55 protein-coding genes, 1 tRNA gene, 1 other RNA gene and 1 pseudogene (1 of these 58 only partly in view) are annotated in these 55,047 nt (G+C 69.3%); 30 read left to right on the forward strand and 28 right to left on the reverse strand.

All coding sequences use genetic code 11. The annotated features are described in order from the left end of the window. From A7B20_RS10510 to A7B20_RS10520, 3 genes are all read left to right on the forward strand, one after another. A partial coding sequence (locus A7B20_RS10510) for an MFS transporter (protein ID WP_172960995.1) occupies positions 1-632 on the forward strand: 632 nt, incomplete at its 5' end. Then, entirely contained in the window at positions 632-1,195 is a 564-nt protein-coding gene (locus A7B20_RS10515) for a DUF3833 family protein (RefSeq protein WP_102108539.1), read from the forward strand. The genes A7B20_RS10510 and A7B20_RS10515, both read left to right, overlap by 1 nt. Beyond that, positions 1,192-1,923, forward strand: coding sequence for an SDR family NAD(P)-dependent oxidoreductase (locus tag A7B20_RS10520; protein WP_102108540.1), 732 nt, complete (start codon positions 1,192-1,194; stop codon positions 1,921-1,923). Before A7B20_RS10515 ends, A7B20_RS10520 begins: the two co-directional genes overlap by 4 nt. Before the next feature lie 4 nt (positions 1,924-1,927). Here the strand turns inward: A7B20_RS10520 and A7B20_RS10525 are convergent, their stop codons facing one another. Then, positions 1,928-2,572, reverse strand: coding sequence for a histidine phosphatase family protein (locus A7B20_RS10525; protein WP_102108541.1), 645 nt, complete (start codon positions 2,570-2,572; stop codon positions 1,928-1,930). 190 nt (positions 2,573-2,762) lie between these two features. Between A7B20_RS10525 and fdhF the strand changes: the two genes are divergently transcribed. From fdhF to A7B20_RS10555, 6 genes are all read left to right on the forward strand, one after another. Beyond that, positions 2,763-5,543: a formate dehydrogenase subunit alpha gene (fdhF, locus tag A7B20_RS10530; RefSeq protein ID WP_102108542.1), complete on the forward strand. Its 2,781-nt coding sequence runs from the start codon at positions 2,763-2,765 to the stop codon at positions 5,541-5,543. A gap of 99 nt (positions 5,544-5,642) precedes the next feature. Beyond that, positions 5,643-6,830 carry a hydantoinase/carbamoylase family amidase gene (locus A7B20_RS10535; protein ID WP_102108543.1) on the forward strand — a complete coding sequence of 396 codons (1,188 nt, stop codon included), beginning with the start codon at positions 5,643-5,645 and terminating at the stop codon, positions 6,828-6,830. Positions 6,831-6,963: 133 nt separating this feature from the next. Next, entirely contained in the window at positions 6,964-8,949 is a 1,986-nt protein-coding gene (locus A7B20_RS10540; protein ID WP_102108544.1) for an AMP-binding protein, read from the forward strand. 133 nt (positions 8,950-9,082) lie between these two features. Then, positions 9,083-9,898, forward strand: a complete 816-nt coding sequence (locus tag A7B20_RS10545) for an ABC transporter ATP-binding protein (protein ID WP_102108545.1) — start codon at positions 9,083-9,085, stop codon at positions 9,896-9,898. A gap of 70 nt (positions 9,899-9,968) precedes the next feature. Next, on the forward strand, positions 9,969-10,577 hold the full coding sequence (locus A7B20_RS10550; RefSeq protein ID WP_157937653.1) for a hypothetical protein: 609 nt from the start codon (positions 9,969-9,971) through the stop codon (positions 10,575-10,577). A 231-nt stretch (positions 10,578-10,808) separates the two neighbouring features. Next, on the forward strand, positions 10,809-11,795 hold the full coding sequence (locus tag A7B20_RS10555) for a branched-chain amino acid ABC transporter permease (RefSeq protein WP_102108547.1): 987 nt from the start codon (positions 10,809-10,811) through the stop codon (positions 11,793-11,795). A 21-nt stretch (positions 11,796-11,816) separates the two neighbouring features. Here A7B20_RS10555 and A7B20_RS10560 read toward each other — a convergent pair whose 3' ends face one another. Further along, positions 11,817-12,122: an SHOCT domain-containing protein gene (locus A7B20_RS10560; protein ID WP_102108548.1), complete on the reverse strand. Its 306-nt coding sequence runs from the start codon at positions 12,120-12,122 to the stop codon at positions 11,817-11,819. Between the two features lie 197 nt (positions 12,123-12,319). Between A7B20_RS10560 and A7B20_RS10565 the strand changes: the two genes are divergently transcribed. The 6 genes and pseudogenes from A7B20_RS10565 to A7B20_RS21585 form a co-directional block, all read left to right on the forward strand. Next, on the forward strand, positions 12,320-13,396 hold the full coding sequence (locus A7B20_RS10565) for a branched-chain amino acid ABC transporter permease (protein WP_102108549.1): 1,077 nt from the start codon (positions 12,320-12,322) through the stop codon (positions 13,394-13,396). Between the two features lie 117 nt (positions 13,397-13,513). Continuing rightward, on the forward strand, positions 13,514-14,797 hold the full coding sequence (locus tag A7B20_RS10570; RefSeq protein ID WP_102108550.1) for an ABC transporter substrate-binding protein: 1,284 nt from the start codon (positions 13,514-13,516) through the stop codon (positions 14,795-14,797). Between the two features lie 202 nt (positions 14,798-14,999). Further along, positions 15,000-16,265 carry a patatin-like phospholipase family protein gene (locus tag A7B20_RS10575; RefSeq protein WP_157937654.1) on the forward strand — a complete coding sequence of 422 codons (1,266 nt, stop codon included), beginning with the start codon at positions 15,000-15,002 and terminating at the stop codon, positions 16,263-16,265. Next, the gene (locus A7B20_RS10580; RefSeq protein WP_102108552.1) at positions 16,265-17,083 is read left to right on the forward strand and encodes an ABC transporter ATP-binding protein; all 819 of its coding nucleotides are present in this window, start codon (positions 16,265-16,267) and stop codon (positions 17,081-17,083) included. Before A7B20_RS10575 ends, A7B20_RS10580 begins: the two co-directional genes overlap by 1 nt. A 242-nt stretch (positions 17,084-17,325) precedes the next feature. Continuing rightward, complete coding sequence (locus tag A7B20_RS10585; protein ID WP_102108612.1) at positions 17,326-18,540, forward strand: phenylacetate--CoA ligase family protein; 1,215 nt, start codon at positions 17,326-17,328, stop codon at positions 18,538-18,540. Positions 18,541-18,910: 370 nt separating this feature from the next. Continuing rightward, positions 18,911-20,188 (forward strand): annotated as a pseudogene (locus tag A7B20_RS21585) (peptidoglycan-binding domain-containing protein); the annotation flags it as partial. Positions 20,189-20,596: 408 nt separating this feature from the next. Here the strand turns inward: A7B20_RS21585 and ykgO are convergent. Further along, a complete protein-coding gene (gene ykgO / locus A7B20_RS21590) occupies positions 20,597-20,722 on the reverse strand; it encodes a type B 50S ribosomal protein L36 (protein ID WP_068338904.1) in 126 nt (41 codons plus the stop codon). A gap of 72 nt (positions 20,723-20,794) precedes the next feature. Beyond that, a tRNA-Val gene (locus A7B20_RS10595) sits at positions 20,795-20,869 on the reverse strand. 151 nt (positions 20,870-21,020) lie between these two features. On the opposite strand from A7B20_RS10595, the gene A7B20_RS10600 reads away from it, so the two are divergent. Then, the gene (locus A7B20_RS10600) at positions 21,021-21,881 is read left to right on the forward strand and encodes an N-formylglutamate amidohydrolase (RefSeq protein WP_102108554.1); all 861 of its coding nucleotides are present in this window, start codon (positions 21,021-21,023) and stop codon (positions 21,879-21,881) included. A gap of 137 nt (positions 21,882-22,018) precedes the next feature. Here A7B20_RS10600 and A7B20_RS10605 read toward each other — a convergent pair whose 3' ends face one another. Continuing rightward, entirely contained in the window at positions 22,019-23,269 is a 1,251-nt protein-coding gene (locus A7B20_RS10605) for a DNA polymerase IV (protein WP_102108555.1), read from the reverse strand. 76 nt (positions 23,270-23,345) lie between these two features. On the opposite strand from A7B20_RS10605, the gene A7B20_RS10610 reads away from it, so the two are divergent. Genes A7B20_RS10610 through pepT form a run of 4 tightly spaced genes read left to right on the forward strand, consistent with a single transcriptional unit; the run spans position 23,346 to position 26,235 of the window. Then, entirely contained in the window at positions 23,346-23,765 is a 420-nt protein-coding gene (locus A7B20_RS10610) for an NUDIX hydrolase (protein WP_216641193.1), read from the forward strand. Between the two features lie 34 nt (positions 23,766-23,799). After that, positions 23,800-24,696, forward strand: coding sequence for an SPFH domain-containing protein (locus A7B20_RS10615; RefSeq protein WP_102108557.1), 897 nt, complete (start codon positions 23,800-23,802; stop codon positions 24,694-24,696). Then, positions 24,693-24,977 carry an NfeD family protein gene (locus tag A7B20_RS10620; RefSeq protein ID WP_102108558.1) on the forward strand — a complete coding sequence of 95 codons (285 nt, stop codon included), beginning with the start codon at positions 24,693-24,695 and terminating at the stop codon, positions 24,975-24,977. The genes A7B20_RS10615 and A7B20_RS10620 overlap by 4 nt, the downstream gene beginning before the upstream one ends. Positions 24,978-24,987: 10 nt before the next feature. Beyond that, positions 24,988-26,235, forward strand: coding sequence for a peptidase T (pepT, locus tag A7B20_RS10625; RefSeq protein ID WP_102108559.1), 1,248 nt, complete (start codon positions 24,988-24,990; stop codon positions 26,233-26,235). Here the strand turns inward: pepT and pyrF are convergent. The 3 genes from pyrF to A7B20_RS10640 all read right to left on the reverse strand — a co-directional run bounded on the left by pyrF (position 26,226) and on the right by A7B20_RS10640 (position 27,833). Continuing rightward, positions 26,226-26,963, reverse strand: a complete 738-nt coding sequence (gene pyrF / locus A7B20_RS10630; RefSeq protein WP_102108560.1) for an orotidine-5'-phosphate decarboxylase — start codon at positions 26,961-26,963, stop codon at positions 26,226-26,228. The genes pepT and pyrF overlap by 10 nt on opposite strands. Positions 26,964-27,056: 93 nt before the next feature. Further along, on the reverse strand, positions 27,057-27,302 hold the full coding sequence (locus A7B20_RS10635) for a hypothetical protein (protein WP_102108561.1): 246 nt from the start codon (positions 27,300-27,302) through the stop codon (positions 27,057-27,059). 234 nt (positions 27,303-27,536) lie between these two features. After that, positions 27,537-27,833: a hypothetical protein gene (locus tag A7B20_RS10640; RefSeq protein WP_102108562.1), complete on the reverse strand. Its 297-nt coding sequence runs from the start codon at positions 27,831-27,833 to the stop codon at positions 27,537-27,539. Positions 27,834-28,027: 194 nt separating this feature from the next. Here A7B20_RS10640 and clpB point away from each other — a divergent pair, with 194 nt between their 5' ends. Next, on the forward strand, positions 28,028-30,643 hold the full coding sequence (gene clpB / locus A7B20_RS10645; protein WP_102108563.1) for an ATP-dependent chaperone ClpB: 2,616 nt from the start codon (positions 28,028-28,030) through the stop codon (positions 30,641-30,643). Between the two features lie 70 nt (positions 30,644-30,713). Here the strand turns inward: clpB and A7B20_RS10650 are convergent, their stop codons facing one another. Further along, positions 30,714-31,196 (reverse strand): fasciclin domain-containing protein, encoded by a 483-nt coding sequence (locus A7B20_RS10650; RefSeq protein ID WP_102108564.1) that lies wholly within the window; start codon positions 31,194-31,196, stop codon positions 30,714-30,716. A 288-nt stretch (positions 31,197-31,484) separates the two neighbouring features. Here A7B20_RS10650 and A7B20_RS10655 point away from each other — a divergent pair, with 288 nt between their 5' ends. Together A7B20_RS10655 and mscL are read left to right on the forward strand one after the other, a co-directional pair. Further along, on the forward strand, positions 31,485-31,931 hold the full coding sequence (locus A7B20_RS10655) for a YtoQ family protein (RefSeq protein ID WP_102108565.1): 447 nt from the start codon (positions 31,485-31,487) through the stop codon (positions 31,929-31,931). Positions 31,932-32,040: 109 nt separating this feature from the next. After that, complete coding sequence (gene mscL, locus A7B20_RS10660) at positions 32,041-32,484, forward strand: large conductance mechanosensitive channel protein MscL (protein WP_102108566.1); 444 nt, start codon at positions 32,041-32,043, stop codon at positions 32,482-32,484. A 6-nt stretch (positions 32,485-32,490) separates the two neighbouring features. Here mscL and A7B20_RS10665 read toward each other — a convergent pair whose 3' ends face one another. Next, positions 32,491-32,940 (reverse strand): transglycosylase SLT domain-containing protein, encoded by a 450-nt coding sequence (locus tag A7B20_RS10665; protein WP_102108567.1) that lies wholly within the window; start codon positions 32,938-32,940, stop codon positions 32,491-32,493. 192 nt (positions 32,941-33,132) lie between these two features. Between A7B20_RS10665 and A7B20_RS10670 the strand changes: the two genes are divergently transcribed. Both A7B20_RS10670 and A7B20_RS10675 read left to right on the forward strand, forming a co-directional pair. Continuing rightward, on the forward strand, positions 33,133-33,636 hold the full coding sequence (locus A7B20_RS10670) for a DUF992 domain-containing protein (protein ID WP_102108568.1): 504 nt from the start codon (positions 33,133-33,135) through the stop codon (positions 33,634-33,636). A gap of 69 nt (positions 33,637-33,705) precedes the next feature. After that, positions 33,706-34,119 carry a DUF4112 domain-containing protein gene (locus tag A7B20_RS10675; protein WP_102108569.1) on the forward strand — a complete coding sequence of 138 codons (414 nt, stop codon included), beginning with the start codon at positions 33,706-33,708 and terminating at the stop codon, positions 34,117-34,119. 89 nt (positions 34,120-34,208) lie between these two features. Here A7B20_RS10675 and rpsU read toward each other — a convergent pair whose 3' ends face one another. Then, positions 34,209-34,415, reverse strand: coding sequence for a 30S ribosomal protein S21 (gene rpsU, locus A7B20_RS10680; RefSeq protein WP_007118112.1), 207 nt, complete (start codon positions 34,413-34,415; stop codon positions 34,209-34,211). Positions 34,416-34,522: 107 nt separating this feature from the next. Between rpsU and A7B20_RS10685 the strand changes: the two genes are divergently transcribed. The 3 genes from A7B20_RS10685 to A7B20_RS10695 all read left to right on the forward strand — a co-directional run bounded on the left by A7B20_RS10685 (position 34,523) and on the right by A7B20_RS10695 (position 37,302). Continuing rightward, positions 34,523-35,209, forward strand: coding sequence for a COQ9 family protein (locus tag A7B20_RS10685; RefSeq protein ID WP_172960996.1), 687 nt, complete (start codon positions 34,523-34,525; stop codon positions 35,207-35,209). 82 nt (positions 35,210-35,291) lie between these two features. After that, complete coding sequence (locus A7B20_RS10690) at positions 35,292-36,266, forward strand: NAD(P)H-quinone oxidoreductase (protein WP_102108570.1); 975 nt, start codon at positions 35,292-35,294, stop codon at positions 36,264-36,266. Between the two features lie 73 nt (positions 36,267-36,339). Beyond that, positions 36,340-37,302 carry a DUF808 domain-containing protein gene (locus tag A7B20_RS10695; RefSeq protein WP_102108571.1) on the forward strand — a complete coding sequence of 321 codons (963 nt, stop codon included), beginning with the start codon at positions 36,340-36,342 and terminating at the stop codon, positions 37,300-37,302. A gap of 222 nt (positions 37,303-37,524) precedes the next feature. Here the strand turns inward: A7B20_RS10695 and A7B20_RS10700 are convergent, their stop codons facing one another. Further along, positions 37,525-38,154, reverse strand: coding sequence for a ribonuclease T2 family protein (locus tag A7B20_RS10700; protein ID WP_102108572.1), 630 nt, complete (start codon positions 38,152-38,154; stop codon positions 37,525-37,527). 172 nt (positions 38,155-38,326) lie between these two features. On the opposite strand from A7B20_RS10700, the gene A7B20_RS10705 reads away from it, so the two are divergent. Beyond that, positions 38,327-39,088 carry a DUF1013 domain-containing protein gene (locus tag A7B20_RS10705; RefSeq protein ID WP_102108573.1) on the forward strand — a complete coding sequence of 254 codons (762 nt, stop codon included), beginning with the start codon at positions 38,327-38,329 and terminating at the stop codon, positions 39,086-39,088. Between the two features lie 19 nt (positions 39,089-39,107). Continuing rightward, entirely contained in the window at positions 39,108-40,427 is a 1,320-nt protein-coding gene (locus A7B20_RS10710) for an MBL fold metallo-hydrolase (RefSeq protein WP_102108574.1), read from the forward strand. 4 nt (positions 40,428-40,431) lie between these two features. On the opposite strand, the gene recR is transcribed toward A7B20_RS10710, so the two are convergent. The 16 genes from recR to A7B20_RS10790 form a co-directional block, all read right to left on the reverse strand. Further along, on the reverse strand, positions 40,432-41,031 hold the full coding sequence (recR, locus tag A7B20_RS10715; RefSeq protein WP_102108575.1) for a recombination mediator RecR: 600 nt from the start codon (positions 41,029-41,031) through the stop codon (positions 40,432-40,434). Positions 41,032-41,119: 88 nt separating this feature from the next. Next, entirely contained in the window at positions 41,120-41,473 is a 354-nt protein-coding gene (locus A7B20_RS10720; protein WP_102108576.1) for a YbaB/EbfC family nucleoid-associated protein, read from the reverse strand. Positions 41,474-41,577: 104 nt separating this feature from the next. After that, complete coding sequence (locus tag A7B20_RS10725; RefSeq protein WP_102108577.1) at positions 41,578-43,320, reverse strand: DNA polymerase III subunit gamma/tau; 1,743 nt, start codon at positions 43,318-43,320, stop codon at positions 41,578-41,580. 72 nt (positions 43,321-43,392) lie between these two features. Continuing rightward, positions 43,393-44,031, reverse strand: a complete 639-nt coding sequence (locus A7B20_RS10730) for a TetR/AcrR family transcriptional regulator (protein WP_102108578.1) — start codon at positions 44,029-44,031, stop codon at positions 43,393-43,395. Between the two features lie 9 nt (positions 44,032-44,040). Then, positions 44,041-45,348 (reverse strand): TRAP transporter large permease, encoded by a 1,308-nt coding sequence (locus tag A7B20_RS10735; RefSeq protein WP_102108579.1) that lies wholly within the window; start codon positions 45,346-45,348, stop codon positions 44,041-44,043. 34 nt (positions 45,349-45,382) lie between these two features. After that, a complete protein-coding gene (locus A7B20_RS10740; RefSeq protein ID WP_102108580.1) occupies positions 45,383-45,877 on the reverse strand; it encodes a TRAP transporter small permease subunit in 495 nt (164 codons plus the stop codon). Between the two features lie 67 nt (positions 45,878-45,944). Further along, a complete protein-coding gene (locus tag A7B20_RS10745; RefSeq protein ID WP_102108581.1) occupies positions 45,945-47,066 on the reverse strand; it encodes a C4-dicarboxylate TRAP transporter substrate-binding protein in 1,122 nt (373 codons plus the stop codon). Positions 47,067-47,136: 70 nt separating this feature from the next. Then, positions 47,137-47,859, reverse strand: coding sequence for a haloacid dehalogenase type II (locus tag A7B20_RS10750; protein WP_102108582.1), 723 nt, complete (start codon positions 47,857-47,859; stop codon positions 47,137-47,139). Further along, positions 47,859-49,094 (reverse strand): metal-dependent hydrolase family protein, encoded by a 1,236-nt coding sequence (locus tag A7B20_RS10755; protein WP_102108583.1) that lies wholly within the window; start codon positions 49,092-49,094, stop codon positions 47,859-47,861. The genes A7B20_RS10750 and A7B20_RS10755 overlap by 1 nt, the downstream gene beginning before the upstream one ends. Before the next feature lie 25 nt (positions 49,095-49,119). Further along, positions 49,120-49,776, reverse strand: a complete 657-nt coding sequence (locus A7B20_RS10760; RefSeq protein ID WP_102108584.1) for an isochorismatase family protein — start codon at positions 49,774-49,776, stop codon at positions 49,120-49,122. A gap of 162 nt (positions 49,777-49,938) precedes the next feature. Continuing rightward, positions 49,939-50,037, reverse strand: an RNA gene (ffs, locus tag A7B20_RS10765) — signal recognition particle sRNA small type. A gap of 90 nt (positions 50,038-50,127) precedes the next feature. Next, positions 50,128-50,886, reverse strand: a complete 759-nt coding sequence (locus A7B20_RS10770; protein WP_425437154.1) for an ABC transporter permease — start codon at positions 50,884-50,886, stop codon at positions 50,128-50,130. After that, positions 50,886-51,734, reverse strand: a complete 849-nt coding sequence (locus A7B20_RS10775; protein ID WP_102108586.1) for an ABC transporter ATP-binding protein — start codon at positions 51,732-51,734, stop codon at positions 50,886-50,888. The genes A7B20_RS10770 and A7B20_RS10775 overlap by 1 nt, the downstream gene beginning before the upstream one ends. A 66-nt stretch (positions 51,735-51,800) precedes the next feature. Next, the gene (locus A7B20_RS10780) at positions 51,801-52,808 is read right to left on the reverse strand and encodes an ABC transporter substrate-binding protein (RefSeq protein WP_102108587.1); all 1,008 of its coding nucleotides are present in this window, start codon (positions 52,806-52,808) and stop codon (positions 51,801-51,803) included. A gap of 116 nt (positions 52,809-52,924) precedes the next feature. After that, the gene (locus A7B20_RS10785; protein WP_102108588.1) at positions 52,925-53,596 is read right to left on the reverse strand and encodes an HAD family hydrolase; all 672 of its coding nucleotides are present in this window, start codon (positions 53,594-53,596) and stop codon (positions 52,925-52,927) included. Between the two features lie 190 nt (positions 53,597-53,786). Further along, positions 53,787-55,047: the 3' portion of a bifunctional 2',3'-cyclic-nucleotide 2'-phosphodiesterase/3'-nucleotidase gene (locus A7B20_RS10790; RefSeq protein WP_425437152.1), read on the reverse strand. It continues 716 nt past the right edge of the window; 1,261 of the gene's 1,977 nt are visible here — the last part of the coding sequence; its start codon lies off the right edge, out of view; its stop codon occupies positions 53,787-53,789.

Below are 55,047 nucleotides of genomic sequence, written 5' to 3' on the forward strand. Positions count from 1 at the left end.
CGGGCCTGCGCGACATCCTCGCCGACGGCACCGCGCGGCGCCTGCTGCTGGTCGCGCTGCTGAACGCGACGCCGGTCGCCGTCACCTCGACCCTGTTCCTGTTCTTCGTCGAAAGCCGGCTGGAGGCGGCGGGCTGGGAAGGGCCGCTCCTGCTGCTGTTCTTCCTCGCCGCCGCCGCCTCGGCCCCGCTCTGGGGACTGGCGGCGCGGCGGCGGGGGGCGAAGCCGGTGCTCCTGGCGGGCATGGCGCTGGCCATCCTGTCCTTCGCCTTCGCCCTCGTGCTGGGCCCCGGCGACGTGCTGCCCTTCGCCGCGATCTGCGTCGCCTCGGGTGCCGCGCTCGGCGCCGACATGACCCTGCTGCCCGCGATCTTCGCCGCCCGCATGGCCCGGGTCGCGCCGGGGGCCGAGCAGGCGTTCGGGCTCTGGTCCTTCGTGTCGAAGGTCACGCTGGCGCTGGCGGCCGTGACCTTGCTGCCCGTTCTGGAGGCGGCGGGATTTCGCGCAGGAACCGACAACCCGGTGGCCGCGCTCCTTACACTCTCGGTGCTCTATGCGCTCTTACCCTGTCTCCTCAAGCTGCTGGCCCTCGCGCTGCTGGCCCGGACACCTGTCGAAGAAGGTCTGACCTGATGGACATCGCCCTGACGTTTCTTTTCGGCGTCGCCGTCGCGGCCGTGGTGGTGGCCCTCAGGGTGCGCTTCCTGTCCTTCCGCGCCCAGTCGCCGGCCGACTACGACGGCCTGTCCCCCCAGTTCGACATCCGCCGCCACCTCAGCGGCCCGATCCGCTGCGAGGGCGTGATCTACGGCCCGTTCGGCAAGGTCACGTCGCGATTCACGGCGCGGATGCAGGGCGACTGGTCGGGCGATACCGGCGTGCTGAGCGAGCGGTTCCTCTACGACAACGGCGACATCCAGGAACGGGCCTGGCACCTGCGGATTGGCAACGACGGCGCGATCCACGCCACCGCCGACGACGTGCCGGGCGCGGGGGAGGGCTGGCAGAAGGGGCCCACGGTCCTTCTGAGCTATCCCATCCGCCTGCCGCCCGAGGCCGGGGGGCACACCCTGACGGCGACCGACTGGATGTACCTGATCGGGGACGGCGTGATCATCAACCGCAGCCAGTTCCGCAAGTTCGGCATCAAGGTGGCCGAGCTGGTGGCGACCATGCGACCGGAGGACAGGGGATGAGACGTTTCGACGGCAAGCGCTACTGGATCGTGGGCGCGTCCGAGGGGTTGGGCCGCGCCGTGGCGCACCGGCTGAGCGACAGGGGTGCGTCGCTGGTGCTGTCCGCCCGCAGCGAGGACAAGCTGAAGGAGCTGGCGGCGCGCCTGCCCGGCCCGGCGGAGATCGCACCGATGGACGTGGCCGACGACGACAGCGTGGCGGCGCGCGCCGCGCAGGTGGGCGCGGTGGACGGGCTGGTGTTCCTCGCCGGCGTCTACTGGCCGCAGCGCGCCGAGGACTGGCAGACGAAGGAGGTGGCGGCGATGCTCGACGTCAACCTCACCGGCTGCGCGCGGGTGCTGGGGCAGGTTGTGCCCGGCATGGTGGCGCGGGGGCGGGGGCACATCGTGATGACCGGCTCGCTGTCCGGCTTCCGCGGCCTGCCCGGCGCCATCGGATACGGGGCGAGCAAGGCGGGGGTGATGTACCTGGCCGAGGAAATGCACGGCGAGCTGGCGCCGAAGGGCATCGACGTGCAGTTGGTGAACCCCGGCTTTATCCGCACCCGCCTGACCGACAAGAACGACTTCAGGATGCCCTTCATCATGGAGCCGGAGGAAGCCGCGAAGGAGGTCGTCGACCACATGACCCACGGCGGCTTCAAGAAGAGCTTCCCCTTCGCCTTCTCGCTGCTCTTCCGCGCCAGCCAGTTCATGCCCGACTGGCTGTATTACAAGCTGTTCTTCTGAGCCCTTACTGGTTGGTGCGCGAGTCGGCCCGGTCCGCCCGCTCCATGTGCGGCACGGCGTTGTAGCCGGCCAGCAGCATCCGGTCGCCGCGCACCCAGAAGCGGTGCACCGAGGTGTTCTCGATCGGCAGCAGGACATGGGACAGCCGCGCCGGGTCCAGCCGCAGGACATGGCGCAGGGCCATGCCGATCACCCCGGCGGAGGTGACGCAGAGCACGCGCCGCCCCTCCTGCGCCGCCGCCTTCAGCGCGCCCGTGACCCGCGATTCGAAATCGGCGAAGCTCTCGTTCCCGGCGATCTCGGCGGCGTGCCAGGCGTGCATCACCTGGAACAGGTGCTCGGGAAAATCGTCGGGGCCGGGCAGGGGGATGCCGTGCCGCTCCTTCAGGGCGTGGCCGAGGTTGAAATAGTCCATCTCGTCCAGCCCCGGCGTGATCTCGGGGGCGTCGTGGCCCATGGCCGCCGCGGTCTGGCGCTGGCGCAGCAGCGTCCCGCAGCGCACCGCGTCGAAGACCTCGCCCCGCTCGCGGAACCACTCGCCAAGCCAGCCCGCCTGCCGCTTCCCGAGGTCGGACAGGCGGTCGTAATCGGCCTCGTTGTCGGCGGCGCTGTTGGCCTGGCCGTGGCGCACCAGGACGATCTCGCCCATTGCTCTGCCTCCTGTTTGCCTCGCCTTCCCCTTAGGCGCATCGGCCGGGGGGCGCAATCGGACGGCCTGTTTCCGATCGGCGCGGCAAAATCCCGTGAGAGGTCGGAAACGGTTGGATTTACGCCGTTGGTCCCTGTCGCCTCTCCCCGGGGGCGGCGGTAGAAAGGCCCCGACGCACGGGAGACAGGCCATGGCAGAGACGATACGCTTCACACTGGACGGCACCGAGGTGGAGGCCGCAGAGGGCGAGACCATCTGGCAGGTGGCCAAGCGCCGGGGCACGAAGATCCCCCATCTCTGCTACCGCGACGAGCCGGGCTATCGCGCCGACGGCAACTGCCGCGCCTGCATGGTGGCGATCGAGGGCGAGCGGGTGCTGGCCGCTTCCTGCATCAGGAAGCCCGAGGCGGGCATGGTGGTGTCGAGCCAGGGCGCGCGCGAGACCCAAGCGCGGAAGATGGTGATGGAGCTGCTGGTGGCCGACCAGCCCGCGCCCGAGGTGGCCCACGACAGGTCCGCGCCGATGTGGGACATGGCCGGACAGCAGGGCGTCACCGAAAGCCGCTTCCCGAAGCTGGAGAAGGAGCGGATCCCGCTGCTCGACGACAGCCACGTTGCGATGTCGGTGAACCTTGACGCCTGCATCCAGTGCGGCCTCTGCGTGCGGGCCTGCCGCGAGGTGCAGGTCAACGACGTGATCGGCATGGCGGGGCGGGGGCACGACAGCTATCCGGTGTTCGACATGGCCGACCCGATGGGCGAGTCGACCTGCGTCGCCTGCGGCGAATGCGTGCAGGCCTGCCCCACCGGCGCGCTGATGCCGTCCTCGGTCGTGAACGAGGCGCAGGTCGGCGACCGCGCCGACTTCGACAGCGAGACGAAAAGCATCTGCCCCTTCTGCGGCGTCGGCTGCCAGGTGTCGGTCAAGGTCAAGGACGGCAAGGTGAGGTATGTCCAGGGCATCAACGGCCCGGCGAACGAGGGGCGGCTCTGCGTCAAGGGGCGGTTCGGCTTCGACTACATCCACCACCCGCACCGCCTGACGAAGCCCCTGATCCGCCGCGATGACGCGCCCGAGAAGGGGCTGAACGTCGATCCCGCGAACCCCTGGACCCATTTCCGCGAGGCGACATGGGAAGAGGCGCTGGACAAGGCCGCCCACGGGCTTTCCGACCTGCGCAGCTACTACGGCGGGCGCGCGGTCGCGGGCTTCGGCTCGGCCAAGTGCACGAACGAGGAGGCCTACCTGTTCCAGAAGCTGATCCGCCAGGGCTTCGGGCACAACAACGTCGACCACTGCACCCGGCTCTGCCACGCCTCCTCGGTCGCGGCGCTGATGGAGAACGTCGGCTCGGGCGCCGTGACCGCGACCTTCAACGAGATCGAGAACGCCGACGTCGCCATCGTCATCGGCGCCAACCCGACCGAGAACCACCCCGTCGCCGCCACCTTCTTCAAGCAGTTCGCCAAGCGCGGCGGCAAGCTGATGGTGATGGATCCGCGGGGCCAGGCGCTGAAGCGCCACGCGAGCCACATGCTCCAGTTCCGCCCCGGCACCGACGTGGCGCTCCTGAACGCGATCATGAACGTGATCGTCGAGGAGAAGCTCTATGACCGGCAGTACATCGAGGGCTTCACCGAGGGCTTCTTCGAGTTCCGTGACCACATCCGCGCCTTCACGCCCGAGCGCATGTCGGCGCTCTGCGGCATCACGCCGGAGATGATCCGCGACGTGGCCCGCACCTTCGCCGGGGCGAGCCGGGCGATGATCTTCTGGGGCATGGGCGTGTCGCAGCACATCCACGGCACCGACAACGCCCGCTGCCTGATCACGCTCGCGCTGCTCTGCGGCCACATCGGGCGCCCCGGCACCGGGCTGCATCCGCTGCGCGGCCAGAACAACGTGCAGGGGGCGAGCGACGCGGGGCTGATCCCGCAGGTGATGCCCGACTACCAGTCCGTCACCGACGGCGAGGTGCGCGAACTGTTCCGCCACATCTGGAAGGGCACCCAGATCGACGAGAAGCCGGGCCTCACGGTGGTCGAGATCATCGACGCCATCTACCGCCGCGAGATCAAGGGCATGTACATCCTGGGCGAGAACCCGGCGATGTCCGACCCCGACGTGGAACATGCGCGCAAGGCACTGGCGCAGCTCGACCACCTGGTGGTGCAGGATATCTTCCTGACCGAGACGGCGAACTTCGCCGACGTGATCCTGCCCGCCTCGGCCTTCCCCGAGAAGACAGGCACCGTCACCAACACCAACCGCCAGGTGCAGATGGGCCGCGCCGCCGTGTCGCCGCCGGGCGAGGCGCGGGAGGACTGGACGATCATCGTCGAACTGGCGCGCCGCGTCGGGCTCGACTGGGATTACGACGGGCCGCGGTCGGTCTTCGACGAAATGAAGATGTCGATGCGCTCGCTCCACCACATCACCTGGAACCGGCTGGAGAAGGAGGGCGTGGTCATGTACCCCTCGCTTTCGCCCACCGATCCGGGGCAGGCCGTGGTCTTCGGCGACGGCTTCCCGCGCCGGGCGGGCCGCGCCAAGATGACGCCCGCCCGCGTCACGCCGCCCGCGGAGGTGCCGAGCGACGAGTACCCGATGATCCTGACCACGGGACGGCAGCTGGAACACTGGCACACCGGCTCGATGACCCGGCGCGCCACGGTGCTGGACGCGGTGGAGCCCGAGGCCAACTGCTCGCTCCACCCCGCGACGCTGCGCCGGCTGGGGGTCGAACCCGGTGGCATGATCCGCCTGACCACCAAGCGCGGCTCGGTCGAGGTGATGGCGCGGGCCGACCGGGCGGTGGCCGAGGACATGGTGTTCCTGCCCTTCGCCTATGTCGAGGCGGCGGCGAACATCCTGACCAACTCGGCGCTCGATCCCTTCGGCAAGATCCCGGAGTTCAAGTACTCGGCCGTCCGGGTCGAGAACCCGGCGGAGCGCCTGGCGGCCGAGTAGCGCGCGGATTGCAAATCCCTGCGGGATTTGCAGCCTCCGGCGGGGATATTTAAGAAGCAAAGATGACAGGGGCTTTTCCCTGACGTCAGAGGACATGCCATGACCGAACCCGACGCCGACCGGTTTCTCGCCGATCTCCATGAGTTGCGGGGCTTCGGCGCCTCCGGCACCGGCAAGGGCGTGGTGCGCCCCGCCTACGGCGCGGCGGATGTCGCGGCGCGGGAGTGGCTGGCGGGGCGTATGGAGGAGGCGGGGCTGAGGGTGGTGGTCGACGCCATGGGCAACCTCTTCGGGCTGTCGAAGACGCCGGGGCTGCTGATCGGTTCGCATTCCGACAGCCAGCCCGAGGGCGGCTGGCTCGACGGTGCCCTCGGCGTGGTCGCGGCGCTGGAGGTGGCGCGGGCGGTGCCCGGGGTCTCGGTAGTGAGCTTCCAGGACGAGGAGGGGCGGTTCGGCGTCACCACCGGCAGCGCGGTCTGGTCCGGCGCGATGGACCTTGCGACGGCGGACGGGCTGAAGGACGCCGCGGGCGTACCGCTCGGCGAGGCGAGGAAGGCCGTGGCGCACCTGGTCTCGGGAGAGGTGGACCCCGCCCAGTTCAGCGGTTTCATCGAGATGCACATCGAGCAGGGGCCGGTGCTGGACGGCGCGGGCGAGAAGATCGGCGTGGTCGAGGCGATCGTCGGGCTTCGCTCGATGATGATCACGCTCTCGGGGCAGCAGAACCATGCCGGGACCACGCCGATGGACATGCGGCGCGATGCCTTCCAGGGGCTGTCGGCCTTCAACACGGCCCTGAACGAGGCCTTCCGGAACGTCGTGACGCCGCGCACGGTCTGGACCATCGGCCACGTGACGGTGCATCCGAACGCCACCTCCATCGTGCCGGGGAAGGTCACCTTCTCGATGCAGTGGCGCGACGGGGAGGCGGACCGGCTGGACCGGATGGAGGCGATCATCCGCGAGACCGCCGCGGCCGTGGCGGCGGAGCGGGGGCTGACGCTGGAGGTCGGGCCGCTGCTGGGGCTGGCGCCGACGGCGATGGACGGGCGGTTGCGCGGCGCGCTGGAGGCGGCGGCGCAGGAGATCGCGCCAGGGGCCTGGCGGCGGATGCCCTCGGGCGCGCTTCACGATGCGACCAACGCGGCGCGGCACATGCCGGTGGCGATGCTCTTCGTGCCCTCGATCGGCGGGATCAGCCACGACTTCGCCGAGGACACCGCCGAGGCGGACCTCGTGACCGGGCTGGAGGTGCTGGCGCGGGCGGCCGGGACGCTCGTAGGCTGAGGCGGGCGCGGGGGCGAAGTTTCTGCCCGCATCCTGCCGGAATGCTTTGACCTTTCGCCATTTCGTGCAACGATGAGGCGAGGGCCCCGCCAGAGGGCCCGCCGCGCGCGTGTCGGCACAGGGAGGAGCTTGCGTGACGCATCAGGGGGGGGCCGCGGCCCCCGACTCGTCCGATGTCCGGTCGGTTCCGGCGCTTCTGGCGCGGAACGTGGCGCGGTTCGGCGGCAAGCCTGCCTATCGCGAGAAGGAATTCGGCATCTGGCAGAGCTGGACCTGGTCCGAGGCGGCGGCCGAGATCGAGGCGCTGGCGCTCGGACTTCTGTCGATGGGTCTAGGAGTTGGGGAGCACGTCGCCATCTCCGGGCGCAACCGTCCGGCGCTCTACTGGGCGATGGTGGCGGTGCAGCGCTGCGGCGCGGTGCCCGTGCCCCTGTATCAGGACGCGGCGGCCGACGAGATCGCCTATGCGCTGGAGCACTGCGGCGCCGTCTTCGTCATCGCGGGCGACCAGGAGCAGGTGGACAAGGTGGCGGAGCTGCGCGAGGGCCTGTCCGGGCTGCGCCACACGTTCTATCTCGATCCGCGGGGGATGCGCCACTACGACCACACCGCGCTGACCGCCTATGCCGAGGTGCAGGCGGCGGGGAGGGCCGCGCGCGAGACATTGTTGCCGGAGCTCGAGGCCAGGACGGCGGCGCTGGGGCCCGACAGCACCTGCGTGATGCTCTACACCTCCGGCACCACCGGGCGGCCGAAGGGCGTGGTGCTGAGCAACCGCAACATCATCGAGACGGCGCGGAACTCGGCCGAGTTCGACGGGCTCGGGGCCAGCGACGAGGTGCTGGCCTACCTGCCGATGGCCTGGGTGGGCGATTTCATCTTCTCGATCGGGCAGGCCTACTGGACGGGGTTCTGCGTCAACTGCCCCGAATCCGCCGACACGATGATGACCGACCTGCGCGAGATCGGGCCGACCTACTACTTCGCGCCGCCCAGGGTGTTCGAGACCCAGCTGACGAGCGTGATGATCCGGATGGAGGACGCGGGGCGGCTGAAGCGGTGGCTGTTCGACCGGTTCATGGCGCTGGCCCGGCGGGTGGGGCCCGCGCTGCTGGACAGTCGGCCGGTGGGGCTTTGGGACCGGCTGCTGTACCGGCTGGGAGACCTGGTGATCTACGGGCCGCTGAAGAACACGCTGGGGTTCTCGCGGGTGCGCGTCGGCTATACGGCGGGAGAGGCGATCGGGCCGGAGATCTTCGACTTCTACCGCGCGCTCGGGATCAACCTGAAGCAGCTCTACGGCCAGACCGAGGCCAGCGTCTTCATCACCCAGCAGCCCGACGGCGAGGTGCGCTCGGACACCGTGGGCGTGCCGTCGCCCGGGGTGGAGCTGAGGATCGGCGAGAACGGCGAGGTCTACTACCGCTCGCCCGGGGTCTTCGTGGAGTACTACAAGAACGCCGAGAGCACGGCGAAGACCAAGGATGCCGAGGGCTGGGTGGCGACGGGGGATGCCGGCTTCATCGAGGCGGAGAGCGGGCACCTCCGGATCATCGACCGGGCCAAGGACGTGGGCAAGATGGCCGACGGGCACCTGTTCGCGCCGAAATACGTCGAGAACAAGCTGAAGTTCTATCCGAACATCCTGGAGGCGGTTGTGTTCGGCGCCAACCGCGACCGCTGCTGCGCCTTCGTCAACATCGACCTGACGGCGGTGGGCAACTGGGCGGAGCGGAACAACATCGCCTATGCGTCCTACCAGGAGCTGTCGCAGCATCCGCAGGTGCTGGCGACGATCGGCGCCCACGTGGCAGAGGTGAACCGCGACCTGGCGGCGGACCCGATGCTGGCGGGCTGCCAGGTGCACCGCTTCCTGGTGCTGCACAAGGAGCTGGATGCCGACGACGGCGAGATGACGCGGACGCGCAAGGTGCGCCGCGGGGTGATCGGAGAGAAATACGCCGACCTGATCGCGGCGCTCTACGGCGGGAAGGACGAGATCTATACCGAGACGGAAGTGACCTATGAGGACGGGCGCAAGGGGAAGATCCGCGCGACGCTGAAGATCCAGAATGCCGAGGTCGTCCCCGCGGGGACACGGGCGATGGCGGCGGAATGACGGGGCCGGCGCTCGCCCTGCGGGCCTCGCCCCGCCCGCCGTCCCGTAGGCGCGCCGCATCGGGGGGCTTCGCGGCCGGCGGTGGCCGGGGAGCGCGTGTTGCCGGCAGGAAAGAGCGGGGGGTGGCGCGGTGATGGCGGACGGCGCGGGGGGTGCGGTGAAGGACGGGCGGACCATCGGCGGGGTGCTGATGGACCTGAGCAACATCACTCTGCGCTTCGGCGGGGTGGAGGCGATCAAGGACATCTCCTTCGACATCCGCGAGGGCGAGATCCGCGCGATCATCGGGCCGAACGGGGCCGGCAAGTCCTCGATGCTGAACGTGATCTCGGGCTTCTACGTGCCGCAGGAGGGGGAGGTCTGGTTCCGCGGCGCCCGGCGTCCGGCGATGAAGCCCTACCAGGTGGCGCGGCAGGGGATCGCGCGGACCTTCCAGAACATCGCCCTGTTCGAGGGGATGAGCGTGCTCGACAACGTGATGACCGGGCGGCTGACGCAGATGACGGCGGGGATGGCGGCGCAGGCGCTGTGGCTCGGGAGGGCCGAGCGGGAGGAGGTCGCGAACCGGGAGCGCGTCGAGAAGGTCATCGACTTCCTCGAGATCCAGCATATCCGCAAGACCCCGGTGGGCCGGCTGCCCTACGGGCTGAAGAAGCGGGTGGAGCTGGCGCGCGCGCTGGCGGCGGAGCCGAAGCTTCTGCTGCTGGACGAGCCGATGGCGGGGATGAACGTCGAGGAGAAGGAGGACATGAGCCGCTTCATCCTCGACGTGAACGACGAGTTCGGCACCACCATCGCGCTGATCGAGCACGACATGGGCGTCGTCATGGACCTCAGCGACCGGGTGGTGGTGATGGATTACGGGCGCAAGATCGGCGACGGGACACCGGCCGAGGTGCGGTCGAACCAGGAGGTGATCGACGCCTATCTGGGGGTGGCCCATGATTGAGGCGGGATCCGGCCGTGCCCGGCCCGGGGCGCCCCTTCCGGTCCGGCGCCATGGCGGGGCGGTGCGCGCCGTGGCGGGGGTCGTGGTGGCGCTCGCGCTCGGGGGCGAGCCGGCCGCGGCGCAGGAGTCGCGGCTGGCGGCCAGCTGGACGGTGATGGTCGACGCCTGCGTCGCCTTCGCCGAGACCGGCGAGCGCGGGGTGTTCGACGGCTGGGAGACCGCCTTCCCCGGCGGCGGGGTCTGCAACGGCGATCCGGCCTGCGAGGGCGACGACATGACCTTCATCGCGCCCGGCGAATTCGGGAGCGGCGCCGTCACGGTCAGGGTGGGGCGGGCGGACTGGGTCGGGCAGCGCCATTTCGGTGGCGGCGAGGACCGGGTCGCGTCCTTTCCGGCGCATTTCTTCTGCGCGAGTGCCGAGGGGACCGCCCATGCCACCGCCGACATCCTGGCGGCGCACGAGGACTGGGTCGCGCGGGCGGTGGCCGAGGGGCGGCTCAGGCCCGCGCTCGGCTTCGTCAGTGCCGAGGCCGGGCCCTATGTCGGCTGCGGCTGGGACGGGCGGCCCTTCGTGATCGAGTTCTCGCTGATGCGTCCGGGGCCTGCCGTGTTGCGGCTGAACTACCCCGCCCGCGTGCCCGCCGCGGACGGAAGACAGTGCGCGGGGGTGGCGAGTTGAGCGGGGTCGGCGCGGTGCCCACGGAGATTTCGTGTGCGGACCCGCGGCGCGTCGGAAAAGTCCTGGAGGACTTTTCGCCAATTTCCTCGAGGAAATTGGCTTCCGGGCCGAGAGCCGTGGAGCATCGCGCGTCCCGGCGGCCGGGGCGGCGGGCGACGGTCGGGGAAGCGAAAGTCCTTGAGGACTTTCGGCAAATTTCCTTGAGGAAATTTGTGTCGGGAGGGGAGGTTCATGCCTGATCAGGTGCTGTTCGCGCTGGAGGTGACGCTGAACGGGCTGATGGCCGGGGTGCTCTATGCCCTCGTCGCGCTGGGATTCGTGCTGATCTACAAGGCGTCCGGGATCTTCAACTATGCGCAAGGGGTCATGGCGCTGTTCGCGGCGATGACGCTGGTCGGGATCATGGACGGGCAGGTTCCGTTCGAGCACCTGATCAACGTGATCTTCGGCACCGACATCCACGGCTTCGGCTGGCAGGTGCCCGCGCTCCTGGCGATCGCGCTGACCATGGCTGTGATGGTGCTGTTCGCCTGGGCGGTGAACCGGTTCGTGCTGCGCCATCTCGTGAACCAGGAGCCGATCATCCTGTTCATGGCGACCATCGGCCTTGCCTATTTCCTCGAGGGGCTCGGCGACCTGATGTGGGGGTCGGACATCAAGACGCTGGACGTCGGGCTGCCCCAGGGGCTGAACGGCTGGATCGACAGCGTGACCTTCGAGATGTTCGGCTACGGCTTCTTCATCGACAACCTCGACATCGTGGCCAGCGTCATCGCCGCGCTGCTGGTGGCGGGGCTGGTCCTGTTCTCGCAGTTCACCAAGCAGGGACGGGCGCTCCGGGCGGTGGCCGACGACCACCAGGCGGCGCTGTCGGTCGGCATCTCGCTGTCCTTCATCTGGGTTCTGGTCTGGTCGATCGCGGGGTTCGTGGCGCTGGTGGCGGGCATCATGTGGGGGGCGAAGTCGGGAGTGCAGTTCTCGCTCTCCCTCATCGCGCTGAAGGCGTTGCCGGTGCTGATGCTGGGCGGCTTCACCTCGATCCCCGGCGCCATCGTCGGCGGGCTGATCATCGGCGTGGGCGAGAAGCTGTTCGAGTTCCTGGTCGGCCCGCTGGTGGGCGGGGCGACGGAGAACTGGTTCGCCTACGTGCTGGCGCTGCTGTTCCTGGTATTCCGGCCCCAGGGCCTGTTCGGGGAGAAGATCATTGAGCGTGTCTGAGCCGGGATTTGCCCCGCCGCCTCAGGTTTCCCCGCGGCGGAACTGGGCGACGACGATGGCGGCGAGCAGCGTGACCGCGAGGGTCAGCGACAGCGAGGCGGGCAGGCCGAGGACGAAGGCGGTCCCGCCGAGCAGCAGCGGAGGCAGCAGGCAGGCGCAGAGCAGCGGCAGGACGCCGTCGGCGACGCGGTGCGGCGTCTCGGCCGAGAGGACGGCCTCGGGGACCTCTTCGAGGATCGCCGCCTTCGCGGCGGCGAATTCGCTGTCGGAAAGCTCGCCTGTCCTGTGCAGGCGGGAGAGAGTCTCGATTTCCTTCAGCAGCGACATGGTCGGGCCTTTCCGAGGGGTACACCGGGAAGATGGCCGCCAAACGGGGCGGAAACGCGGCGGGTGTCTGTCAAGTTTCCTGTTGGTTAACAGGGCCTTGCGGGGTGCGGGGCCAGACGGGCGACTGCGTGGCGCGGCGCGCCACGACACCCGCCCGCCCGGCGCCACGCCGCGGGACGCCGGGGAAGGGGGATGCGATGCTTTATCGTGAGGCCGGGGAGTTCAAGACCTCCTATGCCGAGGACAACGCGACCTTTCCGCTGAAGCTCGACCGCTGGGCCTACCGGCTGCTGCTGGTCGTGGCGGTCCTGGTGGTGCCGTTCCTGATCAACGACTACTGGGTCAACGCGGTGTTCCTGCCGTTCCTGATCTATGCCATCGCCGCGCTGGGGCTGAACATCCTCGTCGGCTACTGCGGGCAGGTGAGTCTCGGGACGGGCGGGTTCATGGCCGTGGGGGCCTATGCGGCCTACAAGCTGATGACGGCCTTTCCCGAGATCAACATCGCCTTCCACATCGTCGCGGCGGGGGCGATCACCGCCGGGGTGGGGGTGCTGTTCGGGCTGCCTTCGCTCCGGATCAAGGGGTTCTACCTGGCGGTGGCGACGCTCGCCGCGCAGTTCTTCCTGGTCTGGCTCTTCAACCGGGTGCCGTGGTTCTACAACTACTCTGCCTCGGGGCAGATCTCGGCGCCCGAGCGGACGCTGTTCGGGGTCGCGATCACCGGGCCCGAGACCCACGCCTGGGCGACCTACCTGTTCTGCCTCGCCTTCACCCTGGCCTCGGCCTGGATCGCGCGCAACCTGACGCGGGGGGCGCAGGGGCGGCGGTGGATGGCGATCCGCGACATGGACATCGCGGCCGAGATCATCGGGGTGAACCCGCTGACGGCGAAGCTGTCGGCCTTCGCGGTGTCGTCCTTCTTCATCGGGGTCGCGGGGGCGCTGTTCTTCGCCGTCTACCTCGGCGCGGTCGAGGTGGGCGAGGCCTTCGGGATCAACAAGAGCTTCCTGATCCTGTTCATGGTGATCATCGGCGGGCTGGGGTCGATCTTCGGCTCCTTCGCCGGGGCGGCCTTCATGGTGCTTCTGCCGGTCCTGCTGAAGAACGTGCTGGCGGGGGGCCTCGGCTGGCCGACGGACGTGGTGGCGCACCTTGAGCTGATGATCGTGGGGGCGCTGATCGTGGTGTTCCTGATCGCCGAGCCCCACGGGCTGGCGCAGCTCTGGCGGGTGACGAAGGAGAAGCTGAGGTTGTGGCCGTTCCCGCACTAGGGGCGGTCATGGCGCAGGACGGGTGATGTCACCCATCCTGCGTCCGAAAGGACGCGGTGGGGGGAAGCCCGCCGGGATAAGGGCCGCCGGAGCGGCTGACAAAAAGGGAGGACGACGATGAAGACGAGACTTGCAGGACTGGCGCTGGGGGCGCTGCTGGCGGTGCCCGCCGTGGCGCAGGAGCTGGTGATCCCGGACCTGAGCTATCGCACGGGGCCCTACGCGGCGAACGGGATCCCGTTCTCGGACGGCTACCAGGACTACTTCACGCTGCTGAACGAGCGGGACGGCGGGATCGGTGGCGTCAAGGTGCGGATCGTGGAGTGCGAGACCGGGTACAACACCGAGAAGGGCGTCGAGTGCTACGAGGCGACCAAGGGCGAGGGGGCGCTGGTCTATCAGCCGCTGTCCACCGGCATCACCTACCAGCTGATCCCGAAGGCGACGGCGGACGGCATACCGATCCACTCGATGGGCTACGGCCGAACCTCGGCCGCCAACGGCGAGGTGTTTCCCTGGGTGTTCAACTATCCGGGCACCTACTGGGATTCGGCCTCGATCATGGTGAAGCACGCGATGGAGGTCTCGGGCGGCAGCCTCGAGGGCAAGACCATCGCGCTGCTCTATCACAACTCCGCCTACGGCAAGGAGCCGATCCGGACGCTGGAGGAACTGTCGAAGAAGCACGGCTTCACCCTGACCCAGCTGCCGATCGACGCGCCGGGGCAGGAGCAGAAGTCGCAGTGGTTGCAGATCCGCCGCGAGCGGCCGGACTTCGTGTTCTTCTGGGGCTGGGGCGTGATGAACCAGGTCGCCGTGCAGGAGGCGGTGAACGTCCGCTATCCCATGGACCATTTCATCGGCGTCTGGTGGTCCGGGGCCGAGAACGACGTGACCCCGGCGGGTGCCGGCGCGGACGGCTACAAGTCGACGAACTTCACCGGCGTGGGCAAGGATTTCCCGATCTTCGCAGACCTGCAGAAGTATGTCGTGGACACCGGCAAGGCCGCCGGTGACGGCTCGTACCTCGGGCAGGTGCAGTACAACCGCGGCATGTACGCGGCGCTGCTGGCGGCCGAGGCGATCAAGACCGCCCAGGAGATCCACGGCACCAAGGAGATCACGCCCGCGCAGATGCGCGACGGGATGGAGGCGCTGGAGCTGAGCGAGGCCGACTATGCCGCGCTGGGCCTGCCGAACTTCGCGCCCGAGCTGAAGGTGAGCTGCCAGAACCACTCGGGCCCCGGCAAGGCGCTGATCCAGCAGTGGGACGCGACGGCCGGGAAGTGGACCGCGATCACCGACTACATCGAGAGCGACCGGGAGGTGATCGACCCGCTGATCGCCGAGGACTCCGAGGCCTATGCCAAGGAGAACGGGATCACACCGGGCTGCATGTGAGGTGCGCCGCCCCGGCTGTCCGTTCGGGCGGCCGGGGCGTCCTGCGTCTTTTCGGCAGGAAAGAGACAGGGACCGGCGTGGGATGTCGGCGCGACGCGCGTGTATCCCGCGATGGCCGTGGCCCGGTGGGGGCCGGGCGGGCGGACAGCGCCCGGGGGAAAAGGGAGGACCGACAATCCGGGGGATCCTGGCGATAGCGGCGGTGCTGGGGCTTGCGGGCTGCGCGACGCCTGTCGTGCAGGACAGCATGTGCCGGGGGCTCGTCTCGGGCACCGCGCCGTTCTCCGGCGTCGCGGTCTCGCGCGGGGCGGCGGCCTCGGCGGCCGAGGCGCCCGCGGAGGCGATGCGGCAGTCGGTGGCCGAACGGATGGCGCGCACCATCGCGGCGCGGGCCGGGGCCATGGCGGCGGGGCCCGCACCCGAGGCGGTGATCGTCGGCGAGGGGGACGGCAACGCCGCCTATGCCCGGGCGGCGGCGCCGCGGCGTGGCGCGGTGCGGGAGGTCGAGATCGACCTTCTGGCCATGACCATCGGCGGGCAGTACGGCAGCTTTTCCTCGGGGTTCCTGACCGGCTGGGGCGCGCGGAAGGTGGATCCCCGGCCCGACTTCGCGGTGGTGACCGGGGCCAGCGCCGGCGGGATCGTGGCGCCCCTGGCCTTTGCCGGGCCCGCCTTCGACGACCGCCTGAAGCTCAACACTGGGATCGGCGAGGCCGACGTGGTGCGGCGGCGCGGCGTGCTGGAGCTGCTCGGGGCCAGCTCGCTCTACTCCACCGCGCCGCTGGAGCGGCAGGTGGAGGCCGCGGTGGATCCGGCGCTGATCTCGGCCATCGGCGCGCGCTGGGCGGCGGGCAACGACCTGCTGCTCGGGGCGACGAACCTGGACGAGGGGCGGTTCGATCTGTTCGACATCGGCGCCTTCGCGGCCGACGGGGACATCCCGCTGGCCGAGAAGGAGAAATGCCTCGTCAGCGCGGTGATGGCGACAAGCGCGATCCCCGCGCTGTTCCCGCCGCGGCGGATCAACGGCGCGCTCTACACCGATGCCGGCGTGCGCCAGTCGGTGTTCCTGCGCGGGGTGCGGGACGGGATCGTGGAAAGCCAGCGGCTGCTGGGGCTGCGCGTGAAGGTCAACGCCTACGTCCTGGTCAACGGCGACCTGGCGGTGGACCCGGTCGAGACGCAGGCGGGGCTGCTGGGCGTCGCCGGGCGGACCTTCGAGCTGGTCACGGACGAGGGGCTGCGCCAGTCGCTGATCGAGACGGCGGACCTGGCCGAGGCCTCGGGCTGGCGGCTGAGGGCCGTGCGCGCGCCGGAGTTCGCCACGCTCGGCTGTCCGCGCGACGGCGCGCTGTTCTCGCCCTGCGTGACGCGGGCGCTGTTCGCCGCCGGAGAGCGGATGGCGCGCGCGCCGCGGATCGACTGGCTGAGCGCGGCGGAATTGAAACGGATTGCGGGGAGGTTCTGATGCTGGACGAGGGCGACGAGACGCTGCTGGAGGTCAACAACATCGAGGTGATCTACAACTCGGTGATCCTGGTGCTGAAGGGGGTGTCGCTGAAGGTGCCGAAGGGGGGCATCACTGCTCTTCTGGGCGGCAACGGCGCGGGCAAGACGACGACGCTGAAGGCGGTGTCGAACCTGCTGAGGAGCGAGCGGGGCGAGGTCACGAAGGGCTCGATCCGCTACCGCGGCGAGCGGGTGCAGGACCTGCCGCCCTCGGAGCTGGTGAAGCGGGGAGTGATCCAGGTGATGGAAGGGCGACACTGCTTCGAGCACCTGACGGTGGAGGAGAACCTGATGACCGGCGCCTATACCCGCGGCGACGGGCGTGCGGCGATCGAGGCGGACCTGGAACTGGTCTATCGCTATTTCCCGCGGCTGAAGGAGCGGCGGCGGTCCCAGGCGGGATACACCAGCGGCGGCGAGCAGCAGATGTGCGCGATCGGGCGGGCGCTGATGTCGCGGCCCGAGACGATCCTCCTGGACGAGCCGTCGATGGGGCTGGCGCCGCAGCTGGTCGAGGAGATCTTCGGCATCGTGCAGGACCTGAACGCGCGTGAGGGCGTGTCCTTCCTGCTGGCGGAGCAGAACACCAACGTGGCGCTGCGTTTCGCGCATTACGGATACATCCTCGAGTCCGGGCGCGTGGTGATGGACGGGCCCGCGGCGGAGCTGAGGGAGAACCCGGACGTGAAGGAGTTCTACCTCGGCATGTCGGACGAGGGGCGCAAGTCGTTCCGGGAGGTGCGCAGCTACCGGCGGCGCAAGCGGTGGCTGGCGTGAGGATTGGCCCGTTCCGGGCCGTGCCTCCGGCGGGGATGGTTGGGAAGCAAGGATGGGGGCAGGGGGACGTCGACGTCGGCCCGGCGCTCTCCGGGGTTCCCGGCGGAGCGGCGGCGCTGGATTTCCAAGGGGTTGGCGTCCTGTTATTCGATAGCAGGAGCCATGACATTGTATGACAGCGGGTCCGGGCGCCATGTGGCTGCAAGGTCCGGGGCCGCGTACCGGACCAGAGGATGCTTTCGATGCCGCTTCACTATGACGAGCGTGAAACCCAGACCGCAGATGCAAGGGCCGCGTTCCTGGCCCGGGCCTTGCCCCGACAAGTTGCATTGGCTCAGGCCCTGCCCGGATATGCGGCAAACCTGACGGGGTTTCGTGCGGAAGAGGTGTCCTCGCGGGAAGCGCTGGCCGCTCTGCCGGTCCTGCGCAAGTCCGATCTGGTGCGTGCACAGGGGCCCGGTTCGGCCCTGGGCGGGTACGCGGGGCCTCTGGCCGGTTTTTCCCATGTGTTCCAGTCGCCCGGGCCGATCTACGAGCCCGGGCAGGTGTCGGCGGACTGGTGGCGGATGGGACGCTTCCTGTTCGCCTGCAGGATCGGCGCGGGCGACATCGTGCAGAACTGCTTTTCCTACCACCTGACCCCGGCCGGCATGATCTTCGAGAACGGCGCGCGGGCGGTCGGGGCCACGGTGCTTCCCGCGGGGACGGGGCAGACCGAACTCCAGGTGCGCGCGGCGGCCGACCTGGGGGTGACGGCCTATGCCGGGACGCCGGATTACCTGAAGGTGATCCTCGACGCCGCCGAGGCCGGGGGTGTCGCGCTGTCGATCACGAAGGCCGCCGTGGGCGGCGGGGCGCTGTTCCCCTCGCTGCGGGCGGAATACGCCGAGCGCGGGATCGTCTGCCTCCAGTGCTATGCCACGGCCGACCTCGGCAACATCGCCTACGAGAGCGCGGCGATGGAGGGCATGATCGTGGACGAGGGCGTGGTGGTCGAGATCGTGCGCCCCGGCACCGGCGATCCGGTCCCCGACGGCGAGGTGGGCGAGGTCGTGGTGACGACGCTGAACCCGGATTATCCGCTGATCCGTTTTGCCACGGGCGATCTTTCGGCGGTGCTGCCGGGGGTGTCGCCCTGCGGGCGGACAAACATGCGCATCCGGGGCTGGATGGGGCGGGCGGACCAGACCGCCAAGGTGAAGGGCATGTTCGTGCGCCCCGAGCAGGTGGCCGATTTCGTGGCGCGGGCCGGGGTCGGCCGCGCGCGGGTGGTCGTCAGCCGCGAGGGACAGCAGGACGCGATGGTCGTCCAGGTCGAGGCGGAGGGCGGCGATGTGGCAGCGCTGGAGGCGGCGGTCGCCGCCACGCTGAAGCTGCGCGGGCGGGTCGAGATCGTCGCGCGGGGGACCCTGCCGAACGACGGATTGGTGATCGAGGATCGCCGAAAGTACGACTGACGAGAGAGGTATCGTGATGGGTATTGCCAGACGCTGGACGGGTGTCCTTGTCTTTGCGGCCCTGGCCGGTGCGGGCGCGCCCGGCCTGGCCGAGGAGGTGGCGCTGGTCATCGGCAACGGAGGACGGGGGGCGGAGGCGGTCGTCGACGCGGCCGCGACGCTGCGCCGGGCCGACGTGGCGGTGGTGAGCGGCGCGGCGGCGACCGCGGCCGAGCAGCGGCGTCTGCTGGCCCAGGTCGAGCAGATGGCGCCCTCGGCCGACGGGCTGATGGTGGTGCTTACTGGCCGCTTCGTGCATTCGGAGGCCGAGACCTACTTCCTGCCCGAGGACAGCGATGGCGCGGGCCTGGTCGCGGTCGGCACGCAGGCCATGGCGCTGTCGCCGGTGCTGGCGCTGCTGGCCCGGGTGCCGGGGCGCGCGCTGCTGGTGCTGTCCGAGAACGGGCGGCCGGACCAGACCGGGCCGTTCCTGCGGAGCGGGCCGGGGGCCCTGGACCTGCCCCAGGGGGTGACGCTGGTGCAGGGGCCTCCGGGAGCGGTGGCGAAACTGTTGCGCGGCACCCTGGCCGAACCGGGGGCGCGCCTTGCCGTGGCGCTGCGCGACGACGGGGCGCTGGGCGGCGAGGGCTATCTGCCCGGGGACTGGACCTTCCTCGGCGGCGCCGACCCGGGGCGGCTGCGGGCGCTGCAGGGGCAGCTCGACGCGGCCGAGCAGCGGGCACGGCAGGCGGAGCGGGACGCGCGGCAGGCGGAGGAGACGGCGTCCGCCGCCCGCGCGGCGCTGTCGGCGGCCGAACAGGCGCTGTGGAGCGATGCGCGTGACGCGGACGACCAGGCGGGCTATCGCCGCTATCTCGACAGCTTTCCCGAGGGGCGCAATGCGGCCGAGGCGCGGCGGGCCCTGGAGCAGATCCGCAACGATCCGTTCCGCGATGCGCGGATCGCCGAGGAGGCGCTGAACCTGACGCGGGAGCAGCGCCAGCAGATCCAGCGCGACCTGTCCGTGCTCGACTTCAACACGCGCGGCATCGACGGCATCTTCGGGCCCGGCACCCGCTCGGCCGTCCGTGGCTGGCAGCGGAGTCGGAACCTGCCCGAGACCTCGTACCTCGACGCCGACCAGGTCCGCCAGCTTGGGCGGGAGGCGGCGAGAAGGGGGCGCGAGTTGCGGCAGGAGGAGGAGCAGCGCCGCGCCGAGATCGAGCGCAAGGACCGCGCGCTCTGGGCCGACCTGGGGGAGGGGCGCAACGAGGCTGGCCTGCGCTCCTACCTCGAGAGCTATCCCGACGGGCTGTTCGCCGACGAGGCGCGGGCGCGGCTGCGGGAGATCGAGCGCGACCGGCAGGCCCGCGCCGGCGAGCAGGAGCGCCTGGCGTGGCGCCGCACCACGCAGCAGGACACGTCCGGGGCCTACCGGGAATACCTGCAGACCTACCCGCAGGGCACCTTCGTCGCCGAGGCGCGGGCGCGGTTGCGGCAGCTGGAACAGGCCGACAACGCCGACGTCCGCGCGGCCGAGGCGGCGGAGGCGCAGCTGGGCCTGTCCGACTTCACCCGGCGCGCGGTCGAGCAGCGGCTGGACGCGCTGGGGCTGAAGCCCGGGCAGGTCGATGGCACCTTCGATGGCGACACCCGCCGGGCGATCCGCCAGTTCCAGCGGGGGTGCGGGTCTGCCTGCGACCGGTTACCTCACGGAGGCCACGGTGGTGCGGCTCCTCGCGGACGCGGTGCGTTCGTTCCTGCAATAGGGGCGGGGGCCGGACGGGAAGGGCGCGCGGGGGGCGGAATTCTTGAGAATTCCGTCCCGCTTTTCTTGAGAAAAGCGGGGGCCGGTCCCCGGGCGCCGGTGTTCGGCGTCGTCTATTTTTTATCGCTGGTGTGGCCGATGGATCGAGGGGGGCGGAATTCTTTAGAATTCCGACCCGCTTTTCTCGAGAAAAGCGGGCAGGGACAGGGGGCGCCGGTGCACGGGATGCCGGACCGTCGCGCCGGTCAAGGGAAAAAGGCCGCGCGTCACGGGGACGGCGGCCTTCGATCTTCCGATCTGCCGGGCGGCTCAGCCCTGGCGTGCCTTGAACTTGCGCTGGGTCTTGTTGATGACGTAGACGCGGCCCTTGCGGCGCACCACGCGGCAGTCCCGGTGGCGGTTCTTCAGCGAGCGGAGCGAGTTGCGGACTTTCATGGTCCCTCTCCTCTTGTCGCGGCGCTGGCGCGCCTGTTGCAGTTCCCCGGGCCGAGCCCGGTGGCGAATTCATGGTGGGCGATACTGGGATCGAACCAGTGACCCCTTCGATGTCAACGAAGTGCTCTACCGCTGAGCTAATCACCCATTTTACCCCGTTTCCGGTCCGCCCGTGCGGGCGGAGGCGCAAGGGAACCCCGACGCCGGTTTGCGGGTCTATAAAAGGAGTCGGCGGGCTGTTCAAGGGCTTTTGGCACCTGCGTGTTTCGCTCTATAACGATTGGCAGGAGGGCGCTTCTTGGCCACGATCCCCTTTCAGCTGTTTGCACCCGAAACGCGCACCACCGGTGTCGTCTTCGCCTCGCCCCATTCCGGGCGGGACTACCCGGCCGAGCTGATGCAGGCGACGGTGCTGGATGCGCTCGCGATCCGCTCGTCCGAGGATGCCTTCGTCGACCTGCTGTTCGATTCGGCGCCGCGGGAGGGCGCGCCGCTGCTGACGGCGACGGCGCCCCGCGCCTATCTGGACCTGAACCGCGCGGCGGACGAGCTCGACCCCGCGCTGATCGAGGGGGTGCGGCGGGGCGGGCACAACCCGCGCGTCGCCTCGGGCCTCGGCGTGGTGCCTCGGGTGGTGGCGGGGGGGCGCGCGATCTATCGCGGCAAGCTTGGCCTCGACGTGGCGCGGCGCCGGATCGACGATGTCTGGCGGCCCTATCACGAGACGCTGGAGCGGCTTCTGCACGAAAGCCAGGCGGGCTTCGGCACCGCGCTGCTGGTCGACTGCCACTCGATGCCCCACGAGGCCATCGAATCGCTGAGCCGCGACCGTCGGGGCATGCCCGACGTGGTGCTGGGCGACCGGTTCGGCGTCGCCGCCTCGGCCGGGATCATGGACGCGGTGGAGGCTGTGTTCGCCGCCGAGGGACTGCGGGTCGCGCGCAACGCGCCCTTCGCCGGCGCCTTCATCACTCAGCACTACGGCCGCCCCGCCCGCGGCCGCCACGTGGTGCAGGTCGAGATCGACCGCGCGCTCTACATGGACGAGGAGCGCGTGGCGCCGCGGCCCGACTTCGCCGCCTTCAAGGCGGTGATCGACCGGGTGGTGGCGGGGATCGCCGCGATCGGGCGGGCCGATCTGCAGGTGGCGGCGGAATAGCGCACCCTCCGGGCGGCGGCGCGGGCAGGAGGGTGCGGATGCCTCCGGCGGGAGTATTTCTGCAAAGAAGAAGCCCGAGAACGCGACAGTGCAGGCGTCTTTTCTGTCCAGATCCTCCCGCTGGAGGCGTTCTCCGTCTATCGCAGGGACCGGCCCTTGAGGATCGCGGTGTCGCCGAATCGCGCGCGGATCGCGTCTGCGGCGCGCTCGGCCGATTCGCGCTTCGCGGCGCCGGGATCGAGAAGGTCGGCGGAGGCCGGGCCGCCTTCGGGGGCGAGGTCGGAAAGGCCGACGCCAAGGAGGCGGAAGGGGCCCTGGTCCCTGGCGGTCTCGAACAGGTAGCGGGCCGTGCGGTAGAGGCGGTCGGCGGTCTGGGTCGGGTCGTGCAGCGTGATCCGGCGTGACAGCAGCGAATGGTTGGCGCGCTTCAGCTTCAGCGTCACCACGCGGCCCTCGATCCGCTTCGCCTTGGCGCGGGCCGAGACCTTTTCGGCGAGGCGCCAGATGTGGCCGTCGAGGATCTCGGGGTCGGCGGTGTCCTCGTGGAAGGTGGTCTCGTTCGAGATGCCCTTGACCGGCGTGTGGGCCGAGACCGGGCGGTGGTCCTCGCCGCGGGCGAGATGCCAGAGCCGCTCGCCCATGCCGCCGAAGCGTGCGGCGAGGTCGCGGCGGTCCCAGCGGAGGAGGTCGGCGAAGGTGCGGATCCCGGCCTTTTCCAGCGATTGCTGCGACACCGCGCCGATGCCCCAGATCAGGCGGATCGGCCTGTCGTGAAGGAAGGCCGCGGTTTCCGCCCTGCCGATCAGCGAGAAGCCGCGCGGCTTGTCGAGGTCGGAGGCGACCTTGGCCAGGAACTTGTTGTGGGAGAGGCCGATGGAGCCGGTGATGCCGATCTCGTCCTTCATCCGCTTCACCAGCCGCGCGAGCATCACCGCGGGCGGCGCGCCGTGGAGCCGCGCGGTGCCGGTCAGGTCCATGAAGGCCTCGTCGAGGGACAAGGGTTCGACGGCGGGGGTGAGTTCGTCCATCAGGGCGCGGACCTGGCGGGAGACCTCGACGTAGACGTCCATCCGGCCCTTCACCACAACCGCCTCGGGGCAGAGCTTCAGCGCCTGGAACATCGGCATGGCCGAGCGTACGCCCTTGATGCGCGCGATGTAGCAGGCGGTGGAGACGACGCCGCGCCGTCCGCCGCCGATGATCACCGGCTTGTCGCGGAGTTCGGGGTTGTCGCGTTTCTCGACGCTGGCGTAGAAGGCGTCGCAGTCCATGTGCGCGATGGAGAGATCCCAGAGTTCGGGGTGGGCGGTCACGCGCGGGGAGGCGCAGGAGGGGCATCGCCCCCCGGCGTCGAAGCGGGTAAGACAGTCGCGGCAGAGGGCGGGCATGGGCTGGATCCGTGGCGCCGGGGTGCGGCAGGGTCGGCCCCCATATTCTATCGCGGAGGGCGGTGTCTTGACCACAGTGAGTTTTGCGGGGGCGAAGCTGGCGCTCCTCAGCCGGGGAAAGCTGATCACCATCCTGCGCGACGACAAGCCCGACATTCTGTTTCCCGCCCACTGGGATTTCCCCGGCGGCGGGCGCGAGGGCGACGAATCGCCCGAGGTCTGCGTGCTGCGCGAGACCCGGGAGGAGTTGGGCCTGACGCTGGGAGAGGACGTGTTCAGCTGGCGGCGGGAGTTCGACTCGTACCGTCCCGAGGAGGGGCCGGTCTGGTTCTTCGTGGCCGACCTGCCGGAGCTCGACGTCAACCGGATCCGGCTCGGCAACGAGGGGCAGTGCTGGCGGCAGATGCGGATCGACCAGTTCCTGCGCCTGAGCGACGCCGTGCCTTCCCTGCAGGCGCGACTTAGGGTCTATCTTGAGGAGGTCGGACAGGCCTAGACTGCGCGGCAGGTATTTGAGGGAGGGTGCGGATTTGAACTTCGAGACGGCGCTGCTGGATTTCGTCGGCGGCAATTTCTTCCTGATCCTCGTCGCCCTGTTCATCGTCGTCTGCGTGCTGCTGGGCGTGCGGATCGTGTCGCAGTCCGAGAAATACGTGATCGAGCGGTTCGGCCGGTTGCGCGCGGTGCTGGGGCCGGGGATCAACCTGATCGTGCCCTTCCTCGACCGGGTGGCGCACAAGGTGTCGATCCTGGAACGCCAGCTGCCCAATGCCGAGCAGGACGCGATCACCCGGGACAACGTGCTGGTCCGGGTCGAGACCTCGGTCTTCTACCGGATCCTCGAGCCCGAGAAGACGGTGTACCGGATCCGCGACGTGGATGCCGCCATCGCCACGGTGGTCGCGGGGATCGTCCGGGCCGAGATCGGGATGATGGAGCTGGACGAGGTGCAGTCGAACCGCTCCGAGCTGATCGGCAAGATCAAGGTGCAGGTCGAATCGGCGGTGGACGACTGGGGGATCGAGGTCACGCGGGCCGAGCTTCTGGACGTGAACCTGGACCAGTCGACGCGCGAGGCGATGCTCCAGCAGCTGAACGCCGAGCGGGCGCGCCGCGCGCAGGTCACGGAAGCCGAGGGCAAGAAGCGGGCGGTGGAGCTGGCCGCGGATGCCGAGCTTTACGCCGCCGAGCAGGTCAGCAAGGCGCGGCGGATCCAGGCCGAGGCCGAGGCCTATGCCACCGCCATCGTCGCCGAGGCGCTCAGGGACAACGGCATGGGGGCGGCGCAGTACCAGGTGGCGCTGAAGCAGGTGGAGGCCTTGGGGCGGATCGCCGAGAAGGCGGGCACGCAGACGGTGCTGCTGCCGTCGGACGCGGTCGATTCCTTCCGCGACGCCTTCAAGCTGATGTTCGGGAGCCGGACATGAGCTGGGCCGCCTGGTGGGTCTGGGCCATCGCGGCGGCGGTGCTGGCGATCCTCGAGGTTCTCGCCCCGGCCTTCGTGCTGCTCGGCTTCGCCATCGGCGCCGGGATCATCGCTGTGCTGTTCCTTGTCGGCGGGCCGCTGGCGGCCTGGCTTGCCGGATCGGTGCCCGCGACGCTGGTGGTCTTCGCGGTGCTCTCGCTTGCGGCCTGGGTGGTTTTGCGCAAGGTGTTCGGGGTGCGCGAGGGGCAGGTCAAGCTCTTCGACCATGACATAAACGACTGAGGGCCTTCCCATGAGAACCGATTTCGACGCCGAGCTCGAGGCCCGGCTGCTGCGCTATGCCGCCATCGACAGCCAGAGCGATGCCCGCAGCAGGACGGTGCCCAGCACGGCGATCCAGCTCGACATGCAGCGGCTGCTGGTGAAGGAACTGGAGGAGATCGGGGCCGAGGACATCGTGCTGACCGACTATGCCGTGGTGCTGGCGACGGTGCCCGCGACGGTGGAGGGCGCGCCGGTGATCGGGCTGATGGCGCATGTGGACACGGCGCCGGCCTTCCATGCCTCGGGCGTGAAGCCGGTGGTCCATCGCGGCTACAACGGCGGGGCGATCAGCTTTGCCGATGCGCCCGAACTGTCCCTGACGCCGGAACGCTCACCGCTGCTGGCCGAGAAGGTAGGGCACGACATCATCACCGCCTCGGGGACAACGCTGCTGGGCGCCGACGACAAGTCGGGCGTGGCGATCGTGATGACAGCGGCGCGGCACCTGCTGGAGAACCGCGACATGCCCCATGGCAAGGTCCGGCTGGCCTTCACCCCGGACGAGGAGATCGGGCGCGGGGTGACGCCGCGGCTGGCGAAGGATCTGGGCGCCGACTTCGCCTATACCTTCGACGGCGGCGCGCCGGGGGAGGTGGACTGGGAAAGCTTCTCGGCCGACGGGGCGACGGTGAAGGTGGTGGGCGTCTCGACCCACACCGGCACGGCGAAGGGCGAGATGGTGAACGCGCTGACGCTCTGCGCGAAGATCCTCTCGGCGCTGCCGCAGGGGACCCTGACGCCCGAGACGACCGAGGGACGCGAGGGGTTCCTCTGCGCGACCGACCTGCGCGGCGGGGCGGCGGAGGCCGAGATCACCTTCATCCTGCGGGATTTCGAGCTGGAGGGTCTCGCGGCCCATGGCGCGCTCTTGCAGAAGGTCTGCGCGGCGGTGCAGGCCGGGGAGCCGCGGGCGCGGATCACTTGCGAGATCTCGCACCAGTACCGCAACATGCGCTATTGGCTGGAGAAGGACATGACCCCGGTGCGCCTGGCCGAGGCCGCCTGCCGCGATGCCGGGGTCGAGCCGCGGTCGCGCGCGATCCGTGGCGGCACCGACGGGTCGCGCCTGACCGAGTTCGGGGTGCCCTGTCCGAACATCTTCACCGGCCAGCAGGAGCTGCACGGGCCGCTGGAATGGATCAGCGTGCAGGACATGGCGCTGTCGACGCAGGTCTGCCTGGGGCTTCTGCGGCGGGCGGTGTCCGGTCAGGCCTGATTGGGGCGGCGCGCCTGGGGCGAGGTCAGTTCGGCCACGATGGCCTCCGCCGCGCGGCGGGGGTCGGGGGCCTGCCAGACGGGGCGGCCGACGACGACGTGATCGGCGCCGTTCCTGATCGCCTCGGCCGGGGTGGTGACGCGCTTCTGGTCGCCAAGCGCGCTGCCCGCCGGGCGCACGCCGGGGGTGACGATCAGGCGGCCCGCCGCTTCGGGCAGGGCGCGGATCGCCGCGGCCTCCTGCGGCGAGGCGATGACGCCGTCGGCGCCCGCCTCCAGCGCGCGGGCGGCGCGCTCCACCACCATCTGCGGCACGTCCCCCTCCCGCATCAGCGAGGCGTCGAGGTCGGCGCGGTCGAGCGAGGTTAGGATGGTGACGGCGAGGATCTTCATGTCGCTGCCGCCCGCTCCGTTGCGGGCCGCGCGCACCACGTGGGGGTCGCCGTGAACGGTCAGGAAGTCGAGGTCGAGGGCGGCAAGCCCGCGCACCGCCGCCTCGACGGTGGCGCCGATGTCGAACAGCTTCAGGTCCATGAAGATGCGCTTGCCGTGTTCGCCCTTCAGCTCCATCGCCAGCGCCATGCCGCCGCCGGTCAGCATGCCAAGGCCGATCTTGTAGAAGCTGACCGCGGGCCCGAGCCGCTGGGCAAGCTCCAGACCGGCGAGCGCGTTCGGAAGATCGATGGCGACGATCAGGCGGTCGTCGGCGAGGGTGTGGAGTTCGGCCATTGTGCCTCCGGTCGCGGGGCATGGCCGGACGCCGCCCCTTCGCGCCCGTTCTAGGCGGCGGGGGCGGCGGCGCAAGCCTTTACTGGCCTGCGGTCACGCGGCGGTGCGGCGCTGGCCGACGGTCGGGCGCGACTTCAGGTGCCGGGCGAGGAAGATCGCGTCTTCGATCAAGCGTTCGCGCAGCGGGCGGTCGCCGCGGGCGGGAACATGGGTCAGTACCGAGATCGGGTGCGCGGGGCGCCCGGCCTGGATCTTGGCGAACAGGGTGACGCGGGCTTCGATCTGGCCGAAGTCACGGTCGCGGCGGACCCGGGAGATCTTGGTTTCGAGAACGAGCATGACACTACCCTCTTGCAAACAAACGGAGACAGTGGCCCCGATCCTCGCCCGTGACACGGCCGGGCGCGGGGCGGGTTGGCCGGACGGGGCTGCGGTGGGGGAACGGCGGGCTCACGTGCTTCTCCAGAACAGGCCGGTCTGTGGCCGGGATACCCGAATAACGTCACAGCCTGTGGATAAGTTTCATGGCTGCGAAAAAACCGCTTGTGTTCCGGACGATATCGATGGCGGCGCTCAGGCCTGCCGCGGATCGACACAGAGTTTCCATGTCGCCTTGTCGCGCCAGACCTCGGGCATCCGCCGGAGCTGGCCCAGTCCGTTCTGCACCAGGTCGGCGCGCACCGCCTCGGGCGGGGCGTCGGCGGGCAGGCGGCTCTGGCACAGGCAGCCGGCGCTGCCGCGCCCCTGTCCCGCAGCCCCCGGCGCGAGGTCGTAGAGGAAGCGCACCCGCGCCCGGTGCCGCGGCGGCGAGGCATCGAAGACAAGATCGGCCACCTCTACCGCGACGATCCGGATCTCTTTCTCGGTCATGTCCTTCAAGCCTTTCGCAGCAAACGGATTTCCATGCCGCGCGGCAGTTCGGACCAAAGGGTGTCGGGCACACCTGTTGCCATCTTGACACAGGGTGCGCCGCTCCCCATTTCCATCCGGCAAGGCCCGACAGGCGGTGCGCTGCGAAGCAGGCACCACGGACGGAAGGGCGCTTAACCACGAAGGAGAGATCCATGAACTTGGACAAGTTCACCGAGCGGTCACGCGGTTTCATTCAGGCCGCCCAGACGATCGCGATGCGCGAAAGCCATCAGCGGCTTCTGCCCGAACATCTGCTGAAAGCCTTGATGGACGATGAACAGGGGATGGCCGCCAACCTCATCACCCGCTCGGGCGGCAATGCCCAGCAGGTGCGGCAGGCGATCGACCTCGCCGTGGCGAAGTTGCCCAAGGTCACGGGCGACGCCGGGCAGACCTATCTCGACGCCCAGACCGGCAAGGTCCTGGCCGAGGCCGAGAAGCTGGCCCAGAAGGGCGGCGACAGCTTCGTTCCGGTCGAGCGGATCCTGATGGCGCTGGCCATGGTGAAGTCGAAGGCGCAGGAGGCTCTCCTGTCCGCCGGTGTTTCCGCGCAGGCGCTGAACGCCGCCGTCAACGACATCCGCAAGGGCCGCACCGCCGACACGGCGAGTGCCGAGAACCAGTACGACGCGCTGAAGAAATACGCCCGCGACCTGACCGAGGCTGCCGAGCAGGGCAAGATCGACCCGATCATCGGCCGCGACGAGGAGATCCGCCGGGCGATGCAGGTGCTGTCGCGCCGGACCAAGAACAACCCGGTGCTGATCGGTGAACCCGGCGTGGGCAAGACGGCGATTGCCGAGGGTCTGGCCCTCCGCATCGTCAACGGCGACGTGCCGGAGTCCCTGCGCAACAAGCGGCTGCTGGCGCTCGACATGGGCGCGCTGATCGCCGGGGCGAAGTACCGCGGCGAGTTCGAGGAGCGTCTGAAGGGCGTGTTGACCGAGGTCACCGAGGCCGCGGGCGAGATCATCCTGTTCATCGACGAGATGCACACGCTGGTCGGCGCGGGCAAGTCGGACGGCGCCATGGACGCCGCGAACCTCATCAAGCCGGCCCTCGCGCGGGGCGAGCTGCACTGCGTGGGCGCGACGACGCTGGACGAGTACCGCAAGTACGTCGAGAAGGACGCGGCGCTGGCGCGGCGGTTCCAGCCCCTGATGGTGGACGAGCCGACGGTCGAGGACACGATCTCGATCCTGCGGGGCATCAAGGAGAAATACGAGCTGCACCACGGCGTGCGGATCTCGGACTCGGCGCTTGTGGCCGCGGCGACGCTGTCGCACCGCTACATCACCGACCGCTTTCTGCCCGACAAGGCCATCGACCTGATGGACGAGGCGGCGTCGCGGCTGCGCATGGAGGTGGACAGCAAGCCCGAGGCGCTGGACGCGCTCGACCGTGACATCCTGCAGAAGCAGATCGAGGCCGAGGCGCTGAAGAAGGAGGACGACCGCGCGAGCAAGGACCGCCTGGAAGCGCTGGAGCGCGACCTGGCCGAACTGCAGCAGCAGTCCGCCGAGATGACCGCCAAGTGGCAGGCCGAACGCGACAAGCTGGAAGGCGCCCGCGGGCTGAAGGAGAAGCTGGACCGCGCCCGCGCCGACCTGGAGATCGCCAAGCGCGAGGGCAATCTGGCGAAGGCCGGGGAGCTGTCCTATGGCGTGATCCCGCAGCTCGAGCGGCAGCTGACCGATGTCGAGGACAGCGAGAGCGACGTGATGGTCGAGGAAGCCGTGCGACCCGAGCAGATCGCGGCGGTCGTGGAGCGCTGGACCGGCATCCCCACCAGCAAGATGCTGGAAGGCGAGAAGGACAAGCTGCTGCGCATGGAAGAGGAGATCGCCAAGCGGGTGATCGGCCAGAAGACGGCCGTGCGGGCCGTGGCCAACGCCGTGCGCCGGGCTCGGGCGGGTCTGAACGACGAGGCGCGGCCGCTGGGCTCGTTCCTGTTTCTCGGGCCCACGGGTGTCGGCAAGACGGAGCTGACGAAGGCGCTGGCCGAGTACCTGTTCGACGACGACAGCGCCATGGTGCGGATCGACATGTCCGAGTTCATGGAGAAGCATGCGGTCTCGCGTCTGATCGGCGCTCCTCCGGGTTACGTCGGTTACGACGAGGGCGGCGTGCTGACCGAGGCGGTGCGGCGGCGTCCCTACCAGGTCGTGCTGTTCGACGAGGTCGAGAAGGCGCACCCGGATGTCTTCAACGTGCTGCTGCAGGTGCTGGACGACGGCGTGCTGACCGACGGGCAGGGGCACCGGGTGGACTTCAAGCAGACGCTCATCATCCTGACCTCGAACCTCGGGGCTCAGGCGCTGAGCCAGCTGCCGGAAGGCGCGGACTCCTCAGCCGCCAAGCGCGACGTGATGGACGCGGTGCGGGCCCATTTCCGCCCCGAGTTCCTGAACCGCCTGGACGAGACCATCATCTTCGACCGGCTGGGACGGAAGGACATGGGGGCCATCGTCGACCTGCAGATCGGTCTGCTGCAGAAGCGGCTGGCGGGTCGGAAGATCACGCTCGACCTCGACGCGGGCGCGCGGCAGTGGCTGGCGGACGAGGGGTACGATCCGGTGTTCGGCGCCCGTCCGCTGAAGCGGGTGGTGCAGCGGGCGCTGCAGGACCAGCTGGCCGAGATGCTGCTGGCGGGCGACATCCGCGACGGCACGACCGTGCACATCGGCGCGGGGGCCGACGGGCTGATCGTGGGCGACCGGGTGTCGGCCAGCCAGCGGCCGCGTCCGGACGACGCCGTGGTGCACTGAGGCTGACGGCCTTCGACACAACAAAAGGGGCGCCCGCGGGCGCCCCTTTCCTCGTTCTGGGGGAAGCCGATCACATCGGCGGCATCAGCACCGTGTCGATGACGTGGATCACGCCGTTGCTGGCCTCGATGTCGGCCGTGGTCACGCTGGCGTCGTTCACCATCACGCCGCCCTCGGTCTTGATTGTGACCTCGCCGCCTTCCACGGTGGCGGCGGTCATGCCGTCGCTCAGGTCGCCCGACATCACCTTGCCCGGCACGACGTGGTAGGTGAGGATCGCGGTCAACTTGTCCTTGTTCTCGGGCTTCAGCAGATCCTCGACGGTGCCCTCGGGCAGCTTGGCGAAGGCCTCGTCGGTCGGCGCGAAGACGGTGAACGGGCCTTCGCCCTTCAGCGTCTCGACCAGCCCGGCAGCCTCGACCGCGGCGACGAGGGTGGTGAAGTTGCCCGCGTCGGCGGCGGTGTCGACGATGTCCATCGAGTGGGCGGCCGGGAAGGCGGGGGTGGCGAGCGCGGCGGTGGCGGCTAGCGCGATGAAGGTTCTGCGGAACATGTGGTTTTCCTCCTGAGTGGGTGTGCCGTCATTGGCATCGCACCCCTGTACGCAACGGGTGCGGGATCGGATGAGCGCGAAATCCGCCTTCTGCGTCAGGGCGTTGCGTTGACTTCGAGGGTCGCCGACCTAAGCCGCAGGCGCGCCGCGTTTCCATTCACGATTGTTTCAGCCATCGTGAGCACGCGTTTCCCGATCCGCGCCGCGTCGGGCCGCTCGGCGCCCTCGCGGTTTGCCCTGCCACCGGCCGCCCTATAACCAAGGACAGACGGAAAGAGGGAGATACGGATGCTGAAGGTCTATCTTTCGGGAGAGATCCATACCGACTGGCGCGAACAGATCATCGACGGGGCCGAGGGGCTGGACGTGCAGTTCGACGCGCCGGTGACCGACCATGCTGCCAGCGACGATTGCGGCGTTGCGATCCTCGGGGCCGAGGAGAAGAAGTTCTGGCACGACCGCAAGGGCGCGCAGCTGAACGCCATCCGCACCCGCAAGGGGATCGAGGAGGCCGACGTCGTCGTGGTGCGCTTCGGCGAGCAGTACAAGCAGTGGAACGCGGCCTTCGACGCGGGCTATGCCGCCGCGCTCGGCAAGTCGCTGGTGATCCTGCACGGCCCCGACCACGCCCACGCCCTGAAGGAGGTGGACGCCGCCGCCTTGGCGGTGGCGGAGGAGCCGCGGCAGGTGGTCGAGATCCTGCGCTATGTGCTGACCGGAAAGCTGCCGGGCTGACCAAACGCGGGGGCGCGCTAATTTTGTCGCGCGCTTTCGTGCGGATCCATGATAAATTGCGGGCGGAAAAAGAGGCCGGGACTCCGGCACACACGGTGGGGACTGTGAGATGATACGCGAATTCAAGGACTTCATCGCCAAGGGCAACGTCATGGACCTGGCGGTGGGGATCATCATCGGGGCGGCCTTCACCGCCATCGTCAACTCTCTGGTGGGCGACCTGATCAACCCGATCATCGGGCTGATCCTCGGCGGGGTCGACTTCACCAGCATGTATGTCGTGCTGTCGGGCGAGGTGCCCGCGGGTGCGGGGCTCCAGGCGGCGCGGGATGCGGGCGCGGCGATCTTCGCCTACGGCGCCTTCATCACCGCCTGCATCAACTTCTTCATCATCGCCTTCGTGGTGTTCATGCTGGTGAAGCTGGTGAACCGGGTGAAGTCGATCGCCGAGCGGCCCGACGACGTGGCGCCCGAGGTCCATACCGGCCCGTCCGAACTGGACGTGCTGCTCCAGATCCGCGATGAACTGGCGGCGGGGCGCGCCGCGCGCTGAGGCAGGTCAGCGGCGCAGGCCGGTTTCCTTCAGGAGGCCGCGCCGCTTCGCCTCGTAATAGTAGCCACGGGAATACCACGACACCGCGCGGTCATAGCTGCCGTCCGACACCATCCAGGCGCCGCGCAGGTACTTCACCGCGTACTTGAGGTTGGTCTCGGCATCGAGCAGCGCCTCGGGCGGGCCGCTGTGGCCCATGGTGCGCGCCGTCACCGGGTTGATTTGCATGAGCCCGTAGTAGGGACCGTTGCGCGCGGCGGGGTTGTAGCCGCTTTCGCGCTGCACGACGCGGTGGATCAGCGGCGCGGGGACGTCGTAGACGGCGGCGTAGCGGTCGATCATGCCGTTGATCGCGGCGGGGCCTGCCGCGCGGGTGACCGCTGGCGCCGCCTCTTCGGCGCGGTTGCCGCAGGCGGCGGCGAGAAGGCACAGGAGCAAGGCGGAAAGACGCAGCATCGGTGATCCCCGGACCCTTTTTCCGAACTCCTAGCACCGTGCCGGCATCCGGGCAACGGCGGCGGAGGGACCGGCAAGGAACCGCCAATCGCGCCCATTTCCGCAAGGGGAGGGGGAACGCATCAGGGGGGGTGCGACATTCCGACTGCAACGGTGGCGCAACGCCGCCCCAAGCAGAAGAAAGAGTATCCCATGTCCCTATCGTCGAAATCCGCCATCGCCGCCGCCGTGCTGTCCCTGTCCGTGGCCGCGCCCGCCCTCGCGCAGGTGAAGGTCGAGACTGTCGAGACCGGCAGCACGCTCGGTTACCTCGAATGCACGGTCGAAGGCGGCTTCGGCCTGCTCGTCGGCTCGAGCCGCGACATGGTCTGCACCTTCTCGCAGGAAGGCAGCGACAACAACCAGACCTATGTCGGCCAGATCGACAAGCTGGGCCTCGACATCGGCATCCGCGACGAAAGCTACATGAAGTGGGTCGTCGTGCAGGCGCTGGACCGCGCGCCCGAGGACCTGACGCTGGAAGGCACCTACGTGGGCGTCTCGGCCGACGCGTCTGTGGGGCTGGGTCTTGGGGCCAACGCGCTGATCGGCGGCAGCCAGGATTCGATCGCGCTGCAACCCTTCAGCGTCGAGGGCCAGACCGGCCTGAACCTCGCCGTGGGCCTCAGCCGCCTGACGCTGGTGGCGGTGCAATAAGGCGCCGTCCGGCGGAACACGCCGGAACGGGCGCGGGGGCCGTGGCGTTGCCCAGCGAAGGAGACTGTCATGGCCCCTGCAAGCTTCGATCACGATGACCACCAGTCCGTTCTGGACCAGGCCGACCGGATCGCGCGTCTTCTGGACGCGCGGTTCCGTCTGTTCGGAATCCGGTTCGGCTTCGATTCGATCATCGGCCTGATCCCCGGTGTCGGCGACCTTCTGGTCGCCGCGCCCTCGGCCTGGATGGTGGTGCAGGCGCACCGCCTCGGGCTGCCGAAGGACATCCTGCTGAGGATGGCGGCGAACATCGGCGTCGACGTTGTGATGGGCTCGGTCCCGATCCTCGGCGACATCCTCGACATCGGCTTCAAGGCGAACCTCCGCAACGCGCGGCTTCTGCGCGAGGGGATCGAACGGGCGCGTGCCGAGGCGGGGATGCCCCGCCCCGATGCGCGGGCCGCCCGGCGCGCCGGGATCTGAGCCCAGCCCCGGAAACGAAAAACCCCCGGCGCTTTCGCCCGGGGGTCGTCGACATGGCCCTCGGGAGAGGGCCCAGTTTCGCGGAAACCTTACATCATGCCTTCGCGCTGCGCCTTTTTACGGGCAAGCTTGCGGGCGCGGCGGATGGCCTCGGCCTTCTCGCGCGCTTTCTTCTCGGACGGCTTCTCGAAATGCTGCTTGAGCTTCATCTCGCGAAAGACGCCCTCACGCTGGAGCTTCTTCTTCAGAGCGCGGAGCGCCTGATCGACGTTGTTGTCACGAACACTGACCTGCATGTGGTTTTCACCACCTTTCTAAGTTTGAGTTGCGTAAAGTGCAGGAAGTGGCCGTATAGCAAGCCCGTGCTAACTTGTCCAGCAAGACCGAGAGAGGGGAGATCACGATGAGCGAAGATGCCAAGGGCCGGATCCTGGACGCGGCGATGATGCACGTCCCCTTCGACGGCTGGAGCGAGACGACCCTGGTTGCCGCCGCGCGCGACGCCGACGTGAGCGAGGCCGAGGCGCGGGCGCTGTTCCCGCGCGGGGCGCTGGACCTGGCGCTCGCCTTCCACCGGGCGGGGGACGCGGCGATGGTCGAGCGGCTGAAGCGCGAGCCGCTGGACCACCTGAAGTTCCGCGAGAAAATCGCCGCCGCGGTCCGCTTCCGCCTCGAGGCGGTGCCGGACAAGGAGGCGGTGCGGCGCGGCACGACCTTCTTCTCGTTGCCCCACCACGCCGCCGACGGCGCGCGGGCGATCTGGGAGACGGCGGACCACATCTGGACCGCGCTCGGCGATACCTCCGACGACATCAACTGGTACACGAAACGGGCGACGCTGTCGGCGGTCTATGCCTCGACCGTGCTCTACTGGCTGGGCGACGACAGCGTGGATCACATGGCGACCTGGGCCTTCCTCGACCGGCGCATCGCCGACGTGATGCAGATCGAGAAGGCGAAGGCGGCTGTAAACAGGAACCCGCTGCTCAGGACCATGTTCGCGGGGCCGAACTGGCTGGCGTCGAAGGTGCGGCCGCCCTCGCGGATGCCGCGCATGGATCTCCCGGGCAGCTGGGGACGCGGGCGCTGAGCGCGGCCGCAAAGTCTGCTGGCCCCCGCGGCCCGGCTGCGCGATGAAGTCACCACCGAACCGATGCGAAGGAGGGCCGCCGATGCGCGCCGTTGAGATCACCGAGGCCGGCGGGCCCGATGTGCTGAAACCGGTCGAGCGCGAGCGGCCCGAGCCGGGCCCCGGGCAGATCCTGATCCGCCTGCACCATGCGGGCGTGAACCGGCCCGACGCGCTCCAGCGGGCGGGCATGTACGCGCCGCCGCCGGGCGCCAGCGACCTGCCGGGGCTGGAGGGCGCGGGCGAGGTCGCGGCGGTCGGCCCCGGGGTCAGCCGTTGGCGCGAGGGCGACCGGGTCTGCGCCCTGCTGCCGGGCGGCGGCTATGCCGAATATGCCGTCTGCAACGCGGGCCATGCCCTGCCGGTACCCGAGGGCATGTCGCTGAAGCAGGCGGCCTGCCTGCCCGAGACCTTCTTCACCGTCTATTCCAACGTCGTGATGCGCGGAGGACTGAAGGCGGGAGAGCGGTTCCTGGTCCACGGCGGATCCTCGGGGATCGGCACGACGGCGATCCAGCTGGCGCGGGAACTGGGCGCGCGGGTCTTCACCACCGCCGGCTCGGCCGAGAAATGCGCCGCCTGCGTCGATCTCGGCGCCGAGCGGGCGATCAACTATCGCGAGGAAGACTTCGTCGAGGTCGTCAAGGCCGAGGGCGGGGCGCACCTGATCCTCGACATGGTGGGCGGGTCGTACATTTCGAGGAACGTGAACGCGCTGGCGGACGAGGGGCGGCTGGTGCAGATCGCCTTCCTCGAAGGGCCGAAGGCGGAGCTGAACTTTGCCCAGATGATGATGCGGCGGCTGACGCTGACCGGCTCCACCCTTCGGCCCCAGTCCGACCTTGCCAAGACGCGCATCGCCGAGGCGCTGGAGCGCGAGGTCTGGCCGATGCTGGCGGCGGGGCGGATCGCGCCGGTGATGGACCGGGAGTTCGCGCTGGAGGATGCGGCGAAGGCCCATGCGCGGATGGAAAGCTCGACCCATATCGGGAAGATCGTGCTGAACGTGGCGGGATAGGGCGCAGCGATGAAACCCCCGGCGCCCCGGCGGCATTGGGGTGCGGACCGGCGCGGCTGCAAGGGAACAGGGCATGAGCGGACTTCTGGCACTTCTCGACGACGTGGCGGCGATCGCCAAGGTGGCGGCGGCCTCGGTCGACGACGTGGTGGGGCAGGCGGTCAAGGCCTCGTCCAAGGCCGCGGGCGCGCTGATCGACGATGCGGCGGTGACGCCGAAATACGTCCACGGCTTCGAGGCCTCGCGCGAGATCCCGATCGTCTGGGGCATCGCCAAGGGATCGCTGTTCAACAAGCTGGTAATCCTGCTGCCCGCGGCGCTGCTGCTTTCGGCCTTCGCGCCATGGCTGATCTCGCCGCTGCTGATGATCGGCGGCGCCTACCTGTGCTTCGAGGGGGCCGAGAAGGTCTGGCACGCGGTCAACCCCTCGGACCACACCGTCGAGGACCTGGAGAAGGAGAAGGCCGCGGGCAAGGGGCTGGAAGAGGCGAAGGTGAAGGGGGCGATCAAGACCGACTTCATCCTCTCGGCCGAGATCATGACGATCACGCTCTCCGCGCTGCCGCCCGACATGGCGCTCTGGACCTCGGCGGCGGTGCTGGCGGTGGCCGGCGTGCTGATCACCCTCGCCGTCTACGGCGCGGTCGGGGTGATCGTGAAGGCCGACGATGCCGGGCTCGCCATGGCGAGGCACGGCCGTCTCGGGGCGACGCGGGCGCTCGGCCGCGGGATCGTGAAGGGGATGCCCTATTTCATGAAGCTTCTTGTCATCGTCGGCACGGCGGCGATGATCTGGGTCGGCGGCAACATCATCCTGCACGGGCTGGCGGAACTCGGGTTCGAGGAGCCCTACGACTACGTCCACCACCTCGCGGTCGAGGCGGCCCACGCCGTGCCGGAGGCGCTGGCGGGCGCGACGGAGTGGGTGGTCACGGCGGTCTGCGACGGGATCGTGGGCCTGATCCTCGGGGCGCTGCTGATCCCGGTGGCGAAGTTCGTGATCGCGCCGGTGGCGGGGATGTTCTCACGGGCTTGAGGGCCGGCACTTTTTTGCGGCGTCGTCGACGTGCCGGAGTTTGAGAAACTCCGGGCACACCTGCGGAGATGCCTCGCCCGGCGGCAACGCCGGGCAGCCCCCGACCGCCCCCACGGGCGGGGGCTTCTCCCCCGCCCGCGGTCGGGGGCTGCCCTTTCTGCGGAGCGGTGAAGCTGGAAACTGCCCGACTGAGCGATGGCTCATGAAATGTCGGACGCTGCATCACCGCACCGGATCGAACAGCGCGTCCTGCGTCCGGCAATCCCTGACCACGTCCCGCCCGCAGGGCACGGGGGCGAGGTCCTTCGACAGGCACACCCGCGCCTCCTGGATCCGCCCCGCCTTGCAGGTGATCGTGATGCCGTCGGCAGCCAGCCCGGGGTTTTCCTTCAGAAATGCATCTTCCACCACCGCGGCGGGCAGCTTCACCGCGCGGTCGAGCTTGCGGAACACCTCCGGCTTCGCGACCGAGGCGAAGGCCCGGCGCGCCAGGGCGAAGTAGGCCTCGGCGGACAGCCCGGCGCAGCGGCCGTGCTTCTTCCACTGGTACCAGGCCGCGCCGCCGTCGCCCATGATGTCGGCCATCGCCGCCGTCTGCGCGCGGGAGGGATCCTTCGCGGTCGTGCGGCAGAAGCTGGGATAGCCCTGGTGGAACTGCGGCCAGAGCCCGTGCAGCACCCAGCCCGAATCGGCGGCGTCGTCGCACTGCGGCGACTTCCGCGCGTCGCCCTCCAGCGCGCACCAGGTCGGCGACCACGAAAGCGATATCACGTAATAGTCGAAGTGCCCGGCGGGCTCGCCCTCGGCCCGGAGCAGGGTGGGAAACAGCAGGGCCGCCAGCAGGACGCGCATTTTCTCTTTTCTCCGGGGCCGGGACTGCCTATATGTCGGCCAACTTCCCCGAAAACGAGGTAAGGGTCCAGCCGGACCAGCCGTTTTCCCCGGTCAAGGAAGCCGTGCCCGGGGGTCGCCCTGGAGAGGGGCCCGGGACAGCCAAAGCCGGGACAGCCAAAGGAGTGCCGCGATGAACAAACCGATCATGGCCAAGGCCACCGCCGTCTGGCTGGTGGACAACACGACCCTGACCTTCAAGCAGGTCGCCGATTTCTGCGGGCTGCACGAGCTGGAAGTGCAGGGCATCGCCGACGGCGACGTGGCCGCCGGGGTCAAGGGCTTCGACCCCGTCGCCAACAACCAGCTGGACCAGTCCGAGATCGACAAGGGCGAGAAGAACCCCCAGCACAAGCTGAAGCTGAAGTTCTATGCCGCCGCCGTGGGCGAGGAAAAGCGGCGCGGGCCGCGCTACACCCCGCTGTCCAAGCGGCAGGACCGTCCGGCCTCGATCCTGTGGCTGGTGAAGTTCCACCCCGAGCTTTCGGATGGCCAGATCTCGAAGCTGGTGGGCACCACCAAGCCGACGATCCAGGCGATCCGCGAGCGGACCCACTGGAACATCAACAACATCCAGCCGATCGACCCGGTGGCGCTGGGCCTCTGCAAGCAGTCCGAGCTGGACCTTGCCGTGCAGAAGGCGGCGTCGAAGCGGGCGAGCGACGGGGTGATGACCGACGACGAACGGCGCAAGCTGGTCTCGACCGAGCAGTCGCTGGGCATGGACCCCGCCGAGCCGCGGATCCCGACGGCGATCGCGGGGCTCGAGACCTTCTCGCTCTCGGGCAGCAACGACGACGAGGACGAGGAAGACAAGCGCGACGTGGCCGACGCCGACAGCTTCTTCAACCTGCCGGGCGATCCGCGGGACGACGAGGACGACGACGACAAGTGAGCCGGGGAGCGACCGGACGATGAAGATCACCCATCTCCAGTCCTCCAGCGAGCTGATCGAGGCCGGGGGCGTCAGGATCCTGACCGACCCCTGGCTGGTGCAGGGCGAATACTATGGCAGCTGGTATCACTATCCGCCGCTGCCGATGGACGTGGACTCGCTCGACTACGACGCGATCTACGTCAGCCACATCCACCCCGACCACCTGAGCCGCAAGACGTTCCAGAGGCTGGACCGCCGCAAGCCGGTGCTGATCCACCGCTTCGAGGAGAAGTTCCTGAAGCGGAACATCGAGGCGATGGGGTTCACGGTGGTCGAGCTGGACCACGGGGTGCCCCATGACCTGGGCGGCGGGGCGAGCATCGAGATCTATGCCGCCGACAACTGCGACCCCGAGCTCTGCGCCAAGTTCATCGGCTGCGCGCCGGTGGAAAGCGCCTTCCGCTTCACGCAGATCGACAGCCTGGCCGTCATCACCGACGGCACCCACACCGTGCTGAACACCAACGACTGCCCGTTCGACCTGTCGCGCACGGTGATCGAGCGTGTGAAGCGGCGCCATCCGGTGATCGACCTGATGCTGGTCGGCTATGCGGGCGCGGGGCCCTATCCCCAGTGCTTCACCTTCGCCGACGATGCTGGCCGGCGGGCGGCAGCGGCGCGCAAGGAGGCGCAGTTCATCGCGCAGGCGGTGCGCTATGTCGATGCGGTGCAGCCGCGGGCCTTCATGCCCTTCGCCGGCACCTACGTCCTGGGCGGCCGCCTCGGCCCGCTCAACGGAACGCGCGGGGTGCCGTCGCTGGCCGAGGCGCTGGCGCGGATCGAGGCGGGAATCTCGGTGGAGTCGCGGGGGTTCCTGCTGCCTGCAGGCGAGAGCTTCGACTTCGGCAGCGAAGAGGTCAGCGCCGCCTACCGCGAGCCTGCGGCAGAGGAGGTGGCGGCGTTCGTGGCCTCCACGGCCGGGGCGCCCTACGACTACGACGATGTCGAGGACGTGGGCGACGCCGCGCTGTTCGACGCCCTGTCGGCGGCGCATCCGCGCTTCGCGGCCAAGGCGCGCGACATCGGCTTCGACAGCCCGACGCGGATCGTGGTGCGGGACGGCAACGGCTTCGCCGCCGCCTTCGACGCGGTGAACGGGCCGGAGCCGGTGGAAGCAATGCCCGAGGCGGGGTTCGTCGAGATCACCGTGGACCGGCGGCTGCTGCAGCAGTTGCTGAAAGGGCCGCGCTTCGCCCACTGGAACAACGCCGAGATCGGCTCGCACCTGCATTATCGCCGGGTGCCGGACACGTTCGAGCGGGGCCTCTACTACTGCCTCTCGGCGCTGCACGTCTGAGGGATCAGAACGCCTTTCGGGCCCGGAGCGCCGCGCCGATGGTGCCGTCGTCGAGATAGTCGAGCTCGCCCCCGATGGGCACGCCTTGCGCCAGAGAGGTGACTGCGATGCCCGTCCCCTCGATCTGCTCGGCGATGTAATGGGCGGTGGTCTGGCCGTCGACGGTGGCGTTCAGCGCCAGGATCACCTCCCGGATGTTCTCCTCGGCCAGCCGGTCGATCAGCTGCGGGATGCGCAGGTCTTCGGGGCCGACGGCGTCGAGCGCCGAAAGGGTGCCGCCAAGGACGTGATAGCGACCGCGGAAGGCTTGCCCGCGCTCCATCGCCCAGAGGTCGGCCACGTCCTCGACCACGCAGATCTCGCCCGTTGCCCGCTTTTCCGAGCGGCAGATCTCGCAGATGTCGGCGGCGCCGATGTTGCCGCAGCGCAGGCATTCGCGCGCCGTCTCGCCGACCCTTGCCATGGCCTGGGCGAGGGGGGTGAGGAGCTGGCCGCGCTTCTTGACCAGGTGCAGCACCGCGCGCCGTGCCGAACGGGGGCCGAGGCCCGGAAGGCGGGCCATCAGCGCGATCAGCGCCTCGATGTCGGAGGGCGCCTCGCTCATGTGGCGCGCCCTTCGGCGGGCGCTGCGCCTTGCGTGGTTTCGGCGAGAAAGGGCAGGGGGTTCGCCTTCCTGTCAGAGGGGAGCTGCCTCAGAACGGGAGCTTGAAGCCCGGGGGCAGGCCGAGGCCGTCGGTGATCTTCTGGAGCTCTTCCTGGTTCTTCGCGGCCGCCTTGGTCTGGGCGTCCTTGATCGCGGCGAGGATCAGGTCCTCGATCACTTCCTTTTCCTCGGGGTTGAAGATCGACGGGTCGATGTCGAGGCCGGTCAGGACGCCCTTGGCGGTGGCCGTCGCCTTGACGAGGCCCGCGCCGGATTCGCCGGTCACTTCCATCTTCTCGAGCTGTTCCTGGAGTTCAGCGACCTTGGTCTGCATCTCCTGGGCCGCCTTCATCATCTTGCCCATGTCGCCCAGTCCGCCCAGGCCGCCGAGTCCCTTCAGCATGTGATCTCTCCGAAATTGCGTGGTTTCCCCAGAGATACGGCGGGCGGGGCGCAGTCACAAGGGCGGCGCGGCGGCGGGGGCGGATTTGCGGAGGGGACGCGGGGTCAGTCGTCCTCGAACGGATCCCACTCGTCCTCGACTTCCGGCAGCGCCTCGACCGCGGCCTCCTGGACCTGAGCGGCGCGGCTGCGGATCTCGGTGATCCTCGCGTCGGGGAAGGCCTGGAGGACGGCCTGCATCAGGGGATGCGCCTGTGCCTCGGCCTTCAGCGCGTCGGCCTCGGCGTCGCGGACCGAGGCGATGGTGGGTGCGCCGCCCTCGTTCACCACGGTCACGGCCCAGCGGGCGCCGGTCCACATCTGGAGCCGCTGCGCAAGCCGCGCGGCGAGGTCCTGGGGGGCGCCGGGGGCGGGCACGAACTCGATCCGGCCGGGGGAGTAGCGCGCAAGCTGGAGGCCGGTCTCGACCTCGATCAGGAGCTTGGCGTCGCGGTTGGCGCGGATCAGCTCGACCACCTGGGGGAAGGAGGCGAAGCGGGCCAGCGCCTCGGTCGCCGGTTGCGCGGCGAGGGCGGTGGCGGGGCCGCCGCTGCCTCCGCCGGAGCGGGGGGCCGGGTGGTGGGCGCGGGGGCCTGCGCCGTTGCCGGCGGGCGCACTGCCCTGAGATGTCGGGGCGGCGGGACGGGGCGCGTCCTTCAGCTTCTTCACCAGATCCTCGGGCGAGGGGAGGTCGGCGACATGGGTGAGGCGGATCACCGCCATCTCGGCCGCCATCATCGGGTTCGGGGCCTGGGCGACCTCTTCCAGCGCCTTCAGCAGCATCTGCCAGGTGCGGGTCAGCACCCGCATCGGCAGCTTGCCCGCCATGTCGAGCCCGCGCGCGCGTTCGTCGGGGCCGACGGTGGGATCCTCGGCGGCCTCGGGGGTGATCTTGATGACGGAAAGCCAGTGGGTGATCTCGGCGAGGTCGCGCAGCACCGCCATGGGGTCGGCGCCCTCGGAATACTGCGCCGAGAGCTCGTTCAGCGCGCCCGCGGCATCGCCCCGCATCACCATGTCGAAGAGGTCCAGCACACGGCCCCGGTCGGCGAGGCCCAGCATGGCGCGCACCTGGTCCGCCGTCGTCTCTCCCGCGCCGTGGGCGATGGCCTGGTCCATCAGGCTCATCGCGTCGCGGACCGAACCTTCGGCGGCGCGGGTGATGAGGGCGAGGGCGTCGTCGGCGATCTCGGCGCCTTCCTTCGCGGCGATGGACTTCAGGTGGGCGATCATCACCTCGGGTTCGATCCGGCGCAGGTCGAACCGCTGGCAGCGCGACAGCACCGTCACCGGCACCTTACGGATCTCGGTGGTGGCGAAAATGAACTTCACGTGGGCGGGAGGCTCCTCCAGCGTCTTCAGGAGGGCGTTGAAGGCCGAGGTGGACAGCATGTGCACCTCGTCGATGATGTAGATCTTGTAGCGGGCCGAGGCGGCGCGGTAGTTCACCGAATCGATGATCTCGCGGATGTCGTTGACGCCGGTGCGGCTGGCCGCATCCATCTCCATCACGTCGACGTGGCGGCCTTCCATGATCGCGCGGCAAGGCTCGCAGACGCCGCAGGGGTCGGTGGTGGGGCCGCCGGTGCCGTCGGGGCCGACGCAGTTCATTCCCTTGGCGATGATCCGCGCCGTGGTGGTCTTCCCGGTGCCGCGGATGCCGGTCATGATGAAGGCCTGCGCGATGCGGTCGGCCTTGAAGGCGTTCCGCAGCGTCCGGACCATCGCGTCCTGGCCGATCAGGTCGGCGAAGGTGGCCGGGCGGTACTTGCGGGCGAGCACCAGATAGGGGGCGGGGCTGTCGGACATGGGGGCTTTCGCTGGTCGGGGTCGCGCGCAGGGTACGTCCGGCACGCCGCAGGGTCCAGCGCGGTTTGGCCGTCAGCGCAGGGTGTCGCGGCCCTGGAGAAGCTGCGGCAGGATCGTCTTCCAGACATCCAGCATGCGGCGGAAGTAGGCCGGATCGTCCTTCAGCACGGTCTGCACGCCCATGCCTCGCACGAGGCAGACCGTGAGGTTCAGCGCCGTGCGGGTCGGTTCGCCGGCGCCCTCGGCCTGCTTCTCGAACTCGCACCAGATGCCGTCGAGGGCGGCGTGGAAATCCTTGACCACCGGGATCATGCGGGCGCGCAGGTCGGCGTCGGTGCGGGCCTCGTTGATGAACTCGAGCGAGAGATAGAAGAAGCGGCCCGAGAAGAGCTGCCAGAGGAACTCCACGAACTCGTCGAGGCTGACCTCCTGCCGCGCGACCTTGGCGGCGGTGGCGCGGATCTCCTCGGTGCCGTCACCCAGCAGCTTCTCCATCGCCGCCACGATCAGGTCCGAGCGGGCGGGGAAGTGGTGCAGGAGCGCGCCGCGCGAGACGCCCGCGCGGGCCACCACCTCGGGCGTCGAGGCCGAGCGGTAGCCGAGCGCGAAGATGGTGTCGAGCGCGGTCTCGACCAGCTTCTCGCGCGTGGCGATGCTGCGGGCCTGGGCGGGCCCTTCGCGGCGGGGACGGGCCTTGGGCGTGTCCTTCATGCGCGCTCCCTAGTAGGCCAGCGAGGGTAGCCAGAGCGACAGGATCGGGAAGGCGATCAGGATGATCAGCGTCAGCAGGTCCATGGCGAGGAACCAGGTGATGCCTCGGAAGATCTCGGGCAGGGTCACGCGGTTGTTCAAGGCCCCGTTGATCATGTAGACGTTAAGCCCGATCGGCGGGGTGATGAGGCCGATTTCCAGCAGCTTGATGACGATGATGCCGAACCAGACGGGGTTGATGTCCGCCTCGTTGATCAGCGGCACGAGGATCGGCAGGGTCAGCAGCAGCAGGCCGATGCTGTCGATCAGCATGCCGAGGATCAGGAAGATGACCGTGACGGCGAAGAGGATCCACCAGGTTTCGGTGCTGACCGAGAGGATCGCGTTGGAGAAGGCGCGCGGGAAGCCCGAGAGCGCGAGGAAGCGGGTGAAGAACAGCGAGCCGATCAGGATGATGAAGATCGACGCGGTCGAGACGACGGCCTGCGACACCGCCTCGACGATGGCGGCGCGGGTCAGGCGGCGGCGCACGGCGGCGATGACGGCGGCGGCGAAGGCGCCGAGCGCGCCCGCCTCGGTCGGGGAGAAAATGCCGGTGAAGATGCCGCCGAGGACGACGAGGATCAGGGTGGGCAGGGGCCAGACGTCCCGGAAGGCCTCCTTGCGCTCTTCCTCGGTCGGGGCGGGGGGCGTGGTGCCGGCGAGGCTCGGGGTGATCTTCACGCGGATGACGATCATCGCCATGTAGATCAGCGCCGAGAGCACGCCGGGGATGAAGCCCGCCATGAACAGCTGTCCGACCGAGACCTGGGCGTAGACGCCGTAGAGGATCAGCAGGACCGAGGGCGGGATCAGCGAGCCGAGGGTGCCCGAGGCGGCGATGGTGCCGGTGGCCAGCCCGCGGTCGTAGCCTGAGTCGAGCATCTCGGGCACCGCCATGCGCGACATGGCCGAGGCGGTGGCGACGGAGGAGCCGGAGGCGGCGGCGAAGAAGGCGCAGGCGCCGACCGAGGTGATGGCAAGCCCGCCGGGCAGCCGCGCGAGGTAGAGGCGCAGGGCCAGGAAGAGCCCGCGCGTCATGTCCGTGGAGGAGCAGATGAAGCCCATGAGCAGGAACATCGGCGCGGCCGACAGCTCCCACTGGCCGACATAGTCAAAGGGCGTGGCCGAGATCATGCCCCAGGCGACGTTCATGTTGAACATCACCCCGATGCCCGCGACCGAGACCAGGCCGAGGGCGATGCCGATGGGCACCCGCAGCGCGATCAGCGCGAGGGCGGCGACGACGCCGAGGATGCCGATGTCGAGGTTGCTCATGGGCGGGTCTTTCGGTGGAACTCGGGGGCGGGCCTCACAGGGCCTCGCGGCGGGTGAAGGCGCGCAGCATGTTGGCGAGCACGGCGAGGAAGGCCCCGGCGAAGCCGACGGGCAGGGCCCAGCGGGCGGGCCAGATGAAGAAGCGGAAGTTGCTCATCGCCTCCTCGGCGTTCCGGGTGGCCTTCATCGCGTCGGCGAGGGACTGCCAGAACAGCATCCCGAAGAAGATCAGCCCGAGGAGGCAGGCGAAGACGTAGAGGCCGAGCTGGACGGTCTTCGGCATCATCTGGGCGAAGAGGTCCACGCGGATGTTCTCGTTGCGGTATTCGACGTGACCGAGGGCCAGGAACACCAGGGCGACCATGTAGTAGAAGGACACCCATTCGAGGGTGCCGACGATCTGGCCGTTGAAGAAATAGCGCACCGCGACGTCGAGGGTGATGTGCAGCATCATCAGCACCATGACGAGACAGGCCGCCGTGGCGGTGGCGATGTTGAGCCAGCGGATCGCGGCGATGATGCCCTGCATGGCGAAGCCCTTCGTGGATGGCGCGGTGGCGGAAGGGGCCGCGGCGATGCGCGGCCCCCGGGAGCGATCAGTAGACGCCGTAGGTCCCGGCGTCGATCTTGTTGTAGATCTCCTGCATGGCGAGTTCGGTCAGCGCGTCCTCGTCAGTGGCGTCGATCCCCGCAAGCAGGCCCTCCCACTTGTCCATGGTGGCGACGAAATCGTCGATCAGCGCCTGCGGCTCGGCCACGCCGTACTCGCTGCCTGCCTTCTCGGCCGCGGCGGTGGTGGTGCGGTCGCGGAACTCCTTCACGTTGTCCAGCAGGTCCTGCTCGGGCTCGTAGACGTTGCCGCCCGCGGCCTTCGAGGCTTCAAGCCCCGACTGCACCTTCTCCTTGTAGGCCAGCACCATGCGGGCCATGGAGCGGGCCGAGGCCTCCATCAGCACCTTGCGCTGGTCGGCGGTCAGACCGGCCCAGAAGCCCGGGTTGTAGCCCCACTGCGGGCCCGCCCAGTACATGCCGGTCGACAGCAGCGTGGTGTGCTTGGCGACTTCCAGAAGCGAACGGTCGACGAGGTCGGAGGCGGCGTTGGTCGCGCAGTCGAGCGTGCCGCGCTCGAGCCCGGTGTACATCTCGGAGGAGGGGACGTTGACGGGGATGCCGCCCGCTTCCTCGACCCAGACCGACACGGCCGACCCGGCGGTGCGGATGCGCTTGCCCTTGATCTCTTCCAGCGTGCGCACGGGGCTGGAGCACATCAGGACATAGCCGGGCGTGGCATAGGCGCCGAGGTAGACGACGCTCTTGTCCTTCCATTCCTGAAGCTGGGTGGCGTTGTTCATCGAGAAGTCGGTGACGGCGAAGATCGCCTGCACCGGGTCGGAGTAGGAGAAGCCCAGCTCCTGCACCGCGTTCGCCACCGGCAGGTCCGAGGGCGTGTAGACAGCGGCGTGGTGCGCCACCTGCACGACGTTGTCCTGGATCCCCTGGAGCGAGGCGCGCGGCGCAAGCAGCACGGTGCCGGTGAAGACCTCCGGCACGAGGTCGCCGCCCGAGAGCTCCTTCACCAGCTCGCCCCACTTGACGTAGCCTTCGCCGGACATCGGCACTGCGGCGTCGTAGAAGCTGTTGGCGATGAAATCGGTCTCGGCCGTGGCGGCCCCGGCGGCCAGCGCGGCGGCCGCGGTCATGGTAAGCAGTCGTTTCATGTGGTCTCCCCTGTCGGTTGTGGTGGCCGCGCCCGGGTTCTCTCGTGCCGGGCTGCGGCGCGGTGGTGGATCATCTGGTCTCACGTTCGTGAGCTTCGGCCATCTCCCGCATCGAGGTGAAGCGGAAGGTCGTCTCGGCCAGCTGGCCGGGATCCATCGTGGCGCCGAAGCCGGTCTTGGCATGTCGGCGGTAGATCCAGGCATTGTCCAGCCCGTTGGCCCGGCCCGGCACATGGTCGTGGAACATGCTTTCGGCAGTGTGCAGCAGCGTCCGCTTGGCGATGCCCATGCGCTTGGCGTTGGCGAGCAGGTAGTCGAAGTTCTTCTGGGCGGGCTTGTAGCTGCCCACGTCCTCGGCGGTGAAGACGCCGTCCCAGTCGATCCCGAGCCGTCTGGCCGATCCGGCGAAGCTGCGGTTGTCGACGTTCGAGAGCACGATCATGAGGTAGTGCTCCTTCAGGTAGGCCAGCGCCTCGGCGCTGTCGGGGAAGGCGGGCCAGTCCGGCACGCTCGCCCCGTAGCGCTCGCAGGCCTCCCAGTCGGTCGGCACCCCCAGCTCCTCGGCGCAGCGGCGATAGACCGTGGCGAGGATCGCGGAGTAGGGGCGCGCCGGGGTCTGGGCCTGGGCCGCGCTTTCGTGGCGGGCGTGCATCTCGAGGATCGCGTCGTCGGTCATCTCGCGGTTCAGCCGGTCGGTCAGGGGCTTCAGCCCCGTGATCATGCCGGATTCCCAGTCGATCAGCGTGCCGTAGACGTCGAAGCTGAGGCCGGTGTAGTCGGTCAGATGCGCCATCAGACCGAGGCCGCCTTCTTGATCGCCTGGCCGCCCTTCAGGATCAGCGGCATGTGCGCCCCCTGGTTCGTGAGCAGCGTGAGGTCTTCGAGCGGGTTGCCCTCGACCGCGATGATGTCGGCATGGGCGCCCTCGACGATGCTGCCGATCTGCCCCTCCATCCGCAGCACCTTCGCCGCGTCCACGGTGGCCGAGCGGATCACCGCGTCGGCGGGGATGTATCGGCCGCGCAGCGGGAACTCGCCCGACTGCTCGGTCTGCATGCCGCCCAGCAGGTCCGAGCCGTAGCCCATCAGCACCCCTGCCTCGTGCATCTTGCCGAGCTTCTCCAGCCCCGCCTCGCGCACGTCGGCGATCTTGGCGACCGACTCGGGCGGCAGGCCGAACTTCGCGCCGGACTTCGCCAGGATGTCGTAGGTGATGTTCGTGGGCACCACCGGGATGCCCTCCTGCGCGACGCGCCGGATGGTGGCGTCGGAGATCAGGTTGCCGTGCTCGATGCACTCGAACCCCGCATCCAGCGCGCGCACGATCGCCTCGTCGGTGTAGAGGTGGCCGGTCGCGTAGGTGCCGAAGCTCTTGGCGATGTCGGCCATCGCCTTCAGCTCCTCGACCGAGAAGACGAGGTAGCCGACGGGATCGGAGGGCGAGGAGACGCCGCCGTCGGCCATCGCCTTCACGAACTGGGCGCCGTTCTTGATTTCTTCGCGGACGGCGCGCTGAACGTCGGGCAGCCCGTCGCAGACGCGGCCCATGGCGCCGAGGCTCTGCGCGTACCACGACACGTCGCGGTTGTCGTAGGGGCCTCGGTAATCGGTGTGCCCGCCGGTCTGCGACAGCGCCTTGCCGCAGATGACGAGGCGCGGGCCGGTGAACGCGCCTTCCTCGACCGCCTGCTGAAGCCCGCGGTCGGCGCCGCCGAGGTCGCGCACGGTGGTGAAGCCGCGCATCACCATGTCGCGCATCAGGAGGCTGGAGCGCGCGGCGATCAGCGACGACGGCAGCCCGGCGTTCAGGCCGAGGTTCGCCGTGGTGGCGATGACATGGACGTGGCAGTCGATCAGGCCCGGCATCACGGTGAGGCCGGCGAGGTCCAGCGCCTCGTCGGTGTCGGCCGAGGCGTTGGCGCCGACCTCGCGGATCCGGCCGTCCTCGATGACGATGTTGACGGGATCGGCGGGCTCGGGCGCGGTGCCGTCGGCGATCCGGGCGTTCTTCAGAAGGGTGAGGGTCATGGGGTCATTTCCTTGGGTCGTCGGATCAGGCGGCGCCGCGGGTCTGCTGCTGGCCGCGATGCCAGTCCTCGAGATACGCCATGACGGTCTTCAGGTCGGTGACGTCGACATAGCGGCGGCCGATGTCGCGGAGATTGTCGCGGTGGGGCTGCTCCTCGATGTCGCCGACGCAGTCCTCGGGCACCAGCGTGCGGTAGCGGTGGCTGAACGAATCGATCGAGGTGGCGCGGATGCAGCCCGAGGTGTTGCAGCCGGTGACGATGACGGTGTCCACCCGCTCCTTCGCGAAGTAGTCGGCGACGCCGGTGTTGAAGAAGATCGAGGGGCCCTTCTTGCACACCGCAAGGTCATAGTCGGGATCGAAGATCCGCTCGTCCAGCGCGGCGCTCGGGTGGTCGTGGCGGAAGGTCTCGCGCACGGCGGTGATCTTCCAGTAGGGCATCTCGCGTTCGTTCATGTAGGCGGTGTTGCAGCTGGCCACCGGCACCCCCATGGCCCGCGCGGCCTTGAGCAGGGTGGCGGTGTTCTCCAGCGCCCGCATCACAAGCGGCGCGCCGCCGAGGGGGTATTGCGGATCGGTGAAGCCCTTCTGGAAGTCCACGACGACGATGCCGGGCTTCATGCCGGTGCCAACCGGGATCTCGCCATAGCTGCGGTTCTTGTAGTCGTCCTGTGTGCTCATCTCGGCCTCCCCTTGGATCAAGCTTGCCCTAGGGTGCGCGTCGGAAACAAACAGTCAAGCCTGATTTTTTATTTCCCGCCGAATTGCCCGGTCAGGGCATGGACTGCCCGGAAAAACGGCGCGGCCGGCCGCCCCTTGCGGCCTGGGTGGGATGGAGGGGAAAGGTGAGAGGCTGGACAACGACCCAAGCGAGGCTCGTTACGGCTGCTTCCTTCCGGACCTGACCGGGTTGGCGAGGTGCCTGCCCGCGCCAACCTCTCACCGCGCTACTTAGGCAAAACGCGGCTCCGGTGCAAGCCTCGGGCCCGGCATTGCTGCAAATACTCGACGCGCGTGAGCAGGCGGCGGGAATCAGGAGGCGGGGCGTTCGGCCCAGCCGGCGAAGATCCGTTCCAGCCAGACGACGACGTAGAAAAGCAGGATGCCGAGGGCGGCCAGCGCGATCAGGACGGCGAACATCAGCGGGTAGTCGGCCGAGGTCTTTCCGGAATCGAACAATGCGCCAAGGCCGCGGCCGTGGGGAGAGACGATTTCCATCAGGTTCGTGCCGATGAAGGCGAGCGTGACGGAAACCTTCAGGGCGCCGAAGAACTCGGGCAGAGTCTTCGGCAGGGCGATCTTGCGGAAGATGGCCAGCCGCGAGGCGCCGAGGGCGCGCAGGATGTCGCGGTATTCCGGCTCGAGCGTCGAGAGGCCGATGGAGACGGAGACGGCGATCGGGAAGAACGAGATCATGAAGGCCATCAGCACGGTGTTGAAGTCGTGCTGGCCGACGAAGAGCAGGGCGATGATCGGCACCACCGTCGCCTTCGGCACCGCGTTGAAGCCGACGAGCAGCGGGTAGAGCGCGTCGCGCAAGGTGCGGGAGAAGCCCATCACCATGCCGAGGGCGAGGCCGAAGACCACGGCGATGGCCAGCCCCGCGACGGTGCGCCAGAGGGTCTGCCAGCCGTATTCCAGGAACAGCCAGCGGTACTTCCAGAAGGCGGGCGGCAGGTCGGAGGGGGAGGCCATCTTGTAGTCGGGCCAGCCGTTGGCCTGCACCAGGATCTCCCACAGGGCGAGGAAGATCAGGACGGCGGCGAGGGGGACGGCGACCTTGCGCCAGATCACGGCAGGATCTCCGGTGTGGCGCTCTCTGTCGGTGCCGGATCGGGGAGGGTCTTCCTCGTTCCCGCGGCGGGGGTGCGCCCCTGGGCGATCTCGATCTGGTGGCGCAGGGTGTTCAGCATCGCCGCCGCCTGCGGCGTGTAGAGGTCGTCGAGCGTGCGGGGGCCGGTATCGGGCACCGGCAGGCGGAACTGGGCGGTGGCGGGACGGCCCGAGAGCACCACCACCTCGTCGGCGAGGAAGATCGATTCGCGCAGGTCGTGGGTGATGAGGACCGAGGTGAACGGCTCTTCGGCGCGCAGGGCGTGCATCGTCTGCCACAGGTCCTCGCGGGTGAAGGCGTCGAGGGCGCCGAAGGGTTCGTCCAGGATCAGCACCTCGGGGCGGTGGACGATGGCGCGGCAGAGCGAGGCGCGCTGGCGCATTCCCCCCGACAGCTCCGACGGGCGCTTGTCCTCGAACCCCTCCAGGCCGACCAGTTCCAGCAACTCGCGCGCCCGCGCCTCCTTCTGGGCCTGAGTCAGCTTCGTCGGCACGATCTCGAGCGGCAGGACGACGTTCTGCAGGATCGTGCGCCACTCGAGCAGCACCGGGTTCTGGAACGCCATGCCGACGGTCGCGCGGGGCGACTTCACCCGCTCGCCGTGCAGCCAGACCTCGCCCCGGTCGGGCTTCATCAGCCCCGCGATCAGCCGCGTCAGGGTGGACTTGCCGCAGCCCGAGGGGCCGACGACGGCGCAGAAGCTGCCTTCGGGGACCGAAAGGCTGAGGTCGTCCAGCACCGGCAGCGGGCCCTTCGGCGTCGCGTAGGCGTGGGTGACGTGGCGTATCTCGATCAGGTCAGCCATCGGGTCAGCCGTGGGAAAGGGTGCGCGGACGGGGCAAGGGAGGAGCAATCCCCGCCCGCGCGGGTTTCACTCGAGCATCAGGCTGCCGTCTGTCGGCAGATAGCTGTCGGTGAAATAGAGGGCGGCGTCGGGCGCCGAAGAGAGGTCCGTGGTCTCCTGGAGCTGGCCGAGGGCGGTCTGCATCCGCTCGGGGTCGATCCCGCCCATGCCGTTCGACTTGACCCAGTCGGTCAGCACGTTGGCGTCGATGGCCAGTTGCAGGCGGCGGGTTTCGAGGTCGAGATCCGCGGCCGGGTTGCGCTCCAGCATCGCCTTCACCGCGGCTTGCGGGTCGGCGATGGCCGCCTTCCAACCCTTCGCGGTGGCGCGGAGGAAGCCGGTGACGGCTTCCGGGTTGTCCTTGGCGAAGTCGGTGTTGACGATCACCGCGTTGCCGTAGAGCGCGACGCCGTGGTCGGCCATGAGGATGGTCGAGATGTCGTCCTCGGGAACGCCGAGGCGGACGAGGTTCAGGAAGGAGGAGAAGGAGAAGCCGGTCACGGCGTCGACCTTGCCTTCGGCCAGCATCGGCTCGCGGGTCGGGAAGCCGACCGGTTCCACGGTGATCTTGCCCATGTCCAGATCGTTGGCCTTGGCGAAGGCGGGGAACTGCGCCCAGGCCCCGTCGGGGGGCGGGGCGCCCAGCACCTTGCCTTCGAGGTCCTTCGGCGCCTCGACGCCGCGGGATTTCAGCCCGACCACGGCGAAGGGCGGCTTGTCGTAGACCATCATCACCGCGATCACCGGCGCGCCGGGGTTCTTGTCGAGGAACGGGACGAGGGAGTTGATGTCGGCGAGGCCCACGGGATAGGCGCCGGTTGCCACCTTCGGGATCGCGTCGAGGGAGCCCTGGCCCGCGGCGATTTCCACCTCCAGCCCTTCCTCGGCGTAGAAGCCGCTGTCGATCGCCTGGAAATAGGGCGCGGCGGGGCCTTCGAACTTCCAGTCGAGCGCGAAGGGCATGGCCGTCTGGGCGGCGGCCGCGGTGGCGCCGAACGCAAGCAGGAAAGCAGGAACGAGGGGTTTCAGGAACATCGGGCGGACCTTCTTCTCTGGGATCGTGGTGGCACGGCGCGGGGCCCTGCCGCGAGATCATTGTGCGGCGCGGCGGGCTTGCACAGGGGAGAAGATGGATTCGCGGTCGTTTCCGCTCAGACTGCCCGGATTTTGGGCGCTTCGGCCAGCAGTCCCGCCCAGGCCGCGCCGTCGAGGAGCGTGGCGGCGGTGTGATGGGCGCGGGAGGTGGCGGGGTGCACGAGGTCGGGCACCTGCACCACGGTCATGCCGGCGGCGAGGGCGGCCATGGTGCCGACATCGCTGTCCTCGAAGGCGAGGCAGCGCGTCGGGTCTCGGCCGAGGCGTCGCGCGGCCTCGAGATAGACGTCGGGGGCGGGCTTGCCCAGGGGCACCTCGTCGAAGCCGGTCACTTGGGAGATGCGCCCGGCGAGGTCGGAGTTGTCGAGCTTCCTGAGCGCCGAGGCGCGGGCGCTGTTGGTGGCGACGGCGAAGGGCGTGCCGCTGTCCGAGAGGCGGTCGATCAGGTCGCCCGCCCCGGGCTTCAGCGGCACGCCGTCCTCCATGAGACGGCGCATCGCGGCGCCCCAGGCGCCGTCGAGCGCGGCGAGGTCGAGGCCGGGGCCAAACCGGTCGGCAAGACGGCGCTTGCCCGCCTCGTGGTCGGTGCCGATCAGCCCGGCCATGAAGGCGGCGTCGGCCTCGTGCCCCAGATGCGCGAGCGCGGCGAGACCCGCGTCGATCGCCAGCCGCTCGGTGTCGAGCAGGAGTCCGTCGAGATCGAAGATCACCGCGTGGTATTGCGTCATGTCCGCCCTTTCGCCGCCTTGCCCCGCAGGGTGTTCCGTCGGGACATAGCGGCTCGGGGCGGAAATGGCACCCCTTCTGGCGCGGCGCGACCAGGCGCTTCCCGTCCGTGACGGTCCTTCGGGCAGGGCGCGGAAGACGGACACCCCGCGGGACGGCTGTCGTGGGCGCCGCTTCCGTTTTCCGCTGCGCTCAGAGGGTCAGGCGGAAGCGGGCGAAGCCGTTCTCGCCGTCGCCCGCGGGCTCCAGCGTGACCCCCGGCACCGCGTCGGCATAGGCGGCGCCGCCGGGGCCGGTGTCGAACAGGACCGTGGTGCCGGGCATCGGCGCGAAGGACCAGTTGCCGTCGGCCTTCGGGTTGATCGTGCCCTGCTCGACGATGTAGCGCACGATCACGTCGCGGTTGGTGTCCGGGCCCTCGAACACGATGGTGTCGCCCTTCGCGCCCGGGAAGTCGCCGCCGCCCGAGGCGCGGTAGTTGTTGGTGGCGACGATGAACTCCTGCGTGTCCGTCACCGGCTGGCCCTCGTGCATCAGGTCGAGGATGCGGGTGGCGCCGGGATTGATCTCGACCCCCTTCGCGTCGAAGCGGGAGGGTTGCGAGAGGTCGATCCGGTAGGTCACGCCGTCGATCACGTCGAAGTTGTAGCTGGGGAAGTCGGGGTTCAGCAGGATCGCGTCGGTGCTGCCGGGTTCGATCCGGTTGAACATTCCCGCCGAGCGGTCGAGCCAGCCGCGCAGGTCGGCCCCGGTGATGCGGACCGCGCGCACGGTGTTGGGATAGAGGTAGAGGTCGGCGACATTCTTGATCGCCACGTCCCCCACCGGCACGTCGGTGTAGTACTCGGGCCCGCCCCGCCCGCCCGCCTTGAACGGCGCGGCGGCGGAGAGGAGGGGGAGGGCGGCGTGCTCGGTGCCCGCCAGCATCTGGGCGATGTACCAGGTCTGGGCGTTGCTGACGATCTGCACGGACGGATCGTCGGCCACCAGCGCGAAGTAGCTGTAGAGCGGCGCGTCGGTCTTGCCCACGGCGCGGCGGACATAGGCGAGCGTCGCCTCGTGGTCGGCCTCGGCCGCCGCCAGCACCTTCTCCTGGCTCTCGACCAGCGGCGTGACCGAGCGGTCCTCGTTGCGCTTCGAGATCGGCCGGGTCTCGACGCTGGAGGCGGCGATGCGCCAGCCCGCGCCGTCCCTTTCGAGCAGCAGGTCGATCACCCCGAGGTGGCTGCCCCAGAAACCGCCCATGGTGGCCGGAACGCCGTGGAGTGTGCCCTTCTGCGCGTCGACGGCGGCAAAATCGGTGTAGTCCGCCGAGGGGAAGACGAGGTGCGAGTGGCCGGTCAGGATCGCGTCGATCCCCGGAACGGTGGCGAGCGCGGTCGAGGCGTTCTCCATCCCCTCCTCGGGGGTCGCGGCGCCGATGCCGGAGTGCGACAGGGCCACGACGATGTCC

The organism is Oceaniglobus roseus (assembly GCF_002869745.1).
Taxonomy (GTDB): domain Bacteria; phylum Pseudomonadota; class Alphaproteobacteria; order Rhodobacterales; family Rhodobacteraceae; genus Oceaniglobus; species Oceaniglobus roseus.

Bases quoted from the DNA above. Each gene is read 5' to 3' on its own strand.
- A7B20_RS10780 (WP_102108587.1), bottom strand. From the start codon at position 52,808: ATGTTCCTGAAACCCCTCGTTCCTGCTTTCCTGCTTGCGTTCGGCGCC.
- A7B20_RS10565 (WP_102108549.1), top strand. From the start codon at position 12,320: ATGCTTTATCGTGAGGCCGGGGAGTTCAAGACCTCCTATGCCGAGGAC.
- A7B20_RS10695 (WP_102108571.1), top strand. From the start codon at position 36,340: ATGAGCGGACTTCTGGCACTTCTCGACGACGTGGCGGCGATCGCCAAG.
- pyrF (WP_102108560.1), bottom strand. From the start codon at position 26,963: ATGGCCGAACTCCACACCCTCGCCGACGACCGCCTGATCGTCGCCATC.
- A7B20_RS10735 (WP_102108579.1), bottom strand. From the start codon at position 45,348: ATGAGCAACCTCGACATCGGCATCCTCGGCGTCGTCGCCGCCCTCGCG.
- A7B20_RS10535 (WP_102108543.1), top strand. From the start codon at position 5,643: ATGACCGAACCCGACGCCGACCGGTTTCTCGCCGATCTCCATGAGTTG.
- A7B20_RS10725 (WP_102108577.1), bottom strand. From the start codon at position 43,320: ATGTCCGACAGCCCCGCCCCCTATCTGGTGCTCGCCCGCAAGTACCGC.
- A7B20_RS10700 (WP_102108572.1), bottom strand. From the start codon at position 38,154: ATGCGCGTCCTGCTGGCGGCCCTGCTGTTTCCCACCCTGCTCCGGGCC.
- A7B20_RS10675 (WP_102108569.1), top strand. From the start codon at position 33,706: ATGGCCCCTGCAAGCTTCGATCACGATGACCACCAGTCCGTTCTGGAC.
- A7B20_RS10745 (WP_102108581.1), bottom strand. From the start codon at position 47,066: ATGAAACGACTGCTTACCATGACCGCGGCCGCCGCGCTGGCCGCCGGG.
- A7B20_RS10760 (WP_102108584.1), bottom strand. From the start codon at position 49,776: ATGAGCACACAGGACGACTACAAGAACCGCAGCTATGGCGAGATCCCG.
- A7B20_RS10570 (WP_102108550.1), top strand. From the start codon at position 13,514: ATGAAGACGAGACTTGCAGGACTGGCGCTGGGGGCGCTGCTGGCGGTG.
- A7B20_RS10605 (WP_102108555.1), bottom strand. From the start codon at position 23,269: ATGCCCGCCCTCTGCCGCGACTGTCTTACCCGCTTCGACGCCGGGGGG.
- A7B20_RS10580 (WP_102108552.1), top strand. From the start codon at position 16,265: ATGCTGGACGAGGGCGACGAGACGCTGCTGGAGGTCAACAACATCGAG.
- A7B20_RS10755 (WP_102108583.1), bottom strand. From the start codon at position 49,094: ATGACCCTCACCCTTCTGAAGAACGCCCGGATCGCCGACGGCACCGCG.
- A7B20_RS10670 (WP_102108568.1), top strand. From the start codon at position 33,133: ATGTCCCTATCGTCGAAATCCGCCATCGCCGCCGCCGTGCTGTCCCTG.
- A7B20_RS10730 (WP_102108578.1), bottom strand. From the start codon at position 44,031: ATGAAGGACACGCCCAAGGCCCGTCCCCGCCGCGAAGGGCCCGCCCAG.
- A7B20_RS10545 (WP_102108545.1), top strand. From the start codon at position 9,083: ATGGCGGACGGCGCGGGGGGTGCGGTGAAGGACGGGCGGACCATCGGC.
- A7B20_RS10740 (WP_102108580.1), bottom strand. From the start codon at position 45,877: ATGCAGGGCATCATCGCCGCGATCCGCTGGCTCAACATCGCCACCGCC.
- A7B20_RS10515 (WP_102108539.1), top strand. From the start codon at position 632: ATGGACATCGCCCTGACGTTTCTTTTCGGCGTCGCCGTCGCGGCCGTG.
- A7B20_RS10750 (WP_102108582.1), bottom strand. From the start codon at position 47,859: ATGGCGCATCTGACCGACTACACCGGCCTCAGCTTCGACGTCTACGGC.
- ykgO (WP_068338904.1), bottom strand. From the start codon at position 20,722: ATGAAAGTCCGCAACTCGCTCCGCTCGCTGAAGAACCGCCACCGGGAC.
- clpB (WP_102108563.1), top strand. From the start codon at position 28,028: ATGAACTTGGACAAGTTCACCGAGCGGTCACGCGGTTTCATTCAGGCC.
- fdhF (WP_102108542.1), top strand. From the start codon at position 2,763: ATGGCAGAGACGATACGCTTCACACTGGACGGCACCGAGGTGGAGGCC.
- A7B20_RS10635 (WP_102108561.1), bottom strand. From the start codon at position 27,302: ATGCTCGTTCTCGAAACCAAGATCTCCCGGGTCCGCCGCGACCGTGAC.
- A7B20_RS10640 (WP_102108562.1), bottom strand. From the start codon at position 27,833: ATGACCGAGAAAGAGATCCGGATCGTCGCGGTAGAGGTGGCCGATCTT.
- A7B20_RS10785 (WP_102108588.1), bottom strand. From the start codon at position 53,596: ATGACGCAATACCACGCGGTGATCTTCGATCTCGACGGACTCCTGCTC.
- A7B20_RS10685 (WP_172960996.1), top strand. From the start codon at position 34,523: ATGAGCGAAGATGCCAAGGGCCGGATCCTGGACGCGGCGATGATGCAC.
- A7B20_RS10665 (WP_102108567.1), bottom strand. From the start codon at position 32,940: ATGCTGCGTCTTTCCGCCTTGCTCCTGTGCCTTCTCGCCGCCGCCTGC.
- A7B20_RS10690 (WP_102108570.1), top strand. From the start codon at position 35,292: ATGCGCGCCGTTGAGATCACCGAGGCCGGCGGGCCCGATGTGCTGAAA.
- rpsU (WP_007118112.1), bottom strand. From the start codon at position 34,415: ATGCAGGTCAGTGTTCGTGACAACAACGTCGATCAGGCGCTCCGCGCT.
- A7B20_RS10775 (WP_102108586.1), bottom strand. From the start codon at position 51,734: ATGGCTGACCTGATCGAGATACGCCACGTCACCCACGCCTACGCGACG.
- A7B20_RS10720 (WP_102108576.1), bottom strand. From the start codon at position 41,473: ATGCTGAAGGGACTCGGCGGCCTGGGCGGACTGGGCGACATGGGCAAG.
- A7B20_RS10525 (WP_102108541.1), bottom strand. From the start codon at position 2,572: ATGGGCGAGATCGTCCTGGTGCGCCACGGCCAGGCCAACAGCGCCGCC.
- pepT (WP_102108559.1), top strand. From the start codon at position 24,988: ATGAGAACCGATTTCGACGCCGAGCTCGAGGCCCGGCTGCTGCGCTAT.
- mscL (WP_102108566.1), top strand. From the start codon at position 32,041: ATGATACGCGAATTCAAGGACTTCATCGCCAAGGGCAACGTCATGGAC.
- A7B20_RS10620 (WP_102108558.1), top strand. From the start codon at position 24,693: ATGAGCTGGGCCGCCTGGTGGGTCTGGGCCATCGCGGCGGCGGTGCTG.
- A7B20_RS10650 (WP_102108564.1), bottom strand. From the start codon at position 31,196: ATGTTCCGCAGAACCTTCATCGCGCTAGCCGCCACCGCCGCGCTCGCC.
- A7B20_RS10655 (WP_102108565.1), top strand. From the start codon at position 31,485: ATGCTGAAGGTCTATCTTTCGGGAGAGATCCATACCGACTGGCGCGAA.
- A7B20_RS10520 (WP_102108540.1), top strand. From the start codon at position 1,192: ATGAGACGTTTCGACGGCAAGCGCTACTGGATCGTGGGCGCGTCCGAG.
- A7B20_RS10555 (WP_102108547.1), top strand. From the start codon at position 10,809: ATGCCTGATCAGGTGCTGTTCGCGCTGGAGGTGACGCTGAACGGGCTG.
- A7B20_RS10560 (WP_102108548.1), bottom strand. From the start codon at position 12,122: ATGTCGCTGCTGAAGGAAATCGAGACTCTCTCCCGCCTGCACAGGACA.
- A7B20_RS10585 (WP_102108612.1), top strand. From the start codon at position 17,326: ATGCCGCTTCACTATGACGAGCGTGAAACCCAGACCGCAGATGCAAGG.
- A7B20_RS10710 (WP_102108574.1), top strand. From the start codon at position 39,108: ATGAAGATCACCCATCTCCAGTCCTCCAGCGAGCTGATCGAGGCCGGG.
- A7B20_RS10705 (WP_102108573.1), top strand. From the start codon at position 38,327: ATGAACAAACCGATCATGGCCAAGGCCACCGCCGTCTGGCTGGTGGAC.
- recR (WP_102108575.1), bottom strand. From the start codon at position 41,031: ATGAGCGAGGCGCCCTCCGACATCGAGGCGCTGATCGCGCTGATGGCC.